Annotated in this window: 41 protein-coding genes and 1 pseudogene (1 of these 42 running past the window's edge); 12 read left to right on the top strand and 30 right to left on the bottom strand. The window is 70.8% G+C overall.

Annotated features, from left to right (window positions below; all coding sequences use genetic code 11):
* From ACFYMP_RS26010 to ACFYMP_RS25985, 6 genes and pseudogenes are all read left to right on the top strand, one after another.
* On the top strand, positions 1-3,132 hold the 3' portion of the coding sequence (locus tag ACFYMP_RS26010) for an AAA family ATPase (protein ID WP_388862030.1). The gene continues 276 nt to the left of window position 1, outside the view; 3,132 of the gene's 3,408 nt are visible here — the last part of the coding sequence; its start codon lies off the left edge, out of view; the stop codon is at positions 3,130-3,132.
* 196 nt (positions 3,133-3,328) lie between these two features.
* Entirely contained in the window at positions 3,329-5,236 is a 1,908-nt protein-coding gene (locus ACFYMP_RS26005) for an ABC transporter substrate-binding protein (protein ID WP_388861993.1), read from the top strand.
* 410 nt (positions 5,237-5,646) lie between these two features.
* Positions 5,647-6,720: an ABC transporter permease gene (locus ACFYMP_RS26000; protein ID WP_388861991.1), complete on the top strand. Its 1,074-nt coding sequence runs from the start codon at positions 5,647-5,649 to the stop codon at positions 6,718-6,720.
* Positions 6,717-7,682, top strand: coding sequence for an ABC transporter permease (locus ACFYMP_RS25995; protein ID WP_388861989.1), 966 nt, complete (start codon positions 6,717-6,719; stop codon positions 7,680-7,682). Before ACFYMP_RS26000 ends, ACFYMP_RS25995 begins: the two co-directional genes overlap by 4 nt.
* Positions 7,679-8,701: pseudogene (locus ACFYMP_RS25990) on the top strand (ABC transporter ATP-binding protein); the annotation flags it as partial. The gene ACFYMP_RS25995 and the pseudogene ACFYMP_RS25990, both read left to right, overlap by 4 nt.
* Before the next feature lie 620 nt (positions 8,702-9,321).
* Entirely contained in the window at positions 9,322-10,392 is a 1,071-nt protein-coding gene (locus ACFYMP_RS25985) for an oligopeptide/dipeptide ABC transporter ATP-binding protein (RefSeq protein WP_388861987.1), read from the top strand.
* Positions 10,393-10,555: 163 nt separating this feature from the next.
* Here the strand turns inward: ACFYMP_RS25985 and ACFYMP_RS25980 are convergent, their stop codons facing one another.
* The 8 genes from ACFYMP_RS25980 to rimP form a co-directional block, all read right to left on the bottom strand.
* On the bottom strand, positions 10,556-11,560 hold the full coding sequence (locus ACFYMP_RS25980) for a bifunctional riboflavin kinase/FAD synthetase (RefSeq protein ID WP_388861985.1): 1,005 nt from the start codon (positions 11,558-11,560) through the stop codon (positions 10,556-10,558).
* Between the two features lie 196 nt (positions 11,561-11,756).
* Entirely contained in the window at positions 11,757-12,662 is a 906-nt protein-coding gene (gene truB / locus ACFYMP_RS25975) for a tRNA pseudouridine(55) synthase TruB (RefSeq protein ID WP_388861983.1), read from the bottom strand.
* Positions 12,659-13,153 (bottom strand): 30S ribosome-binding factor RbfA, encoded by a 495-nt coding sequence (gene rbfA / locus ACFYMP_RS25970; RefSeq protein WP_388861981.1) that lies wholly within the window; start codon positions 13,151-13,153, stop codon positions 12,659-12,661. The genes truB and rbfA overlap by 4 nt, the downstream gene beginning before the upstream one ends.
* A gap of 201 nt (positions 13,154-13,354) precedes the next feature.
* Positions 13,355-13,648, bottom strand: coding sequence for a DUF503 domain-containing protein (locus ACFYMP_RS25965; RefSeq protein ID WP_388861979.1), 294 nt, complete (start codon positions 13,646-13,648; stop codon positions 13,355-13,357).
* Between the two features lie 158 nt (positions 13,649-13,806).
* Positions 13,807-16,902 (bottom strand): translation initiation factor IF-2, encoded by a 3,096-nt coding sequence (gene infB, locus ACFYMP_RS25960; RefSeq protein WP_388861977.1) that lies wholly within the window; start codon positions 16,900-16,902, stop codon positions 13,807-13,809.
* A 146-nt stretch (positions 16,903-17,048) separates the two neighbouring features.
* Positions 17,049-17,327, bottom strand: coding sequence for a YlxR family protein (locus tag ACFYMP_RS25955; protein WP_388861975.1), 279 nt, complete (start codon positions 17,325-17,327; stop codon positions 17,049-17,051).
* 566 nt (positions 17,328-17,893) lie between these two features.
* Positions 17,894-18,964 carry a transcription termination factor NusA gene (nusA, locus tag ACFYMP_RS25950; RefSeq protein WP_388861973.1) on the bottom strand — a complete coding sequence of 357 codons (1,071 nt, stop codon included), beginning with the start codon at positions 18,962-18,964 and terminating at the stop codon, positions 17,894-17,896.
* Positions 18,965-18,966: 2 nt separating this feature from the next.
* Positions 18,967-19,533 (bottom strand): ribosome maturation factor RimP, encoded by a 567-nt coding sequence (gene rimP, locus ACFYMP_RS25945; protein WP_388861971.1) that lies wholly within the window; start codon positions 19,531-19,533, stop codon positions 18,967-18,969.
* 727 nt (positions 19,534-20,260) lie between these two features.
* Between rimP and ACFYMP_RS25940 the strand changes: the two genes are divergently transcribed.
* From ACFYMP_RS25940 to ACFYMP_RS25930, 3 genes are read left to right on the top strand one after another with little or no spacing between them, the layout of a single operon-like run.
* A complete protein-coding gene (locus ACFYMP_RS25940) occupies positions 20,261-20,677 on the top strand; it encodes a hypothetical protein (protein WP_388861969.1) in 417 nt (138 codons plus the stop codon).
* Entirely contained in the window at positions 20,677-21,267 is a 591-nt protein-coding gene (locus ACFYMP_RS25935; RefSeq protein WP_388861967.1) for a ferritin-like domain-containing protein, read from the top strand. Before ACFYMP_RS25940 ends, ACFYMP_RS25935 begins: the two co-directional genes overlap by 1 nt.
* A 30-nt stretch (positions 21,268-21,297) precedes the next feature.
* Entirely contained in the window at positions 21,298-22,248 is a 951-nt protein-coding gene (locus ACFYMP_RS25930; protein WP_388861965.1) for an aminoglycoside phosphotransferase family protein, read from the top strand.
* A gap of 457 nt (positions 22,249-22,705) precedes the next feature.
* Here ACFYMP_RS25930 and ACFYMP_RS25925 read toward each other — a convergent pair whose 3' ends face one another.
* The 15 genes from ACFYMP_RS25925 to ACFYMP_RS25855 form a co-directional block, all read right to left on the bottom strand.
* Complete coding sequence (locus ACFYMP_RS25925; RefSeq protein WP_388861963.1) at positions 22,706-24,400, bottom strand: proline--tRNA ligase; 1,695 nt, start codon at positions 24,398-24,400, stop codon at positions 22,706-22,708.
* Positions 24,401-24,469: 69 nt separating this feature from the next.
* Positions 24,470-25,054, bottom strand: a complete 585-nt coding sequence (locus tag ACFYMP_RS25920) for a GNAT family N-acetyltransferase (protein WP_388861961.1) — start codon at positions 25,052-25,054, stop codon at positions 24,470-24,472.
* Positions 25,055-25,632: 578 nt separating this feature from the next.
* On the bottom strand, positions 25,633-26,430 hold the full coding sequence (locus ACFYMP_RS25915) for an ABC transporter ATP-binding protein (protein WP_388861959.1): 798 nt from the start codon (positions 26,428-26,430) through the stop codon (positions 25,633-25,635).
* Positions 26,427-27,371: an ATP-binding cassette domain-containing protein gene (locus ACFYMP_RS25910; protein WP_388861957.1), complete on the bottom strand. Its 945-nt coding sequence runs from the start codon at positions 27,369-27,371 to the stop codon at positions 26,427-26,429. The genes ACFYMP_RS25915 and ACFYMP_RS25910 overlap by 4 nt, the downstream gene beginning before the upstream one ends.
* On the bottom strand, positions 27,368-28,249 hold the full coding sequence (locus tag ACFYMP_RS25905; RefSeq protein WP_388861955.1) for an ABC transporter permease: 882 nt from the start codon (positions 28,247-28,249) through the stop codon (positions 27,368-27,370). Before ACFYMP_RS25905 ends, ACFYMP_RS25910 begins: the two co-directional genes overlap by 4 nt.
* Positions 28,246-29,211, bottom strand: coding sequence for an ABC transporter permease (locus ACFYMP_RS25900; protein WP_388861953.1), 966 nt, complete (start codon positions 29,209-29,211; stop codon positions 28,246-28,248). Before ACFYMP_RS25900 ends, ACFYMP_RS25905 begins: the two co-directional genes overlap by 4 nt.
* Before the next feature lie 7 nt (positions 29,212-29,218).
* Entirely contained in the window at positions 29,219-30,742 is a 1,524-nt protein-coding gene (locus tag ACFYMP_RS25895) for an ABC transporter substrate-binding protein (protein WP_388861951.1), read from the bottom strand.
* A gap of 54 nt (positions 30,743-30,796) precedes the next feature.
* Positions 30,797-31,546 (bottom strand): DUF1684 domain-containing protein, encoded by a 750-nt coding sequence (locus ACFYMP_RS25890; protein ID WP_388861949.1) that lies wholly within the window; start codon positions 31,544-31,546, stop codon positions 30,797-30,799.
* Between the two features lie 259 nt (positions 31,547-31,805).
* A complete protein-coding gene (locus tag ACFYMP_RS25885) occupies positions 31,806-32,651 on the bottom strand; it encodes a GNAT family N-acetyltransferase (protein ID WP_388861947.1) in 846 nt (281 codons plus the stop codon).
* 771 nt (positions 32,652-33,422) lie between these two features.
* Entirely contained in the window at positions 33,423-34,577 is a 1,155-nt protein-coding gene (ispG, locus tag ACFYMP_RS25880; protein ID WP_363149693.1) for a flavodoxin-dependent (E)-4-hydroxy-3-methylbut-2-enyl-diphosphate synthase, read from the bottom strand.
* Between the two features lie 490 nt (positions 34,578-35,067).
* Positions 35,068-36,369, bottom strand: coding sequence for a M50 family metallopeptidase (locus ACFYMP_RS25875; protein WP_388861945.1), 1,302 nt, complete (start codon positions 36,367-36,369; stop codon positions 35,068-35,070).
* Positions 36,366-37,616, bottom strand: coding sequence for a 1-deoxy-D-xylulose-5-phosphate reductoisomerase (gene dxr, locus ACFYMP_RS25870; protein ID WP_388861943.1), 1,251 nt, complete (start codon positions 37,614-37,616; stop codon positions 36,366-36,368). Before dxr ends, ACFYMP_RS25875 begins: the two co-directional genes overlap by 4 nt.
* A 458-nt stretch (positions 37,617-38,074) precedes the next feature.
* The gene (locus ACFYMP_RS25865) at positions 38,075-39,520 is read right to left on the bottom strand and encodes an aldehyde dehydrogenase family protein (protein WP_388861941.1); all 1,446 of its coding nucleotides are present in this window, start codon (positions 39,518-39,520) and stop codon (positions 38,075-38,077) included.
* A 326-nt stretch (positions 39,521-39,846) separates the two neighbouring features.
* Entirely contained in the window at positions 39,847-41,532 is a 1,686-nt protein-coding gene (locus ACFYMP_RS25860; RefSeq protein WP_388861939.1) for a PucR family transcriptional regulator, read from the bottom strand.
* 405 nt (positions 41,533-41,937) lie between these two features.
* Positions 41,938-44,133: an ATP-binding protein gene (locus ACFYMP_RS25855; RefSeq protein ID WP_388862028.1), complete on the bottom strand. Its 2,196-nt coding sequence runs from the start codon at positions 44,131-44,133 to the stop codon at positions 41,938-41,940.
* A 1,111-nt stretch (positions 44,134-45,244) separates the two neighbouring features.
* Between ACFYMP_RS25855 and gabT the strand changes: the two genes are divergently transcribed.
* Both gabT and ACFYMP_RS25845 read left to right on the top strand, forming a co-directional pair.
* A complete protein-coding gene (gene gabT, locus ACFYMP_RS25850; protein WP_388861937.1) occupies positions 45,245-46,576 on the top strand; it encodes a 4-aminobutyrate--2-oxoglutarate transaminase in 1,332 nt (443 codons plus the stop codon).
* A gap of 372 nt (positions 46,577-46,948) precedes the next feature.
* The gene (locus ACFYMP_RS25845) at positions 46,949-47,611 is read left to right on the top strand and encodes a phosphatase PAP2 family protein (protein WP_388861935.1); all 663 of its coding nucleotides are present in this window, start codon (positions 46,949-46,951) and stop codon (positions 47,609-47,611) included.
* A gap of 188 nt (positions 47,612-47,799) precedes the next feature.
* On the opposite strand, the gene ACFYMP_RS25840 is transcribed toward ACFYMP_RS25845, so the two are convergent.
* The 7 genes from ACFYMP_RS25840 to ACFYMP_RS25810 form a co-directional block, all read right to left on the bottom strand.
* Complete coding sequence (locus tag ACFYMP_RS25840; protein WP_388861933.1) at positions 47,800-48,357, bottom strand: hypothetical protein; 558 nt, start codon at positions 48,355-48,357, stop codon at positions 47,800-47,802.
* Positions 48,358-48,507: 150 nt separating this feature from the next.
* Positions 48,508-49,926, bottom strand: a complete 1,419-nt coding sequence (locus tag ACFYMP_RS25835) for an NAD(P)/FAD-dependent oxidoreductase (RefSeq protein WP_388861931.1) — start codon at positions 49,924-49,926, stop codon at positions 48,508-48,510.
* Positions 49,927-50,164: 238 nt separating this feature from the next.
* Positions 50,165-50,893, bottom strand: a complete 729-nt coding sequence (locus tag ACFYMP_RS25830; RefSeq protein WP_388861929.1) for an ABC transporter permease — start codon at positions 50,891-50,893, stop codon at positions 50,165-50,167.
* Between the two features lie 239 nt (positions 50,894-51,132).
* Positions 51,133-52,089: an ABC transporter permease gene (locus tag ACFYMP_RS25825; RefSeq protein WP_388861927.1), complete on the bottom strand. Its 957-nt coding sequence runs from the start codon at positions 52,087-52,089 to the stop codon at positions 51,133-51,135.
* Positions 52,086-53,276: an ABC transporter ATP-binding protein gene (locus ACFYMP_RS25820; RefSeq protein ID WP_388861925.1), complete on the bottom strand. Its 1,191-nt coding sequence runs from the start codon at positions 53,274-53,276 to the stop codon at positions 52,086-52,088. The genes ACFYMP_RS25825 and ACFYMP_RS25820 overlap by 4 nt, the downstream gene beginning before the upstream one ends.
* Before the next feature lie 423 nt (positions 53,277-53,699).
* Positions 53,700-54,974, bottom strand: coding sequence for a spermidine/putrescine ABC transporter substrate-binding protein (locus ACFYMP_RS25815; RefSeq protein WP_388861923.1), 1,275 nt, complete (start codon positions 54,972-54,974; stop codon positions 53,700-53,702).
* A 64-nt stretch (positions 54,975-55,038) separates the two neighbouring features.
* Positions 55,039-56,553 carry a gamma-aminobutyraldehyde dehydrogenase gene (locus ACFYMP_RS25810; RefSeq protein ID WP_388861921.1) on the bottom strand — a complete coding sequence of 505 codons (1,515 nt, stop codon included), beginning with the start codon at positions 56,551-56,553 and terminating at the stop codon, positions 55,039-55,041.
* 204 nt (positions 56,554-56,757) lie between these two features.
* Here ACFYMP_RS25810 and ACFYMP_RS25805 point away from each other — a divergent pair, with 204 nt between their 5' ends.
* Positions 56,758-57,423, top strand: a complete 666-nt coding sequence (locus ACFYMP_RS25805; protein WP_388861919.1) for an NADAR family protein — start codon at positions 56,758-56,760, stop codon at positions 57,421-57,423.
* Positions 57,424-57,671: the final 248 nt, after the last annotated feature.

The raw sequence follows: 57,671 nt of genomic DNA, 5'->3' as shown, positions 1-57,671 counted from the left end.
GCTGAAGGTGCAGCCGGGACGGAACCCTCCGAGCTTTCGGACGCCGCGCCCCAGGGCGCCGTCGAAGCCGCCCCCGTCTCCGAGCTGCCCATCGCGACACCGCCTCAGGAACCCGCCGCACCGTGGGACACGACGTCGCCGCCTCAGGACGCTCCGCCTCGTCCCGGCGCGGCACCGTACGACGCGCGTCCCCAAGACTCGTCTGTCCGTGACACGCCTCCTCAGGACGCTCCGGCCCATCGCGACGCGGCACCGGTCGACGGCCCTGCCGACATCGCGCGACCGCTGGACGGGCACGACGCCGCAGAACCCCGGGCCTCGTTCGACGACGCGGAACCGCAGGACGCCGTCTCGACGGACAACGCCTGGCCGACGCCGCACGCACCGCAGACGCCGCAGGAGCAGGCGGGCGCGGGGGGCAGCGGGCAGCCTTGGAGCCGCCCCGCCACGCCCCCCGTGGGGCTCTCGTTGCCGCCGAGTTATGAACTCGCCGCTCCCGTGCCGTCCTCGGGTCCCCTCCCGGACGAGGCCGCTGCCGACGCATCCGGGGACGACAGTCCTGAGGACACCGACCCGGACGCCGCGAGCGCCGGTCGCTCCCCGGCGTCGGACGTGGCTCCGCCCCCCGTAGCGCCCCGCGCGTCGCGCCCTTGGCCCCCGCCCTCCCTTGAGGGGCAGGCCCTTCCCGGGCTCGTCCCGCCGCCGCACGCCAATCTCTCGAGGGCGGCGGAGGACAAGAAGCCGACGGAGGACGTAGCGGATCCGGCAAGGCGTCAGACGCCGGGTGGGGTCAATCCCGCGCCGTCGTCTCCCGCGCCGCCATACCCCGCTGCCGCCCCGTCGCCCGCCGCCCCGTCCGCCCCGTCGCCCGCCGCCCCGTCCTCGCCGACGGGCCCCTCGTCGTCCGCCCCGTCCGGCGCTCGGCCCGGGTACGGCTTCCCACCGCCCGGCACGCCGCTGAGCGGCTACGGCTTCCCGCCCGCCGCTCCGTCGTCCACGGGGGCGACGCCCCCCGAAGGCGGTCCGCAGGGGTACGGATTCCCCCCGCCCTCCGCCGGCGCTCCCGTAACGGGGCAGCCGGGCGCTCCGGCCACGGGGCCCGGCGGGTACGGTTTTCCGTCGCCCCGTCAGGAGGCCCAGCCGCAGCGGCCGCAGGGACAGCCGCCCACCCCGGGCGCTCTTCCGCCGCAGACTCGGTCCCAGCCCCACGGACCACAGTCGGGACAGCAGTGGGGGCATCCCGGGGCGCCGCAGCCTCCAGGCGCTCCGCAACCACCACAGACCCCTCAGACACAGGCACCGCAGGCACCGCAGCAGCAACCCGCGGCTCAGCAGCTGCCCGGACCCGCCTCCCAGCCCGCGCAGGCGTCGGCCGGCACTCCGCCGGTTCCCGGTTCCGCACCCGCCGCTCCTCCCTACAGCACCGGCGCTCCACAGCCCGGAGCGCCGGACGGAGGTGAGCAGATGCCCTCGCAGGGCCCCGTCGACCCCCGGGTCGGCACGGCGTGGCCTCAGCCGATGCAGCACGATCAGCGGCAACGTACCCACCCCGGGGCACCGATCGGTTACACCGCGGCGGTGGAACTGTCCTCGGACCGGCTGCTGCGGAACAACAAGCCGAAGACGCGCAGCAGCCGCCCCGTGTCGGGCGGTTCGCGGTTCCGTATCGGCGGAAAGAAGGAGGAGGCCGAGCGACAGCGGCGTCTGGAGCTGATCCGTACGCCCGTCCTGTCCTGTTACCGCATCGCCGTCATCAGCCTCAAGGGCGGCGTCGGCAAGACCACGACCACGACCGCTCTCGGCGCGACCCTGGCCACCGAGCGGCAGGACAAGATCCTGGCGATCGACGCCAACCCGGACGCCGGGACCCTCGGCCGGCGGGTGCGGCGCGAGACCGGCGCGACCATCCGGGATCTGGTACAGGCCATCCCGTACCTGAACAGCTACATGGACATCCGGCGCTTCACCTCGCAGGCTCCGTCCGGGCTGGAGATCATCGCCAACGACGTGGACCCGGCCGTGTCCACGGCGTTCAACGACGAGGACTACCGGCGGGCGATCGACGTTCTGGGGCGGCAGTACCCGATCATCCTCACCGACTCCGGTACGGGGCTGCTGTACAGCGCGATGCGGGGCGTACTCGACCTGGCCGATCAGCTCATCATCGTGTCCACCCCGTCGGTGGACGGAGCGTCCAGCGCCAGCACCACCCTCGACTGGCTCGCGGCGCACGGCTACGCCGAGCTGGTCCAGCGCAGCGTCACCGTCATCTCCGGAGTGCGCGAGACCGGGAAGATGATCAAGGTCGACGACATCGTGGCGCACTTCAGGACCCGCTGCCGCGAAGTGGTCGTGGTGCCCTTCGACGAGCACCTGGCCGCCGGGGCGGAAGTGAACCTGGACATGATGCGCCCGAAGGTGCGCGAGGCGTACTTCCACCTCTCGGCGATCGTCGCGGAGGACTTCGTACGGCATCAGCAGGCGCACGGCCTGTGGACCTCCGACGGCAACCCTCCCCCGGTCGCGGCACCTCCCATGCCCGGACAACAGGTGCCGGGACAGCAGGCCCCGGGGCAGCCTCTGCCGCCGGGCGCGCCGTCGCAGACCCCCTACGGCGCCCCGCGAGGGCCCTGGGCCCCAGGAACGACGTCGCCGGGCACTCCGGGCGCGCCGCAGGCCGCCCCGTACGGCTACCCGGGGCAGCCAACCAGCCCGGAGCAGCCCCGCCACCCGGGGCAGCCCGGTCAGTCGGTCCCGCCTGGGCAGGCCCCGCCGCAGGCCGCCCCGTACAACCCGCAGCCCCAGCCGGGCACACCGTACGGCGGGGCCGCCTGGGGGCAGGGCGCTGCGGGGGCTCCCGGAGGCCCGGCGCCCTCCGCCGCGGCCGCTCCGTACGACCGGACGGGTCATCCCGGTGCGGCGCCGCAGCCTCCGGCCGGGGCACCGCGACAGCCGGGACAGCCCGGACAGCCCGGACAGCATCCCGCAGGGCCTGGCGAAATCCAGCCAGGCCAGCCGGTGCCGCCCGGGGCGCTGCACCGGCCTCTCCCCGCGCCTGACGGAACGTCGCGGGACCAGCCGCCGTGGCCACCCCAGGGCCCGGCGGCCCCGTCCGCACCGCCTGCACCATAGGGTTTCAGGGGACTAGACCAATGAGGGTCCGCACGAGGAGAAACGTGCGGGCCCTCGGCCGTTGTCGCAGGCCACGCAGTGTTCACATGTCGTTGACATGTTTAGACCAGCGCTGGTAGACACTCACATCACCCAATCGGCGCATCATGATCAACCAGTCAGCTATGTGCGAGCGATGACACGAGGTCACCGGCCCATGGATACTCCAGAACAGCACGGCAGATCACTAGCTCCTCCCCGTCCGGAACGGCGCGGCCCGCTCGTCCGTTTCCGGCTGATTCTCGCTGCGGGCGCCGCAGCCCTGTCCCTCACGGCGGCCCTCGCGACCCCGCTGAACCCCGCCCCGGACCCGGCCGCCGCGGCGGAGGAGTCGACCCTCACCGTCGCCCTCGCGCAGAGCGTGGACTCGTTGAGCCCGTTCCTCGCGCAGCGCCTGGTCAGTACCAGCATCTCCCGGCTGATGTACGACTTCCTGACCAACTACGATCCCAAGGACAACCACGTCGTCCCGGGGCTCGCGACCAAGTGGAAGTCGTCGGAAGACAAGTTGACCTGGACCTACACGATCCGGTCGAACTCGAAATGGTCCGACGGCGAGCAGGCGACGGCGGAGGACGCCGCCTGGACCTTCAACAAGATGATGACCGACCCCGGCGCGGCCACCGCGAACGGCAGCTTCGTCAGCAACTTCAAGAAGGTCACGGCGCCCAGTCCCACCAAGCTGGTGGTGGAGCTGAAGAAGCCCCAGGCCACGATGACCGCACTCGACGTGCCCATCGTTCCCAAGCACGTGTGGGAGAAGGCCGGCGACCTGTCGAAGTTCAACAACGACAAGCAGTTCCCGATCGTCGGCAACGGGCCGTTCGTCCTCACCGGCTACAAGGTCGACAGCTACGTCAAGCTGAAGGCCAACAAGGATTTCTGGCGCGGCGCCCCGAAGTTCGACAACATCGTCTTCCGCTACTACAAGGACCAGGACGCCGCCGTGGCGGCCCTGCGCAAGGGCGAGGTCTCCTTCGTCGCCGGCAGCCCCGCCCTGACGCCGGCTCAGGCCGCCTCGCTCAAGAACGCGGACCACGTCAAGGTCAACGAGGGCCCCGGGCGCCGCTTCTACGCCCTGGCCACGAACCCGGGCGCCCGGACCAAGGACGGCAGGAAGTTCGGCACCGGTGACCCCTCGCTCCTGGACGAGCGGGTACGACACGCGCTCTTCATGTCGATCGACCGCAAGACGATTCTCGACCGGGTCTTCCAGGGACACGCCGTCGCCGGGGCCGGCTACATCCCGCCGCGCTTCTCGGACTACGCCTGGCAGCCCTCGGCCGACCAGGAGCTGGCCTACGACCCGAAGGCGGCCGCCAAGCTGCTGGACGAGGCCGGGTACAAGAAGAACGGCGACGGCAAGCGCGTCGGCAAGAACGGCAAGCCGCTCAACTACCGCATGCTGTGTCACGCCACCGACCCCAACGACAAGGCGGTCGGCAAGTATCTCCAGGAGTGGTGGGGCGATCTCGGTATCGGCGTGAAGGTCGACTGCCTCGACAACGTCACCGATCCCTGGGTCGCCGGCGACTACGACCTCGCCTTCGACGGCTGGTCCGTCAACCCCGACCCGGACTTCGTCCTGTCGATCCACACGTGCGCCGCACTGCCCAGCAAGCCCAAGGAGGTCTCGGCGACCGACAACTTCATCTGCGACAAGAAGTTCGACGAGCTGTACGCGAAGCAGCTCGCGGAGTACGACCCCGCCAAGCGCGCGGGCATCGTCAAGCAGATGGAGTCCCGGCTGTACGACTCCGGATACATGAACGTCATGGCGTACCCGAACGCCGTCGAGGCGTACCGGACCGACCAGATCAAGTCGATCACCAGCATGCCGACCGCCGCGGGCAACATCTTCGGCCAGGACGGCTACTGGAGCTGGTGGTCGGCCGAGCCCGCCTCCGGCGCCTCCTCCGGCGCGGTCGGCGACTCGGCGTCCGACGGCGGTTCCGGCTCCTCGACCGGCCTCTGGATCGGCATCGGCGTGGTCCTCGTCCTCCTCATCGGTGGCGGCGTGTTCGTCGGGCTGCGACGTCGCGCGACGGCCTGGGACCGCGAGTAGTCCTGGTCCGGACGGACGTCCGGGACGGGGCGCGAGGGGCGGGGGCGGGTTCACGGGCCCGCGCGGCCGGACTCGCGTTCCGCCGCACGCCGCCCGCTCCGTTCCCGCCGTCCCGGCGTTCTCGGCCCCGACGCGTGTGGCGCGGCGCCCCGCCCCGCCCCGTGGCATATGCCACGGGGCGGCCACACCGGCAACGAGGCCGGGCCGGAAAGCCGCTTCACCCGGGTCCCACACCTCAGCTGCGCTCCGGCGCGACGGTGACGCGTTATGAAGGTCCAGTCCGGACCGCCCCGCTGCCCCGTCCCCTCCCCGCGGCGTTACCGCTCCCCCGTCCGCGACGTCCCCCGTCCTCTCTCCCCCTCGTCCTGCGGAAGACCGCGCACCTCTCAGCGGAAGACCGTGAATAGCCCATGAGCACCGAAAGCACACCCGCGCTCGTGGAGAGCGCGGGCACCCACGGCACGGCGCAGGCCGCGGCCGCGCCCCGCCGTCCACGTGCCGGCAACGGGCTGGCGTATCTGCGCTACGTAGCAGGAAAACTGCTCGGCGCGGTGGTCTCCCTGTTCGCCGTCCTCGTCACCAGTTTCTTCCTCTTCCGGCTGATCCCCGGGGACCCCGTCAAAGCCATGACCGGCGGCAAGCAGGTCTCCCAGGAGCAGCTCTCCGCCATGCGCAAGGAGTTCGGTCTTGATCTGCCGCTGTGGCAGCAGTTCACCGAGTACTGCGGCAAGGCGATCACTGGTGACCTCGGCACCTCCTACCAGTTCCACGCGCCCGTCATCGACAAGATCACCGAGGCGCTGCCCGCGACCTTGCTGCTCACGGGCATCGCGTTCGTGCTGTACACCGTCATCGGTATCTGGCTCGGTTCACGCGGCGCGTGGCGGCACGGCCGTTTCGGCGACCGGTTCCACACCGCCTTCGCCCTGACGCTGTACTCCGTGCCCTCGTTCTGGCTCGGACTGCTGCTGATCATCGTGCTGTCCGTCGGCATCGGCCCCGTCCCGGGGCTCTTCCCGACCGGCGGAATGGAGACGGGCGGCGAGAGCGGTCTCGGCTACGTCCTGGACGTCGCGCACCATCTCGTGCTGCCCGTCATCACCCTGGTCGCCGTCGAGTACGCCCGCACCCTCCTGGTCATGCGTTCCTCCCTGCTCGACGAGATGGGCAGCGACTACCTCACGACGGCGCGTGCCAAGGGTCTGCGCGACGATCTCGTACGCCGTAAGCACGCCGTGCCGAACGCGATGCTGCCGACCGTGACGCTGCTCTTCGTGAATCTCGGTAACACGGTCGCCGGCTCCATCCTGGTCGAGACCGTGTTCTCCTGGCCCGGCCTCGGCGGGCTCTTCTACCAGGCGCTGAGCGTCCCCGACCTGCCACTCGTACAGGGGCTGTTCTTCGTCTTCGCCGCCGCGGTGATCGTGATGAACACTCTCGCCGACGTGATCTATCCGTTGCTCGATCCCCGGGTGGGCCGATGACGACCGACACCACGTCCGTGGCCCAGGAGGGCCCGGGTACCTCCGACGAACACACGACACCCCCCGCGCCGTCGAGCCCGCGCGCGCTGGCCTGGACACGCCGACGTCGCGCGCTGAATCGCTTCTGCAAGCAGTACGCCGCGCACCGTTCCGGCGTCGTGGGGCTCGTCGTCCTCGTCCTCATCGCGGTGCTGGCCCTCGCCGCACCGCTCGTGGCCGGCGAGAACGCCCGGAGCGTCACGGAGGCCCCCGGCGGCCCGCTGGAGGAGCCGAGCGGGCAGTTCCCGCTGGGCACCGACCAGTTCGGCAGGAACCTGCTGGCGCTGCTGGTGTGGGGCGCCCGCGTGTCGCTCTCCGTGGGTCTCCTCGCGGCCTTCCTGTCCGTGGCCATCGGCACGCTCGTGGGGGTCACCGCCGGGCATTTCCGGGGTTGGTACTCCACGGTGATCATGCGGGTCACGGACTGGTTCCTCGTCATGCCGACGCTGGTCCTGGCCATCGCCCTGGCCACGGTTCTCGACCGCTCCCTGTGGACCACCGTCCTCGCCATTGGCGTGACCACTTGGCCGACCACGGCGCGTCTGGTACGGGCGCAGACCCTCTCCGTCGAGTCGCGTCCGTACATCGAACGGGCTCGCGCGCTCGGTGGCGGTCACGGCCACGTCATGACCCGCCACGTCCTGCCCAACGTGATGCCGCTCGTCCTGTCCCAGACGACGCTGGTCATCTCGAACGCCATCCTCACCGAGGCGACCCTCGCCTTCCTGGGGCTCGGCGACCCCATCATCGTGTCCTGGGGTGGGCTGCTCCAGGACGCACGCGAGGCGGGAGCGGTGAGCGCGGGCGACTGGTGGTACCTCGCCCCGCCCGGTCTCGCCATCGCCCTCGTCGCACTCGCCTTCACCCTGTGCGGCCGCACCATCGAGTCCGTGCTCAACCCCAGGCTGGGGGACCGACGATGACCGAACCGACCACGACGGGGCAGCCCGCCCCGTCCCCCACCGACCCGTCGGACGGGGCCACCCGCCCCTTGCTCGACGTCCGCGACCTGAGCATCACCTACGGCTCCGGGGGCCGCGCCGTTCCCGCCGTACGGGGCGTCAACCTGACCCTGCACGCGGGGCAGAAACTCGGCATCGCGGGCGAGTCCGGCTGCGGCAAGTCCACTCTCGCCATGGCGCTGCTGCGGCTGCTGCCCCAGGGGGCGCGGTTGAGCGGCGAGATCCTGCTCGACGGCGAGGACGTCCGCACCATGGCGTGGGGACGGCTGCGCGCCGTCCGCTGGGCGGGGGCCTCCATCGTCTTCCAGGGCGCGATGCACTCGCTGAACGCCGTGCACCGCATCGGTGACCAGATCCTGGAACCGATCCTGCTGCACCGTCTCGCCGGCCCCGAGGAGGGCCGGAAGCGGGTGCGGGCGCTGCTCCAGCAGGTGGGACTCCCTCCGTCCCGGGCCGCCGCCTACCCTCACGAGCTGTCCGGCGGGCAACGGCAGCGCGTCATGATCGCCATGGCGCTCGCGTGCGATCCCCAGCTGATCGTCGCCGACGAACCGACGACGGCGCTCGACGTCATGATCCAGGCGCAGATCCTGCGGCTGATCGAAGGGCTCGTGACGGACAAGAACATCGGCCTCATCATGATCAGCCACGACCTGGCCGTGCTGTCCGACACATGCGACCGGCTCGCCGTGATGTACGCGGGGCGTGTCGTCGAGGAGGGACCTGCGCGGCAGGTCTACGAGGACGCGCGACATCCGTACGGGGCGGCGTTGTCGGCGGCGTTCCCCCGGATCGGCGACCCCGCGTCGCGGTACGCGCCGCGCGGCCTGCCGGGCGACCCTCCGGACCCGGCGGCGTTGCCGACGGGCTGCACCTTCCACCCGCGCTGCCCGGTGGCGCTGCCCGTCTGCGCCACGGAGGACCAGCCGCTGCGTCCGGCCGGGCCGGAACGTCGCGCGGCGTGTGTCCGTGTCGACGCGGCCGATACCGCCTACGACGCCACGGCCGTCTCCATCCTGGCCCCGTCGGAGAACGTCCCGTCGGAGAACGTCCCGGCGGAGGACGTCCCGGCGGAGAGCGCTTCCGCGGAGGTGGGCGAGGCGGCGGCCCGGAGAGGCCGCGAGGTGGTGGCGCCACGTCCGGAGGTCACGTCCCAGGAATCCGACCCGGACGCCGCCTCCCGCCCGCAGCCCGACGCCGGGACGGCCCGCGACGTCGCGGCGAAACCCGGAGACGGGGCGGCGAAACCAGGAGACGGGGCGACGGAAACCGGGGACGGGGCGGCACGAGCCGCGGACGGGGCGGTAGTACGGCGCGGAGCCGAGCACGACCCGGTCGGCGCGGACGAACCCGTGAAGAGCGCGGACGAAGTGGTGGAGAGCGCGGACGGCGCCTCTCACGACCGGACAGCATCCCCACCCGCTGCCGAAGGCGCCACCACCGGGTCCGCCCGAACCAGCGGCACCGCCGGAGGAGTCGAAGCGAGCGGCCGACCGTCCCCCGCGACCGAGGACGGTGCGACACGGGGCGCCGGCCCGGAGCTGTCGGCCGACGGGCACGACGTGCAGCGCGGGAGCGACGACGCTAGGAGTACGACCTGATGACCACGCCCACCACGTCGAAGGCGCCGCTGCTGGGCGCCGCCGATCTGCACATCACGTTTCCCGGGCGGCGTGGCGGCCCGCCGGCCCGCGCTGTGGACGGAGTGAACCTGGACATCGGTGCGGGCGAGATCGTCGCGCTGGTCGGCGAGTCGGGCTGCGGGAAGACGACGCTCGCCCGCTCCCTGCTGGGCCTCGTGACACCGACCTCGGGCAGCGTCACCTTCGCGGGCGAACCGCTGCACTACAGCAGCCGCGCGCTGAAGAAGTACCGCAAGCGGGCCCAACTCGTCCTCCAGGACCCCAGCGGCTCCCTCAACCCGCGCCACACGGTCTACGACGCGGTGGCCGAAGGGCTTCGCATCCACCGCCACCCCGGCGACGAACGCGCCGCCGTGGCCGAAGCCCTGTCCCGGGCGGGGTTGCGTCCCCCGGAGCGCTTCTTCCTGCGTTTTCCGCACGAATTGTCGGGCGGTCAGCGTCAGCGCGTCGTCATCGCGGGGGCACTCGCGCTCGAACCAGAGCTGATCATCGCCGACGAACCCGTCGCCTCACTCGACGCCTCGGTGCGGGGCGAGATCCTGGCGCTGCTGCTGCGACTGCGCGACGAACTGGGGCTGTCCGCGCTCGTCGTGACGCACGACCTGGGACTGGCGTGGAACATCGCTGACCGGGTGGCCGTCATGTACCTGGGACGCGTCGTCGAGGTGGGCACCGTGGAAGAAGTGCTGACCCGGCCCCGCCACCCGTACACACAGGCGCTGCTGTCCGTGCTTCCCGAGGCCGAGGGCGAACCGGTCGTGCTGAGCGGGGAGCCGCCGGACCCCTCCCGTATCCCCTCGGGATGCCGCTTCCACGCGCGGTGCCAGATCCTCTCCTCCGGTGCCGCCGCGGAGGCAGGCGTCGCGGACGACTGCCGCACACGGGATCTCCCGGTGCTGGACGGCCGCTCTCCGGGCGTCGCCTGCCACTGGGCCGCAGTCCAGGCCGCGAAAGAGGCACCGGAGTCCGGGGCCGGCGATCTCCCCGCCGAGGGGCAGGGCGCCGTCACGGGGACTTCGGCACCTTGAACCCTTCGACGGGGCCTCCACGGGACGATCGTCGGCAGAGGTCGTGACACGCGGGAGGCCCGGCGCGCCGTGCGCCGGGCCTCCCGTTCGTCCGCGCGGTCCGCGCGTCCGGTCCCTCGAAACCTTCGTGCTGCGAGGGGGGGCGTACCGCTTCTCCACGCCCCTATCGCGCGCTGTCGTCCGCCCCGTCCGCGCCGTCCGCGCCGTCCGCGCCGTCCTTCGGCGAGTAGGCGACGACCAGGGCCTTGCACCGCTCGACGTCCTCCGCCATGGCCACGAGCAGTGCCTCCACGGAGTCGAACTTCTCCTGTCCCCGCACGTAGGCGAGGAAGTCCACGGCGACATGCAGTCCGTACAGGTCCAGACCCACACGGTCGATCGCGTACGCCTCGACGGTGCGCTCCGTACCCTCGAACTGCGGGTTGGTTCCGACCGAGATCGCCGCGGGCATCGCTTCGTCGTTGACGTGCAGCCAGCCCGCGTACACGCCGTCCGCGGGGATGGCGCTGTGCGGCAACGTCGCGACGTTCGCCGTCGGGTAACCGAGCTCTCTGCCGCGCTGGGCGCCACGCACCACGAGCCCCTCGACCCGGTGCGGGCGCCCGAGGATCTCCGCGGCACCCGCCACGTCCCCCTCCGCCACCAGACGACGCGTCAGGGTCGACGAGAACGGCTGCCCCTGACCGGCCTCGCCACTGACGTACAGGTCGACGACCTCGACCTCGTAGTCGTGGGTCCGGCCGAGTTCGGTGAGTGTCTGGACGTTGCCGGCCGCCTTGTGGCCGAAGCGGAAGTTCGGCCCCTCCACGACCACCCGCGCGTGCAGCCGGTCCGTCAGGACCTTCAGGACGAAGTCGGCGGGCGCGAGCTGGGAGAACTCGGCGGTGAACGGCAGGATCAGCAGCGCGTCGACACCGAGCCCGGCCATGAGTTCGGCCCGCCGGTGGTACGCGGCCAGCAGCGGGGGGTGGCTTCCCGGCCGCACGACCTCGCTGGGATGGGGGTCGAAGGTGACGACGACCGACGGAATACCCAGCTCCCGGGCACGGGCCACAGCACGCCCGATGATCAGCTGGTGTCCGCGGTGCACCCCGTCGTAGGACCCGATGGTGACGACGCTGCGTCCCCAGTCCCGCGGGATGTCCTCCAAGCCACGCCAGCGCTGCACTGTGACCGCTCCTTGTCGAACCTGTTCTGTGGGCCTGTTGCCGGATTCGACGAATCCGCAGGTCTAAGAGTGCCATGCCCCACAGGGCACGCACTCATCGGGCAGCCATCGTTCTGGGGCCGGGGCCCCAGGAATCGCGCCGTGCCCGGCGCCCGCACCCGAGGCGCCGCGCACGGACGCCGCCGCGGCCGCACCGTCAGGCGAACACGGCCAGGCTCTTGGCCTTGCCCCGTTCCGCCTCCACGAGGACCAGGAGCCTGCCCTGCGGGTCGTACACGCCGACGGGGCCGCGCCCCGTGTACTCGTCCGGCATGTCGAGCCGGACGCCGTTGAGCAGGAGGGCGGCGCGCCGGGCGTCGACGTCCCAGCGGGGGAACGCCGCACCGGCGGCCTCGCCGACCGGCATCACGGTCAGCTCCTCCTGGAGCTGCTCCAGCGTCCTGGCGCCGTCCAGACGGTACGGTCCGACCCTCGTGCGGCGCAGCGCGGTCAGGTGACCGCCGACGCCGAGCTGTGCCCCCAGGTCGCGGGCCAGTGCCCGGATGTAGGTGCCCGACGAACAGGTCACCGACACGACGAGGTCGAGCACGGGCGTACCGTCCTGCGCGACGTCGGGCCGCACGTCGTACACGACGAAGGACGACACGGTGACGGGGCGGGCGGGGATCTCGAAGTCCTCGCCCTCACGGGCCCGCTTGTAGGAGCGCTTGCCGTCGATCTTGATGGCGCTGACCTTGGACGGCACCTGCATGATGTCGCCCCTGAGGCGCGCGACCTGCTCGTCGACCTGCGCACGGGTCACGGCGGACGCGTCCGCGGAGGACGTGACCTCGCCTTCCGCGTCGTCCGTCACGGTGTTCTGACCGAGCCGGACGGTGCCGACGTACTCCTTCTCGGTCAGTGCCAGATGGCCGAGGAGCTTGGTCGCCCGCTGTACCCCGAGGACCAGCACACCGGTCGCCATCGGGTCGAGCGTTCCCGCGTGGCCGACGCGACGCGTGCCGGCGATGCCGCGCATCTTGGCCACCACGTCGTGCGAAGTGAAGCCGGACGGCTTGTCGACGATGACCAGGCCGTCCGGCGTCGTGCTGTGCTTCGTCATTCTGCGGTGCTGTCCCCGTCCTTGCCCTGCGGCTCTGCCCCGTCGTCGCCCTCGTCCTCGGAGTCGGTGTCCTCGGCGGGCTTGCGGTAGGGGTCGGCTCCCGCGGCGTACGCCGCCCCGGTGGACGCCTGGCGTACCTCGGCGTCCTTGGAGCGGGCCTTGTCCAGCAGGTCGTCGATGGTGCGCGCCGTGTCCGGCAGCGCGTCCGGGACGAAGGTCAGGCTGGGGGTGAAGCGCACGCCGGTCTGGCGCCCGACCTCGGAACGCAGAACACCCTTGGCGCTCTCCAGCGCGGCGGCGGAGGCCGCGCGCTCCTCGTCGTCCCCGTAGACCGTGTAGAAGACCGTGGCCTCCCGGAGGTCGCCGGTGACCCGGGCGTCCGTGATGGTCACGAATCCCAGTCGCGGGTCCTTGATTCGCCGGTCCAGGGTCTCCGCGACCACGACCTGGATGCGATCGGCCAGCTTACGGGCGCGCGCGTTGTCGGCCACCGGTCCGTCTCCCTACTTCCTGCTGTTCCTGCGTCGGATGTGCTGCTCTTGGTATTGCTCTGGTAGGCCGTCCGGGGCCGGGCACGGCTCCGTCCGGCTGCTCCGTACGGCGTACGGGGCGACGTCAGGCCCCGCGCCGACGGGGTGGTGCCACACCGCCCCGTCCGGCGTCGCCGCCGGTCTCGTCGGTGGACGTCGCCCTCAGTCGTCGTCTCCGTGGAAACGCCGGCGTACGGCGAGCAGTTCCACCTCCGGACGTCCCGCCACGAGCCGTTCACACCGCTCCAGTACGTCCGTGAGATGGCCGGCGTCGCCGCTGACCAGGGCCATACCGATCTCGGCCCGCCGGTGCAGGTCCTGGTTTCCCACCTCCGCCGCGCTCACCGCGTACTTCCGCTGGAGTTCGGCCACGATGGGACGCACCACGGAGCGTTTCTCCTTGAGCGAGTGGACGTCGCCGAGGAGCAGGTCGAAGGACAGTGTCCCCACATACATGTCGTTCCGGATGTCCCGCCGGTCCGGGGTACGGGACCCTGTCACTTCTTGACAGGGACACCCAAACCGTACACGCAACGTACGGGGCCGATCGACGGAAATAACTCCCGCCGACCGGCCCCGGTACGTCAGCCGTGCATCAGCCGTGCGTCAGCACGTCAGGCACGCGGCTTCTCGCGCATCTCGTACGTCGCGATGACGTCGTCGACCTTGATGTCGTTGAAGTTTCCGAGGTTGATACCGCCCTCGTAGCCTTCGCGGATCTCGGTGACGTCGTCCTTGAAGCGACGCAGACCCTCGATGTTGAGGCTCTCCGCGATGACCTTGCCATCGCGCAGCAGCCGCGCCTTCGTGTTGCGCTTGACCTCGCCGGAGCGGATGAGCACACCGGCGATGTTGCCGAGCTTGGAGGAGCGGAAGACCTCGCGGATCTCCGCGGTGCCCAGCTCGACCTCCTCGTACTCCGGCTTGAGCATGCCCTTGAGGGCCGCCTCGATCTCCTCGATGGCCTGGTAGATGACCGAGTAGTACCGGACGTCCACACCTTCGCGCTCGGCCATCTGCGTGGCACGCCCCGCGGCGCGCACGTTGAAGCCGATCACGATGGCGTCGGAACCCATCGCCAGGTCGATGTCGGACTCCGTGACCGCACCGACGCCGCGGTGCAGGACCCGGATGTCGACCTCTTCGCCGACGTCGAGCTGGAGCAGCGAGGACTCGAGAGCCTCGACCGAACCAGAGGCATCGCCCTTGATGATGAGGTTGAGCTGCTTGATCTCGCCTTCCTTGAGGACCTTGTCCAGGTCCTCCAGGGAGACGCGACGCGTGCGCTTGGCGAAGGCCGCGTTGCGCTCGCGGGCAGCCCGCTTCTCGGCGATCTGCCGGGCCGTACGGTCCTCGTCGACCACGATGAAGTTGTCACCGGCGCCGGGGACGTTGGTGAGGCCCAGGACCTGCACCGGCGTCGAGGGACCGGCTTCCTCGACCGTGTTGCCGAGGTCGTCGAGCATGGCGCGGACACGGCCGTAGGCGTCGCCGACGACCATGGTCGAGCCGACCCGCAGCGTGCCTCGCTGGACCAGGACGGTCGCGGTGGCACCGCGGCCCTTGTCCAGGTGAGCCTCGATCGCGATGCCCTGCGCGTCCTGCTCCGGGTTGGCCCGGAGGTCGAGCGAGGCGTCGGCGGTGAGGACCACGGCCTCCAGCAGGCTGTCGATGTTCAGACCCTGCTTGGCGGAGATGTCGACGAACATGGTGTCGCCGCCGTACTCCTCGGCCACGAGCCCGAACTCGGTGAGCTGACCGCGCACCTTGGTCGGGTCGGCGCCGTCGACGTCGATCTTGTTGACCGCGACGACGATCGGGACGTCGGCCGCCTTGGCGTGGTTGAGCGCCTCGATCGTCTGCGGCATCACACCGTCGTTGGCGGCCACCACGAGGATCGCGATGTCCGTCGACTTCGCACCACGGGCACGCATGGCGGTGAACGCCTCGTGACCCGGGGTGTCGATGAAGGTGATGCGACGTTCGGAGCCGTTGACCTCGGTCGCGACCTGATACGCACCGATGTGCTGCGTGATCCCGCCGGCCTCACCCGCGATGACGTTCGTCTTGCGGATGGCGTCCAGTAGCCTGGTCTTACCGTGGTCGACGTGACCCATGACGGTCACTACCGGCGGCCTGGCGACGAGTGCTTCCTCGCCGCCCTCGTCCTCGCCGAACTCCAGGTCGAAGGACTCGAGCAGCTCGCGGTCCTCCTCCTCGGGGCTCACGATCTGAACGGTGTAGTTCATCTCGGAGGCGAGCAGTTCCAGCGTCTCGTCCGTGACGGACTGGGTCGCCGTGACCATCTCGCCGAGGTTCATCATCACCGCGACGAGCGACGCCGGGTTGGCGTTGATCTTCTCGGCGAAGTCGGTGAGCGAGGCACCACGCGACAGGCGAACGGTCTCGCCGTTGCCGCGCGGCAGCATCACGCCGCCGACCGACGGGGCCTGCATGGCCTCGTACTCCTGGCGCCTCTGCCGCTTCGACTTGCGACCGCGCCGCGCGGGACCGCCGGGACGCCCGAAGGCACCCTGCGTGCCGCCACGGCCACCCGGACCACCGGGACGACCGCCGAAGCCGGGGCGACCGCCGCCGCCACCGCCGGGACGACCGGCGAAGCCGCCGCCACCGCCGCCACCGCCGGGACGACCGGCGAAGCCGCCGCCACCGCCGCCGCCACCGGGACGACCGGCGAAGCCGCCGCCACCCGGGCGACCGCCGCCGCCACCGGGACGACCGCCGCCACCGGGACCACGGCCACCGGGGCCGCCACCGGGACGGGGACCCGCCGCGGGACGCTGCGGCATCATGCCGGGGTTCGGACGCGCGCCGCCGCCACCGGGGGCGCCGCCGGGACGCGGGGCCTGCGGACGGGGCATACCACCGGGCGTGGGCCTCGCGGCACCGCCCTGGCCCTGCGGACGGGGGCCACCCTGGCCGCCGCCCTGCGGACGCGGAGCGCCACCGGGGGCACCGGCGCCGCCGGGACGCGGGGCGCCGCCCGGACGGGGCGCCTGCGGGCGCGCCATACCGGTGGAGCCGCCGGAGGTGAAGGGGTTGTTACCGGGACGCGGACCGGCGGGACGGCCACCGGGGCGTCCGCCCTGGCCGCCGGGGCGCGGGGCGCCCTGACGGTCGCCACGGCCCTGGCCACCCTGACCCTGACCGCCCTGACCCTGGCCCTGGCCGCCCTGGGGCGCCGGACGAACGCCGGGCTTGGGGGCACCGGGGCGCGCGGCGGGCCGGGGGGCGGACTGGCTGGGCTGCTGCGGAGCCTGCGCCGGAGGCGCGGTGAACTCGGGCGCGGCGGGCGCCGGAGTGCTGGGCGCCGGAGTGGCCGGCTTCGGCGCGGCGGGACCCGGGCGGGGGCCCGGACCGGGCCGCGAGGCCGGCTGCTCGCTCGCGGCGGGCTTGGCCGGCGCGGGCTTCGGGGCGGCCGGACGGGCCGCCTGAGAGGGGGACGGCGCGGCCGGCGAAGGCGCCGACGGCCGTGCGGGCGCCTGCTTGCGCGGCGCTCCGGGACGGGGACCGGACTTGCCGGCACCGCCGCCCTGCTGGAATGCGTCAGTCAGTTTGCGTACTACCGGCGCCTCGATCGTCGAGGACGCCGAACGGACGAATTCACCGAGTTCTTGGAGCTTGGCCATGACAGCCTTGCTCTCGACGCCGAACTCCTTGGCGAGTTCGTATACCCGGACCTTAGCCACTTCGCTCCTTTTAGGTCCGGGGTGCGCCGGACCGTCGCTACTTCATGGGCGTACTCATCGCGTACTCATCGAGTGCTCATCGCAATCTCGACCTACTTCCAACTCGCGAGGTACCAGGGCCGCACGGGGGTTCCGGACGGCGCTTCTTACGGTGTTGCGTGCTCGACAAAGCGGCGAAGATCCGCCGTGTCGAGCGCTCCCTGGACCCGAAAGGCCCGGGAAAAGGCCCGGCGGCGAACCGCCAGGTCGATACATGCCGGGGTGGGATGCACGTACGCACCCCGGCCGGGCAGCGTACCGCGAGGATCGGGGAGACAGGCTCCCCGCACCATCACCGTACGCAGCAGAGCGCTCTTGGCCGCTCGCTCCCGACACCCCACACAGGTGCGTTCAGGGCACACGCGGGTATGCGTCCGACCAGACACCGTTAAGTCTACCTCCCCGCACCGCCCTCACCCCTTTGGGGCAAAAATCGAACGGCCGTCTTCTTTTGGTCTGCCTCGATCGTGCACCATTGGCGGCTCGATCCGCACGAGAGTTACCGCCAGGCGCGGTACGAGGCCGCTCCTCGTGGCGCTGATCAGCACCACGCTTGATCCCACGCGTCCGGTCGCCCCGCTCACGCTGCACTCGGTCGTTCCCACGGAACGAACGCGACGGTGCGCGCCCGGTGTCCCCAATTTGCACGGGGGACCGGGGACGCGTGGCGCTCCCGGGAGACGAGGCCGCCGGGGCGGCCTGACGCCCGCGCCCTTCACAGGACAGCGGACCCGCGAGACTGGACAGCGGACCCGCAGGGCGACCGCCCTGCCCCGTGGCATATTCCACGGGGCAGGCGAGGCAGCTCCCAGATACGCAAGCCCCTCCCCGGTCCACGGTCGCTCCGAGCCCTGGAGCCCCGTCGCCCGGCCCCTCGGCCCGTCGGCATCGTCCGGCCTCGGCCGGCTCGTCGCCATCAGGCCGAGACGATCCCGGGACGGCGGCACCCCCTTCAGGAGCGCTCGCGCTGGGGCCCCCTGTCGCGGGAGCTCTCGCGCTCCGCGCCGTCACCGCGCTCCGGGGCGTCCCCGGTCCCGGGGTTCTCCGTGTCGGGCCGGATGTCGATGCGCCAGCCGGTGAGACGCGCCGCCAGCCGGGCGTTCTGGCCTTCCTTGCCGATGGCCAGGGACAGCTGGTAGTCGGGCACCGTCACCCGCGCCGAACGGGCGGCCATGTCGACGACCTCGACCTTGCTCACCCGAGCGGGAGACAGGGCGTTGGCCACCATGTCGGCGGGGTTGTCCGACCAGTCGACGATGTCGATCTTCTCGCCGTTCAGCTCCGCCATCACGTTGCGCACCCGGCCGCCCATGGGGCCGATACAGGCCCCCTTCGGGTTCAGGCCGGAGCGCGTCGAGCGCACCGCGATCTTGGTGCGGTGCCCCGCCTCCCGCGCGATCGCGGCGATCTCGACGGAGCCGTCGGCGATCTCCGGGACCTCCAGGGCGAACAGCTTCTTCACGAGGTTGGGGTGCGTACGCGAAAGCGTCACGGACGGACCGCGCATCCCCTTGGCCACCCGTACGACGTACGAGCGCAGGCGCGTGCCGTGCTCGTACTCCTCGCCCGGCACCTGCTCCTGGACCGGGAGGATCGCTTCCAGCTTGCCGATGTCGACCAGGACGTTCTTGGGGTCGCGCCCCTGCTGGACGACGCCGGTGACGATGTCGCCCTCACGCCCCGCGTACTCCCCGAGGGTCACGTCGTCCTGGGCGTCCCGAAGCCGCTGGAGGATGACCTGCTTGGCCGTGGTGGCCGCGATGCGGCCGAAGTCCGAGGGGGTGTCGTCGAACTCGCGGGGGGCCGCGCCGTCCTCCAGCCCTTCGAGGTCGGCGGCGTCCTCCCTCGCCCAGACCGTCACGTGACCGCTTTCGCGGTCCAGACGGACCCGCGCGCGGCGCCGGCTCCCCTCGGTCCGGTGGTAGGCGATCAGAAGGGCCGACTCGATCGCCTCGACCAGCAGGTCGAAGGAGATCTCCTTCTCCCGGACCAAGCCCCGCAGGGCACTCATGTCGATGTCCACGGCTACGCCTCCTTCGCCTTCTCGGTCTGCGCGGCGGCCTCGGCCTGCCCGGCATCCTTGTCGGCGGCGTCCGTCTCGCGGTCCGCCGCCCTGTCCTTACGGTTGAACTCGATCTCGACCCTGGCCTTCGCGATGTCGGAGAAGGCCAGCCGACGCGAGGTGGGCTTGCGCCCCTTGACGCCCGGCACCTCCAGGTCGAGGCCGTCGTCGTCGACGCCGAGGATCCGTGCCACCAGCTCACCGGCCTCGGCGATCTGGAACTTCACCAGGCGCCCCACGGCACGTACGTAGTGACGGTGCTCCGTCAGCGGCCGGTCCGCGCCGGGTGAGGTGACCTCCAGGACGTACTCGCCGTCGCCCATGGCGTCCGACTCGTCGAGCTTGGTGGACAGCTCACGGCTGAGTTCGGCGCAGGTGTCGAGGGCGACACCCTCGTCCGAGTCCACGACCACCTGAAGCACACGCCTTCTGCCCGCGGGAGTCACCGTGATCTCTTCGAGATCGAGTTCCTTGGAGAGGACGAGCGGTTCCAGCAGTTGCCGCAGCCTCTCGCTCTGGGTGGTGCTCATCCGGGTGACTCCTCGGCCGCGTGTGCTGTTGTGGTGGGTCATGTGTCAGGTCAAAGGGTATCCGGTCCTGAAGCCGCTTGCCGCCACGTGCTCCGCGGCACGGACCGGTCCGGCCCGCCGCCTCGTCGCCGTCCGGGTCCCCCGTCGATCCGGCGAACTTCTGTACGCCTTCCGATGGACCCCACGGCCGCGCCCGGCGCCCGCTCGTCTGTACGAGAGGGGAGCGCGGGTACGGTGATCACCGACGTACCGCATCGGCTCATGGCCCCGTTTGCTCAGTCTCGGCCGACCGATTCCCCACAGGTCTCGCCGGACGGCCCCCCGCGTGAGCGTTCGACGTACCCGGGCCCCTGCGACGCGTCGTGCCGCCAAGCCCTGCCGTCCGTCCGCTCCCAGCCCGCTCCTGCCCCGTCGCCCGACCGTACGAGCCGCCTGCCCCACCGGCCGACTCGCTGGGCGGCCCTGTCGCCGCCCACGGCTCCCCAACCCTCGGGGCGCCCGCTCCGTCGTCTGCTGTCCGCCCGAACCGCCGAGGATGCCTGCCGTGTCGCTGCCCCGTTCGCCGAGTAGTACCCCGCCAGGGCCCCGCAGAAGGAGCCTGCTCCTCTCCAGCGCCGCAGCGATCGGGGTGACGTTCGCGAGCGGGTGCTCCGGCGGGGACGAGGAGGCGGGGAGCCGCACGCGCAGGGCGGAGGCATCGGCCGCCCAGCGGCTGAGTGAGCGTGCGGTGCGCGACAGCGAGGCACTCCTGCGCCAGTACGACGCCGCCCTGCTGGCCCACCCGGACCTCGGCTCCCGCCTGCGTCCCCTCCGTCACGACGTCGCGGAGCACAGGGCGGCGTTCCACGCGGCGAGTTCCGCCCACGAAAAGCCCTCTCCCGGAGAGACGTCCCCCTCCCCTGGGGCCACTGACTCAGGGAGTGCCACGGTGGCGGGCGCCTCACCGGGAGCGACGGATTCAGCGCCCTCGGCGCCCCCGGACACGCGGGGCACGCTCGCCGCACTCGCGGCGGCGGAGCGGAGGCTGGCCGACAGCCGTTCCCGACAGCTCGTCGACGCGCCGGACGAACTGGCCCGGCTTCTCGCCTCGGTCTCGGCCGCGGGGGCCGCCCACGCCTATCTGCTGACGGAGGGCAAGAAGTAATGGGATTCCAGGAGGACGCGGCGCACTTCGGGAGCGCGCGCCACGCGTCGCCGGACGCCAAGGACGGTGCCGTCGGTGACGACAAGAACGGCGCCGAGAGCGGTAGGGACACGGCGCGGCTGCTGCGCGCCGTCCAGGCCGCTCTGCGCGCGGAACATGCCGCTGTCTACGGTTACGGCGTGGTGGGTGGCCGCGTGCACGCCGATCGCCGCGGCGACGCCCGAGCCGCGTTTGACGCCCACCGGGCTCGGCGCGACGAACTCGAGAGAACGGTGCGCGACTTGGGCGGTACGCCGGAGCCGGCAGCCGCCGCCTACGCACTGCCCTTCGCGGTGGCGAACGCCGCTGCCGCCGTGCGGCTCGCAGTGGACCTGGAGGACAAGGTCGCCGGCGTCTACTCGGATCTGGTGCGTGCCTCGGCCGGACAACGCCGGCGGGACGCGGCCGCCGCGCTGCGGGAGTCAGCGGTGCGCTCCGCGCGTTGGCGGGGCGGCAGCGTAGCCTTCCCAGGTCTCGCCGAACGATCGGTTCCAGCCACCGGCGCCTCCGTCAGCCCCGCCCCGGGGCCCAGTACGTCGCGGGACGGATGAACAGGAATCGGCCGAAAGGATGCGTCCCGCATGGTCCTCGAACCGCCCCGGCGTCTCGTACGAGCCCTGGCCGAGGGACACCACGCCGGGGACACCGGGGACGCAGGGGACCGCGCCGCCTCGTGGCTGGAGGAGCTGCCGGGACTCGTGGACGCCGCCGTCGCACGCTACGGGCTGCGGGTCGAACGACTGCTCCAGCCCGGGGGCCGCAGCAGTGTGGCACTTCTCGTGCACCGGCACGACGGGACTCCCGCGGTCCTGAAGATGGCCCCTCCATCGGCCGCTCCCGCTCTGGAGACCGCCGCTCTGACGCACTGGGCGGGCCTTGGAGCATGCCGCCTGCTGGAGGACGGCTCCCAGCGCCCCGAGACGCCCCAGGGCACGTCCGAGCCCGGCTCCATGGTGCTGGAACGGCTGCGTCCAGAGGTGTCCCTGAACTCCCTGCCCCAGGCCAAAGCCATGCTGGAGGCCGCGGACACGGTGCGCCGTCTGTGGGTGGAACCGCCGCGGGACGTCCCCTTCGAGACAGTCTCCGCTCGTACGGGGCGGCACGCCGCCATGATGCGTCACTGTGCCGACGACCTCCTGCGGCCCCTCGTGGAAGCGGCTCTCGCCGTACGTGACGAGCTGCTCTCGGACAGCGCCGAGACCGTGCTGCTGCACGGGGCGTTCCGGCAGGCGAAGGTGCTGGCTGGAGAGCGACTCCCGTGGCTCGCCGTGGGCCCCGAACCCCTGATCGGCGAACGGGCCTACGACGTCGCTCGGCTGGCCCGCGACCGCCTGGAAGATCTGGTCGCGGCGAACAGTGGCGCGGCGTCCGCACGGCGCCGTGTGGCCAAGTTGGCCGACTCCCTCGACCTGGACCGCGACCGTCTGCAGGGGTGGACACATTTCCGCGCCACCGCGGCCGGAACAGCGGCTGTCGCGGCAGGACATCAACAGAGGGGGGAACTCCTGCTGGAGTTCGCCGGGTGGCTGTGACGTCGGGCGGGGCCCGAGCTCTGGTGCCGGGGACGTGACGCGGCCGCCGAGCAGCGCCCGGGAACTCTCTAAGACCCTCCGGACCGGCTGCCCCTTGCTCCGTCGGCGCCGTGGACGACGGCGTGGACGCATCGGCGGCGTGGACATGGACACAGAGGCGCGAGAAGTGGGGCTGACTCGACCGGTACGGAGAGCAGTCATACGAAGACGGGACGGCGTCAACACTGAGGGGTGGCCACTACGCCCTACGGCGTAGTGGCCACCCCATTAGCTTTTACCCGGGCTTCCTGCCCCGCAGTAGGTCTCACCGCCGGGCGGACGCGCCTCAGACCACGGCGCCACCCCTTGGTTGACCAGACGCGACGTGCCGCGCAGGGGCTGCTGACGCGGCGTGATCAGGCGGTCGGGCGACAGTCGGTAGGCAGTCAGGCAGTCAGGCAGTCAGGCGGTCAGGCGGTCAGGCGGTCAGGCGCGCGATGGCCTCGTCGACGGGAAGTTCCTCCCGCTCCCCCGTACGCCGGTCCTTCACCTCGACGATCCCTTCGGCGGAACGACGCCCGGCCACGACGATCTTCGGCACGCCGATCAACTCCGCGTCCGTGAACTTGACCCCGGGGGAAACCCCCGCGCGGTCGTCCACGAGCACGCGGGCTCCGGCAGCGCCGAGCTTCTCCGCGACCTCCAGGGCCAGCTCCGTCTGCAGCACCTTGCCCGCCGCGACGACGTGGATGTCCGCCGGGGCGACCTCGGCGGGCCAGCACAGCCCCTGCCCGTCCGCCGTCTGCTCGGCGAGGGCGGCGACGGCGCGGGAGACGCCGATGCCGTACGACCCCATCGTCACGCGCACCGGCTTGCCGTTCTGGCCGAGGACGTCGAGCTGGAAGGTGTCGGCGTACTTGCGGCCCAGCTGGAAGATGTGCCCGATCTCGATGGCACGGTCCAGCTTGAGTCCGTGGCCGCAGTTCGGGCAGGGGTCGCCCTCTTGGACGACCACGACATCGAGGTACCTGTCGACCTCGAAGTCACGACCGACGACGACGTTGCGGGCGTGGGTGTCCTTCTTGTTGGCCCCGGTGATCCACGCGGTTCCCGCGGCGACGCGCGGGTCGGCAAGGTAGCGGATCTTCAGGCCCTGGGGCCCGACGTAGCCCCGTACCAGCTCGGGCCGTCCCTCGAAGTCCTCGGCGGTGACCAGCTCGACCTCTGCCGGGGCCAGGTGCTCGCCGAGCTTGCCGAGGTCCACCTCGCGGTCACCGGGGACACCGACGGCCACGATCTCGCCGTCGACCTTCACGAGCAGGTTCTTCAGCGTCGCCGAGGCGGGGACCCCGAGCTGTGCGGCGAGGCTCTCGATGGTGGGCGTGTCGGGGGTGTCGATCTCCTCGACGGGGCCGTGTGACGCGCTCTGCTCCGTCTTGGACGGGAAGAAGGTGACCGCCTCCGTGTTGGCCGCGAAGGCACAGTTGGGACAGTCCGCGAAGGTGTCCTCACCGGCAGCCGCGGGGGCCAGGAACTCCTCGGAGGCGGAGCCACCCATCGCTCCGGAGATGGCGGAGACGATGCGGTAGTCGAGTCCGAGGCGCGCGAAGATCCTGCGGTACGCCTCTCGGTGCAGGGCGTAGGACTCGGCGAGTCCCTCGTCCGTGGTGTCGAACGAGTACGAGTCCTTCATCTGGAACTCGCGACCGCGCAGCACACCGGAACGGGGCCGGGCCTCGTCGCGGTACTTGGTCTGGATCTGGTAGAGCATGACCGGCAGATCCTTGTAGGACGTGCACTGGTCCTTGACCACCTGGGTGAAGATCTCCTCGTGCGTGGGGCCGAGGAGGTAGTCGGAGCCCTTGCGGTCCTTCAGCCGGAACAGCAGGTCGCCGTACTCCTCCCAGCGGCCCGTCGCCTCGTAGGGCTCCTTGGGCAGGAGGGCCGGCAGCAGCACCTCCTGGGCGCCGATGGCGTCCATCTCCTCGCGCACGACGCGCGAGACGTTGTCGAGCACCTTCTTGCCGAGCGGGAGCCACGACCAGATGCCGGCGGCGGTGCGCCGCACGTACCCGGCACGGACCAGCAGCTTGTGGCTGAGCGTCTCGGCGTCCGCCGGGTCGTCACGCAGTGTCTTGACCATCAATCGGGACATGCGCTGGACCTGGGCCATGGTGAACTCCTGCTGCGAAAGGGTGATGTCCAGGAGGTTAGCCGGGGCCCCGGCCGTGGCGGAAATCGGTTATGCCCCGTCCGGGCGCGAACCACGCAGTGGCAGCGATGCGCCCATCACCGCGTACGGCGTCGGCGCGCTCGGGAACAGCACCTGCCGCGCGAGGTCGATGTAGCCGAGGGAACGGTACAGCCCACGCGCGGGGCTTTCCTTGTCGATCGCCGAGAGAATGGACCGGGGCGCCTGTACGGCATCCGTGATCGTCGTGATCAGGGTCCTGCCGATGCCCCGGTTCTGGTACCCGGGACGGACATGCAACTCCGTGATCACGAACGAGTCGTCGAGCCAGCTGTCGTTGTGCATGCGCATCAGGTAGGGCTGGACGACGGTCGACCACCAGTGCGCGCGGTCGTTCGGCATTCCGTAGACGAAGCCGACGAGCCGTCCCTCGGGGGTCGTGGCCCCCAGTGCCCGCGCGCCCGGTACGGCGACGTGCCGCAACACGATCTGCCGGCGCACGTCGATCTCGTCGTCCGTCAGCCCGAAGGCGTGGGCCTGAACGGCCAACGCCTCGTCGACGTGCGCGGCCAGGTCGAGAGGGCCGACCGTGACCTGATCCGGGATCCGGGGAGCGCGCCCGGGGTAACTCGGCATGCCCGGAGACTACCCGGGGGGTGGCGGAGGGTGCCGGGCAGGGACTTCCTGTATCTGGTGACCCTGGCCATGTATCGGCGTGGATCACGCTTGTATCAGCGTGTACCAACGTGTATCAGCCGGTTGCTGTGGGCGGTGCGGTGGCAGCGGTCGGTTGCCCCGCCCCCGGCTGCCCCGTGGCATATGCCACGGGGCAGCCGGGGGCGGGGCGCCGCAAAGCGGCCTCGTGCGTCGCCGGCTCACGGCTCACGGCTCACGGCTCACGGCTCACGGCTCACGGCTCACGGCTCACGGCTCACGGCTCACGGCTCACGGCATATTCGACGGTGCGCCGAGGGTTGTCGGCCCGTCGTGGGGAACGGGCGTGCCCCGTGGCATATGCGACGGGGCACAGGGCCGTCACGCTGCACCACCCCGGCACACGTACACGCACTCGCCGCGCACTCGTCTGCGCCGCACCGCTCCCCGGACCCGTCCTCGCGTACGCCGCACCCCGGCCCGTCCTCGCGTACGCCGCACCCCGGCCCGTCCTCGCGTACGCCGCACCCCGGCCCCGTCCTCGCGTACGCCGCTCCCCGCTACGCAGCAGGCAGGCGAGGCACACTGCTCAGCAACTTGCGGGTGTAGGGATGGGACGGGGCACCCAGTACGTCGCGGGTCTCGCCCTGTTCGACGAGGCGTCCCTGTTCGAGGACAGCGGTGCGTTCACAGAGCGTCGCCACGACGGACAGGTCGTGGGAGACCATGACGATGGTGAGGCCACGCTGTTCCTTGAGTTCCGCGAGGAGATCGACGACCTTGACTCTCGTGGTGACGTCGAGGGCGCTGACCGGTTCGTCCGCCAGGAGCACGCGGGGTTCGCAGACGGTGGCCCGAGCGATGGCGATCCGCTGGCGCTGCCCGCCCGAGAACTCGTGCGGGTAGCGGCGTACGACATCGGCGGTCAGTCCGACCGCTTCGAGGGCCGCCGCGACTTTGGTGCGCGCCTCGTCGGCACTCGCGAGTCCAAGGGAGCGAAGCGGCTCGGCGACGATGGCGCCGATACGACGCCGTGGGTCGAGGGAGGAGTACGGGTCCTGGAAGACGCACTGCACGGCGGCGCGGAACCGTTTCATCTGCGCCCGGTCGCGCAGCTGAAGCGATTGGCCGTCGAAGCGCACCTCCCCGGAGCCGGGACGGCTGAGACCCAGCAGCATGCGCAGCAGTGTGGTCTTGCCGGCGCCGGACTCGCCGACCAGGGCGAGGCTGTGCCCCGTCTCCACGCGGAGGGAGATGTGCTCGACGACCGGACGGACGGCACCACGGTAGGTGTAGGAGACGTCGCGCAGTTCGAGGGCGGGCGACGTGGGTACGGGCGCGACGGTCCGCGCGCTCATCGGGTACCTCCGAGGTCGAGAGCCGATTCGAGGCGGCGTGCGCTCTCCACCAGGGCGCGGGTGTACGGGTCCTCGGCGGCGTGCACGAGGGCGCGGACGTCGCCCTGCTCGACGCCGCGACCGTTCTTGAGCACCAGGACGCGGTCTGTGATGCGCGAGACGACGGCCAGGTCGTGGCTGACGAAGAGGAGCGCCATGCCGCGTTCCTGTACGAGGCGGTCCAGCAGGCCCAGCATCTCGGACTGCACCGTGACGTCGAGGGCCGTGGTGGGCTCGTCCGCGATGAGCAGCGCGGGTGCGCACGCGAGCGCCATGGCCAGGGCGACGCGCTGGCGTTGCCCGCCGGACACCTCGTGGGGAAAGGCGCGGGCGACCCGTTCGGGTTCCGGCAGCCTCACCTGCTCCAGGCATTCGGTCACGGCGCGACGCAGCGCGCCTCCGCCGAGCCCGGTACGACGCCGCAGCGGTCCGGCGATCTGTTTGCCGACGCGCATCAGCGGGTCGAGCGCGGTCAGGGGTTCCTGGAAAACGGCGGCGGCGCCCCTGCCCCGTATCGCGGTGAGCGATCTTTCCGGCGCGCCGATCATCTGGGAGCCCAGAAGGCTGACCGAACCCCGCGCCGTCATGCCCTCCGGAAGGAGGCCGAGCGTGGCGAGCGTGGTGAGGGACTTCCCGGAGCCGGACTCGCCGATGAGGCCCAGCCGCTCGCCCGGCGCGATGTCGAAGCTCAGGTCGCTCACGAGGTCACGTCCCTCGGACGTGCGCACCGTCAGGCCCCGCACCGCGAGGACGGGGCCGTCCGGAGCCGCCCCGTCCCCCGCCACGGGGCCGTCCGGAGCAGCCCCGTCCCCCGCGCCCCGTCCCGACGCGACGGTGCCCGCGGAACGGCGCCTACGGGGCTGGTCGTACGGCTCATGGGATGCGGGCTGCTTCTGGCTCATGCGCTCCTCCGGCGTGAAGGATCAAGGGTGTCCCGCAGTCCGTCGGCGACGAGGTTGACCCCGATCACGAGGATCACCAACAGGACACCGGGGGCGATGGCACCGGCCGGCGCCGTGGTGAACGTGGCCTGGGCCTCCTGCAGCATGCGTCCCCACGAGGCGTTGGGCGGCGGAGCGCCGAGCCCCAGGTACGACAGTCCCGCTTCCGCGAGGACGGCGAGACCGAACTGCAGGGCGAGGTTCACGACGAGAGTCGGCCAGATGTTGGGGAGGACGTGGCCCAGGACGGTACGCAGCCGCCCCGTCCCGGAGGTGCGAGCCGCGGTGACGTAGTCCTGCGCCAGTACCCGTTTGACCAGGATGCGGGTCAGGCGCGCGACGACGGCGCTCTGGGCGAGGCCGATCGCCAGGACCGCGGAGCCGAGCGACGCGGCTCGTGCGGAGACGATCAGCATGGCGAGCAGCAGCGTAGGAAAGGCGATGAGGATGTCGAGGAGCGCCGAGAGGGTGTCGTCCACCCAGCCCTGGGCGTACGCGGCGAGGACGCCGAGCACGACGCCGAGCACGGCGGCGATGGCCACGGCACCGAGACCGGCCTCAAGGGCTATGCGCGCGCCGGTCATGGCCTGGGTGAAGAGGTCCCGGCCGAGCTTGTCCGTGCCGAGGATGTGGCTTCCGGCGGGCCCCGTGAGGCGGTCGCCGGTGGTGTCCTGTGGATCGTAGGGAAGCCAGAACAGCGACACGAGGGCCATGAGGACGACGAACCCGGCCAGGACGCACCCGGCAACGAGGGTGACGGAGCGGCGCCGTCCGCGACGCCGGAGAACGGGCGCCGACGCGGGGTCGGGCGAAGTGATGGTGGGAACGGGGGCGGTCATCGGGTGCCTCCGGAAAGCCTGCCGCGCAGGCGCGGGTCGATGATCCGCTGCACGAGGTCCGCGAGGAAGCCGATGAGCAGGACGGCGAGCGTGGAGACGAACAGGACGCCTTGGATGACGGGGTAGTCGTGCTGGGCGATGCCGGTGGCGAGCATGGACCCGAGTCCGGGCAGGGCGAAGACGGATTCGACGACCACCGCGCCGAGCAGCGTGGAGGCCAGTTCGATACCGAGGACGGAGATGACGGGCACGGAGGCGTTGCGCAGGCCGTGCCGCCACATGGCGCCGGCGAAGGACGAGCCGAGGGCACGGGCGGTACGCAGGTAGTCGCTTCCGAGTACGTCGAGCGTCGCCGAGCGCACGTAGCGGGTGAGCGAGGCCGACATGACGAGTGCGACGGTGACGACCGGGAGGACGAGCGACTCGATCGCCGCCCCCGGATCGGACCATCCCTCCTGCGGGAATCCACCGGACGGCAACACCCCGAGGTTGAGCGCGAACACGGCCACGAGGATCATGCCGAGCCAGAACACGGGCACCGCTAGTCCGAGTTGGGACACGGCGTTGAGGATCGCGCCGTACCAGCTACGGGAGCGGCGCGCGGCGACGTAGCCCGCCGGGACCGCGACGACGACGGCCAGGACGAACGCGGCGAGCGTCAGCGGCACGGTCACGTCGAGCCGGCCGACGACCTCCGGGCGCACCGGCAGCGAACTGACGAAGGAGGTACCGAGGTCGCCGGTGGCGAGCTGGCCGATCCAGTGCACGAACTGTTCGGGCAGCGACTTGTCCGTACCGATGGAGTGCCGCGCCGCCTCGATCTGTTCGGGGCTCGCGCCGACCGACGTGAGCGCGTTCGCGGGGTCGCCGGGCAGCAGGCGCAGCAGCAGGAACAGCACCACGCTGGCGAGCGCGAGCGACACCACGAGGAAGGCGAGGCGGCGCAGCAGGTAGGAGAGCACGAGCGAGTCAGCTCTTCTTGATGTCGTAGGCGTAGAACTGGGAGTTCAGCCCGTTCACCGGGTAGCCGCTGAGCTTGTTGCCGGCGACGACGATCTGCGGGTACAGGTAGAGCCAGTCGCTCGCGGCGTCCTGCGCGACCTTGCGGTTCACCTTCTTCAGGAGCGCGGTCTGCTGCGCTGTGGAGTCGGCCTGTTCGGCCTGGTCCACCCACTGGGAGACCTGCTTGTTGGCGTAGCCCCAGTAGAAGTCCGGATTGCCGTACCAGACGAGGTCCCGGTCGTTGACGTGCTCCTGGAGCGTCGCGCTGAAGTCGTGGTTCTTGTAGACCTTCGTGTACCACTCGTCGGGTGTGATCGTGTTGATCTTGACGGTGATGCCGACCTTGGCGAGCTGCGACTTGATGAACGTCGCGGCGGTGGGATGCGGGTCGTAGTTCGGGGTGTCCAGGGTGAAGCTGAAGCCCTTCTTGTACCCGGCCTCGCCGAGCAGTTTCCTGGCCTTGGCGACGTCGTACCCGTTGACCTTGGTCAGGTCCTCGTACCAGGGGTCGCTGGGCGGCACCATGGAGCCGATGAGCTTGCCGTAGCCGCCCCACACGGACTCCAGCAGCTTCTTGTCGTCGATCGCGGCGGAGACGGCCTGCCGGACCTTGACGTCCGTGAACGGCTTGGCCTTGTCGTTGAAGGCGAGCAGCAGCTTGGTGGTCGAGTTCCCGTCACTGACGGTGTAGTTCTGGTTGTTCTTGAACTGATCCAGCGCGTCGGGGCTCTGCTCGCTCGTGACGACGTCCAGCGCGTTGGTCAGCAGCGCGTTGTTGAGGGCGCTGGCGTCCTTGTAGTAGTGGAAGACGACCTGCTGGTTCTTCGCGGCCCCGCCCCAGTACTTCGGGGAGCGCTTGAGGCTGAGGGCCGAGCCGCGGGTCCACTTGCCGAGCCGGTACGGTCCGGTCCCGTCCTCGCTGGTCTTGAGGTTCTTCGCCTCGGAGTTGATGATCCAGACGTAGGACAGGTTGTAGACGAACGAGATCGACTTCTTCTTGAGCGTGACGCGCACGGTGCGGTCGTCGGGCGTCGCGATCGTCTTCATGACCTCGAGGTTGCTCTTGCGCGCGGACTGCGAGTCCGGCGCGACGACCTTCTCCAGGCTGTACTTCACGTCTTTGCTCGTGAGTTTCTTGCCGGAGTGGAAGGTCACGCCGTCGCGCAGGGTGAAGGTGTAGGTGAGACCGTCGTCGCTCACCTTGTAGTCCTCGGCGAGGAGCTTGTCGACCTTGCCCTTGTCGGAGAGCTTGAACAGCCCCTCGTACACGTTGCCGTTGAGCGCCTCGGTGACGCCCTGGCCACCGCCACCGGTGTTGTCGAGGTTCTGCGGTTCGTAGAGCGAGCCGACGTTGACCGTCGCGTTCTTGTCGTACGCCTGCGTGGCTCCGTGGGAGTTGCCGGAGGAGTCTCCGCCCCCGCACGCGGTCAGCGCCAGAGCGAGGACGGAAACGGACGCACCGGCGTAGAGCGAGGACTTCTTCGTGTTCATCAGGGAGTACGTACTTTCGTGCTCAACGGCGCGAACACGCCGCAGGAGTTGGGGTCAGTGCGCCTGGTAGCCGTCGCGGAAGACGGGGAGCTTCTCGCCGGCCTCGACGGGCAGGTGGAAGCGGTTCTGCCGCGGCGGCATCGGACAGTTGTACTGGTCCGAGAATCCGCACGGCGGCACGAAGGAACGATTGAAGTCCAGTACGACCTTCTGGGGCCCGGCGGCTTCGTCCGCACGGTGCACGAAGAGAAAACGCCCCGCCCCGTAGGTGCTGTCGCCATTGGTGGGGTCACCGAAGACCAGCAGGAGCGTCCCGTCGTCGTCGAAGGCGCTCAGGGTGTACTCGGCGCCGTCCAGGACGAGGGTGATGTCACCCGGTACGGCCAGCTCTCGGGTGCCGCCGTTGTCCCTGATGTGCTCGAAGGGGACCTTGCGTGCGCCCTCGACGGGAGCGTAGTCGGCCTCCAGCACCCAGTCTTGGCGGTACGGGAAGACGTCGACGCCGTCGAAGTTCTGGAGCGCCGGAGCGTGCGCGTCCCAGCGACGCAGTCCGTACTCGGCCTGCCCGCTGACAGGCTCGGTACGTTCCACCGTGGTCACTGTCACACCTGCGGGCTGTCCCGCGCGGGCGGCCTCGACGTCCGGCCTCTCTCCCAGCGGCAGCCAGCTGGTCTCGACGAGGGCCAGATTGCCGGTGGGCGCGGTGAGCGCGCGCCGACGGCCCTCGCGCCACTTCTGCCAGGACCGTTCCGCCGCGACCGCGCCGTCGTCGTCCTGCGGGGGGAACGGGGCAGCTTCAGCCATGTCGCACTCAATCACTCGGGAGGGGTGCACACCGCGTGAATCTCACCCCAAAGGGATTCCTTTATCTGCGATAAGCCGATCTAATGTCAAATGCATGTACAAGGGGTGAGACGGCTTTCACTTCTGTGGCCCCTCTTCAGCGCCGTCTGCTCAGTCGTGTCCGTGCAGTCCTGTCAGCGCAGTCCCGTCCGTGTGGTCCCGCTCAGGGCCGCTCTCCGGCCGAAACGTTCAAGCAGCTACGAGTGGGCTGATCCGTGCATCAGAACAGGACGCTCATGAACGCACCGGACTCCTGGAACCCCACGCGCCGGTACGTCGCGCGTGCGGCCGTGTTGAAGTCGTTCACGTACAGGCTCACGACCGGAGCGACGTCCGCGAGGGCGTACCGCAGGACCGCGGCCATACCGGGCGCCGCGAGCCCCCTGCCCCGGTAGGCCGGGTTGACCCAGACACCCTGGATCTGGCAGACCTCGGCCGTCGCGGCCCCGATCTCCGCCTTGAAGATCACTTCGCCGTTCTCGATGCGCGCGAAGGAGCGTCCGCTACCGACGAGTTCAGCGACCCGTGCCTGGTACAGGAGCCCGCCATCACCGACGAGGGGCGAGATCCCGACTTCCTCCGTGAACATCGCGACACAGGCCGGCATGAGCACGTCCATCTCGTCCTTCTTGACGCGCCGCACCCCGGGATCGGGGTGCACCGCGTCCGAACGGCGGTCGGTGATCATGAGCGGCTGATTGGCCCGGACTTCCCGCGCGGGCCCCCAGTGCGGCTCCAGCAGACGCCACAGCTCCCTGGTCGGCTCGACCGGACCCACGACGGAAGAGCACCGACGCCCCGCTCTGCGCGCCCGATCAGCGAACGCCCGTGCCGCTTCCGGCCCGGCGCAGATCGGTACCAGATTGGCGCCCGCGTAACACATCGAGGTCAGCACCCCGTCGCTGTACCAGCCCCACATCTCGCCACCGAGGCGCCATGGATCCAGTCCGGCCACTTGCACCCGGGACGTGACGAAGGCGTTCGCCACTGGCTCGCGCAGCAGGATCGCCAGCGCCGCGTCGAGGTCGTCGGGGTCGAGGACCCTGGTGGTGGTCTGTGTCAACACGTTCGAAGGGCCTCACCGTACGGACTACTGATTTCCGCACTGTACCCGGGAGCTTGGGACACCGCCCCAGAAGCGGTCCAGGAGGGCTTGGGGCCTACCTCGGGGAGAGGGGGAGGGGCGCACGGCCATGCGGGCGCGTGGGGCCCGGGAGCGCGGCCGGGGCCGGTTGGGGGCGCCGACTGGCGTTGGGCGGAGTGGGATACCCGCGCGCCGTCGGCATACCCGGTCGTACGCGTGAGGGGTAGCGGCTAAGGGTCCTCTGGGGCGGCAAAAGGCCCGGTGCGGTCCCTTTGGCCGTGGCAGGGAGGTACATCGCGGGCACGGGGAGCACGGGCGGGGGGCCACCCGCTCGGGCTGGGGGGGCTGGGGCTGGGGCTTCCGACGGTGGCTCCGCGTGCCAGCCTCGCTCCCCCGTGGCATATGCGACGGTGCGCGAGGCGGGCACGGAGCATTCCGTCTAGCCCAGGGCATATCAAGGGGGGCTGCCCGTGGCATATGCGACGGGGCAGCCGAACCACCCCCGCCAGAAGCAGCGGTCAACCGTGTCTTCTCCAGCGGTCCTGTGCCCCGTGGCATGTGCCACGGGGCACAGGACCGGCACGGGAAATTTCTCTCCCGATCCTCTACCGCTCTATCGCGATCGCCATCCCAAGACATGCCCCGTCCCGCCGCACGCAGCACTCCGCCTTGTACGCCCGCACGCCGCACGCCCGCAAACCAGGCCGTACAGGCCGTACAGGTGGAGAGTGACGGCTGCCGTCCTGAGACTGCTCAGCTGATCGAGACCTGCGGCTCGCCGGAGGCGATGCCGTCCTTCTCCATCTGCTCGGCGATCTTCTGCGCTTCCTCGATGAGCGTCTCGACGATCTTCGACTCCGGAACGGTCTTGACGACCTCGCCCTTGACGAAGATCTGCCCCTTGCCGTTGCCGGAAGCGACACCGAGGTCCGCCTCGCGGGCCTCACCGGGGCCGTTGACGACGCAGCCCATGACGGCCACTCGCAGCGGCACCTCCATGCCCTCGAGTCCGGCCGTCACCTGATCCGCGAGCTTGTAGACGTCGACCTGAGCCCGGCCGCAGGACGGGCAGGACACGATCTCCAGGCGCCGGGGCTTGAGGTTGAGGGACTCCAGGATCTGAAGGCCGACCTTGACCTCCTCGGCGGGCGGAGCCGACAGGGACACCCGGATCGTGTCGCCGATGCCCTCCGCCAGCAGCGCGCCGAACGCGACGGCCGACTTGATCGTGCCCTGGAAGGCCGGACCCGCCTCGGTCACACCGAGGTGCAGGGGGTAGTCGCACGCCTGGGCCAGCTGGCGGTAGGCGTTGACCATCACCACGGGGTCGTTGTGCTTGACGGAGATCTTGATGTCGCGGAAGCCGTGCTCCTCGAAGAGGGACGCCTCCCAGAGCGCCGACTCGACCAGGGCTTCGGGCGTGGCCTTGCCGTACTTCTCGAGCAGACGCCGGTCGAGCGACCCCGCGTTCACCCCGATGCGGATCGGCACACCGGCGGCGCCGGCGGCCTTCGCGATCTCTCGCACCTTGTCGTCGAACTGCTTGATGTTGCCGGGGTTCACGCGGACGGCCGCACAGCCGGCGTCGATCGCGGCGAACACGTACTTCGGCTGAAAGTGGATGTCGGCGATCACCGGGATCTGCGACTTGCGCGCGATCACCGGCAGTGCGTCGGCGTCGTCCTGAGTCGGGCAGGCGACGCGGACGATCTGGCAGCCGGACGCCGTGAGTTCGGCGATCTGCTGCAGCGTGGCTCCGATGTCGGAGGTGCGCGTCGTCGTCATCGACTGGACCGACACGGGAGCGCCACCACCCACGGCGACGTTCCCGACCTGGATCTGCCGGCTCTTCCTGCGCTCGGCGAGCTGGGTCGGAACGGACGGCATTCCCAGTGAAATCGCAGTCATCTGCAGTGCAACCCCAACGTATGGATATAGGTCCCGGTTCGGCGGGCTCCGACCTCCGAGATTACGTCACTACCGGATCGGTGGGACACAGACCCGGTTCGCGTCCACCGGATCGTCAGCCGTCTGATACCTGACGGTGCGGCTCCGGCCCCGGCGCGGACAACAGTTCGCCCGCGGAACACTCCGTCTCCGGCGCACGTCGCGGCGGTCTTCCGTCGCGGCGATCTTCGCAGCACCTGCTCACCCACCCGCGCACCGTGTGCCTGCGCACCGGGGCCCGGCCGCTACCGCTACGTCCGCGCGGGGGGAGCTCACGCGCCCCGTGCGGCCGTAGGCAGCTGTATACGGCGTTTCCCCCGTATACAGCAGCGGCCGGCCCCCGTGCGGCCGCGTCGGAAAGCGCCCCGTACCCACGGATGCCGCGGGTACGGGGCGCGACAAGCACGAGCGGAGTGGCTGGATCGGCTGCTCCCCGCCGGCTCTCTCCGGCTCAGGTGATCTTGACGGGGTTCACGAGGTCGGCGACGAAGACCAGCAGCGTGAAGCAGACGAAGATCCCCGCGACGACATAGGCGACCGGCATGAGTTTGGCGACGTCGAAGGGCCCGGGGTCGGGCCGCTTCAGCAGCCGCGCCGTATGACGTCGCAGCGCCTCCCACAGCGCGCCCGCGATGTGGCCGCCGTCAAGCGGCAGGAGCGGCAGCATGTTGAACAGGAACAACGACAGGTTGAACCCCGCGACGAGGAACAGCATCATCGCGATCTGGTTCTCCGGCGGGATGTCCAGTGTGAACACCTCACCACCGACCCGCGCCGCGCCGAGGACGCCCATGGGCGAGTCCTGCTTGCGCTCGCCGCCGTCGAACGCCGCGTTCCACAGATCCGGGATCTTGGAAGGCAGAGCGACCATGGACTCGACACCGTTGCGCATCATGGTGCCCATCTGGTCCACGGACTGGCCGAAGGACTGCTGCACGATGCCGGAGGCAGGCGTGAAACCGAGGAAGCCCGCGGTGACGTACTCGCCCTCCTCGACGCCGCCGTGCCCGTCGGTCTTCGCGACCAGATTCTCTATGACGTCCGCGTGCAGCGTGCGCCGCGTACCGTCCCGCTCGACCGTGATGGTGGCCTCACCGCGGGAGGCGCGGATGCGGGACTGGAGGACCCCGTAGTCGTCGACGGACCGGCCGTTGTACGCGACGATCTTGTCCCCGGGCTTCAGGCCCGCCGCTTTGGCCGGGGCCGGTGTGTCGCCCGCCGCGCACTTGTCGCGGTTCTCGTTCTGCTCGATGACGCAGTCCGAGACGGCGCTGACCGTGGTGGTCTGGGTATTGAGCCCGAAGGTCATCAGGACGCCGAAGAAGATCGCCACGGCCAGCACCAGATTCATGAACGGCCCGGCGAACATGACGATGACGCGTTTCCACGGCTTGCGCGTGTAGAACAGCCGCTTCTCGTCACCCGGCTCCAGCTCCTCGAACGCGGCGGAGCGGGCGTCCTCGATCATGCCGCGCCAGGGCGACGTGGACCGGGCCTCTATGCGGCCGTCGGGCCCGGGCGGGAACATCCCGATCATGCGGATGTAGCCGCCGAGCGGCACGGCCTTGATCCCGTACTCGGTGTCGCCCTTCTTGCGGGAGAACAGGGTCGGCCCGAAGCCGACCATGTACTGGGGCACCCGGATCCCGAACAGCTTCGCGGTGGAGAGATGCCCCAACTCGTGCCACGCGATCGAGAAGAGGAGTCCGATTACGAAGACGACTATGCCGAGAATCGTCATCAGTGCGGTCATGCACGTGCCTCCGCTGTCGCCTTCGCCACCAGTTCACGGGACCGGATCCGGGCCCATGTCTCCGCTTCCAGGACGTTCCCGAGGGTCAGAGAAGTTCCCCGCGCGGGGCTGCCGTGCTCGGCGACCACCGCCGTGACGGTCTCCATGATCGCGTTGAACGGCAGGCCGCCCTTCAGGAAGGCGCCCACACACTCCTCGTTGGCGGCATTGAACACCGCCGGAGCCGTCCCCGCGAGCTGCCCCACGTGCCGGGCGAGTCCCACGGCGGGAAACGCCTCGTTGTCGAGAGGGAAGAACTCCCAGGACGACGCCTTGGTCCAGTCGAACCCTGAAGCTGCGTCCGGCACCCTCTCCGGCCAGCCGAGGCCGATCGCGATCGGTCCACGCATGTCGGGCGGGGTGGCCTGCGCGAGGGTCGAACCGTCGACGAACTCGACCATGGAGTGCACGTAGGACTGCGGGTGCACCACCACCTCGATCCGCTCGAAAGGGATGTCGTAGAGCAGGTGTGCCTCGATGACTTCGAGCCCCTTGTTGACGAGCGTCGCCGAGTTCACGGTGATCACGGGGCCCATGGCCCAGGTCGGATGGGCCAGCGCGTCCTCGGGCGTCACCCGGGCCAGTTCCGCCTTCGTACGCCCTCGGAAGGGCCCGCCCGAGGCGGTCACCACGAGCTTGCGCACCTCGCTGCGGGAGCCTGCCGCCAACGCCTGGAACAACGCGGCGTGCTCGGAGTCGACGGGAATGATCTGCCCCGGCTTGGCGAGCGCCTTCACCAGCGGGCCACCGACGATCAGCGACTCCTTGTTCGCGAGCGCGAGCGTGCGCCCGGCGCCCAGGGCCGCGAGGGTCGGCGCGAGGCCGATGGAGCCGGTGATGCCGTTGAGCACCGTGTGACAGGCGGACGCCGCCAGCTCCGTGGCGGCGTCCGGGCCGGCGAGGATCTCGGGCAGCGGCTCCGCCCCGTACTGCGCCGTGAGCGCCTCACGCAGCTGCGGTACGACGTCCTCCCGCGCCACCGCGACGGTGCCGACCTTGAGGAGATACGCCTGCTCGGCCAGGAGCCCCACCCGGCCCCCCGCGGCGGACAGCGCCGTCACACGGAAGCGGTCGGGGTTGCGGAGCACCAGATCCACGGCCTGGGTGCCGATGGAGCCGGTGGAGCCGAGGACGACGATGTCCCGGATACCTTCGGACGCGTCGTAGCGGAGATGCGGATCGGCGAGTGGAGCAGGACTGTCGGTCATCCCCCCATTCTCGCCATAAGAACTGTGCGGAAGGACAGGGAGTCCGGTAAGTCACCCGGCGGGCGGCGTCCATCTGTACGGAGCAGTCGTCATGAGGGCCCGGACACCGAGGCAACGCAGGACGGGGGCCGGCCCCGGCTTACGGGAGCGCCCTGTCGCCGAGGTGCCCGGAGACTACCGGCGCACCTCGCCTGTCATTGGGTGGTGGAAGTCACCCCGGGCCGCCGCGTTCGTCTCGTTGACGCCGCCGAGCCGCTTGTACGACGGGGGCGGGGACGGGGCCCGGCAGAGCGCCCCGTCCCCGCACCGTCCAACCCGTCCCCGCACCGTCCGCCCGTCACCGGCCGACGCGACCGTCTCCCACGCCTACGGCGGTATGGCGTCGGTACCTACAGCCGTACTTACTGCGGTAGGCCGTCCTTACTGCGGTTGGCTGTACTTACTGCGGTAGGCCGTCCTTAAAGCTGTACACCGGTGAAGACCATGATCCGTTCATAGGTGTAGTCCTCCATGGCGAACCGCACGCCTTCACGACCCACGCCGGAAAGCTTCGCGCCGCCGTACGGCATCTGGTCGGCACGGTAGGACGGGGCGTCGCCGATGATGACCCCGCCCACCTCCAGGGCACGGTGCGCGCGGAAGGCCGACTGCACGTTGTGCGTGAAGACGCCGGCCTGGAGCCCGTACTTGGAGTCGTTGACCGCGGCGTACGCCTCTTCCTCGCCGTCGACCCGGACCACGGACAGGACGGGGCCGAAGACCTCCTCGGACGCGAGGGTCGTGTCCGCGGGCAGGTCGGTCAGGACGGTGGGCGCGTACGCCGCCCCGTCGCGTCGGCCGCCGGTCAGCAGGTTCGCTCCCGCGCGTACCGCCTCGTCGACCCAGGACTCGACCCGCTTCGCGGCGTCCTCGCTGACGAGCGGACCGACCTCGGTCGCCGGGTCGGAGGGGTCTCCGGTGCTCTGGGCCTCGACCGCCTTGACGATGCGCGGCAGCAGACGGTCGTACACGGCGGCCTCGGCGATCACCCGCTGTACGGAGATGCAGGACTGTCCGCCCTGGTAGTTGGAGAACGTGGCGATCCGGCCGGCCGCCCAGTCGAGGTCCTCGTCCGAGGAGTAGTCCGCGAGGACGACGGCGGCGCCGTTGCCGCCCAGTTCGAGGGTGCAGTGCTTGCGCGGAACCGAGTCCATGATCGCGTAACCGACCTTCTCGGAGCCCGTGAAGGAGATGACGGGCAGGCGCTCGTCCTGAACGAGCCGCGGCATCCGCTCGTTGCCGACCGGCAGGACCGACCAGCTTCCGGCCGGCAGTTCCGTCTCGGCGAGGAGTTCCCCGAGGACGAGCGCGGAGAGCGGCGTGGCGGGGGCCGGCTTGAGGATGATCGGGGCGCCCACCGCGAGTGCGGGAGCGACCTTGTGGGCACACAGGTTGAGCGGGAAGTTGAACGGGGCGATGCCGAGCACGACGCCGCGCGGGAAGCGCCGGGTCAGGCCGATGCGGCCCTCGCCGCCGCCGTCGGTGTCGAGGCGCTGGGCCTCTCCCCCGTTGAAGCGCCGCGCCTCTTCCGTCGCGAAGCGGAAGACCGAGACGGCGCGGCCCACCTCGCCGCGTGCCCACTTGATCGGCTTTCCGTTCTCCGCCGAGATCAGCTGGGCGATCTCCTCGGTGCGCTCCACGAGGCGTCGTGCGACGTGCTCCAGGGCCGCGGCGCGTACGTGGGCAGGGGTGGCGGCGAACTCGTCCCGGACCGCGTAGGCGGCCGCGACGGCCTCTTCGACCTGATCCTCCGTGGGCACGGCGACCGTACCGACGAGGCGTCCGTCCCAGGGCGAGGTGACGTCGAAGGTGGTCTCGCCCGTGGCCTCTCGGCCGGCGAGCCAGAAGGCGTGGTGGGAAGTCATCGCGAGTCCCGGCCCTTCCGCAGTGGGTGTGGGTGGTGCGGCGCTGCCTCGTGCAGCGTCGCCCGGAGACCAGTGCCTCCGGGCTCACCGTAAGGGCTGTCCCGGGGCCCGTCGTTTGTCCGCTACGGAGCGGCCGGGCGGGACGATGCGCCGTAATGGCGTACCGGCGCACCGGGCGCTCTCATCTCGTACGTCGCGCACACATCGCACCTACGTGGTCCTGCCGCGCCGATCCGGCGGCAGGAACTCGTCACGCGCTCGCCCCGCACACCGCCGGGACGAGGCGCGGGCGGCGCGGCGACGTGGTGTGACTCCCGCGCTGGGCTTCAGGCCGTCCCGCCGGGGAACGTGGTCGCCTTCAGGGCGAGCCACAGCTCCATCCGGACGTCGGGGTCGTCCAGGGAGCGTCCCAGGATCTCCTCGACCCGGCGCATGCGGTACCGCAGCGTGTGCCGGTGCACCCCCAGTTCGGCGGCTGCGGCGTCCCACTGGCCGTGATGGGCGAGCCAGGCACGCAGGGAGGCGACGAGGTCGCCGCGTCCGGTCGCGTCGTGGTCGTGCAGGGCCCGCAGCATGCCGTCCGCGAAGGCGCGCACCGCGTCGTCCGCGAGGAGGGGCAAGACCGAGCCGGTGGCGAGTTCCTCGTGCTCGACGAGCACGCGGCCTCTGCGGCGTGCCACGGAGAGCGCCTGCTCCGCCTGCTTGTACGCCGCGGCTGCCGCGATGGGGCCGGCGGGGGCGGACAGTCCGATGACGAGGTCCTCGTCCCCGGCGGAGGACGAGGCGTCGCGGGAGTGTCGCGCGGCGTCGTGCGTCGCGGCGTACTGCGAGCAGGCGGCTGCGACGGCGCCGCGATTGACCGCGAGAAGGATCAGGCGTGCGCCGTCCTGTACGACGAGGACGGGCTCCGCGGCGCGGGCGGCGGCGCTCTCGACGACCTCCACGAGCGGGCCGAAGGCCGCCTCCGTAGGGACGTCGGCGCCTGTACCAGTGCGCCTCGCGGGCGCCCCCGGGATCGATGAGCGGCCTGCTCCCCGCCCCGTCGCCGCACCATGGCCCCGTGCTGCGGGGGCCGCCGCGGCGTCGGCGATGATCAGACGGAACGGCGCGTCGAGGAGAGGGCCGTACAGATCCCCCGCCGCCGCGCGGGCGTGATCGGACTCGCCGGCGAGCAGCATGCCGAGCACGGCGGCTCCGATGCGCTGCTCCGCCGCCTGGAAGGCGCGCGAACGCTCGGTCGTGAGAGTCAGGAGCGCGATCGCCGCGTGCAGGGCGTACCGCTCAGCCGTACCGAGTGTGCTCTCGGTACCCACGGCCAGGGCGGCGCGTGGGCGGCGCCCCGTCCCGAGGGAATGCAACTCCACGCGGTCCTCGGCGGCGGCGACGACAGCACTGGCCGGCGCCGGGCGGTCGCGCAGCCGCTGCACGTCGGCGGTGAGGCGTCCCGCGCGGCGGGCCGCCCACTGCGGTGCCGCGGCCACGACGGCGCCGGAAGCGTCGTACAGCGCCGCCCAGCCGTCGAGCTGTGCCGCGAGTGCGGCGAGCAGGCCCTCGGGTCCCGGCCCCAGCGCCTGCTTCGTGAGTTCCCGCTGGGCGGCGAATCCGGCCGTGACGGCGCGGTACTGCTCGGCGGCGATGGCGGCGGACACGGCCTTGCTGATGGCGAGGAACGGGGTCCTGCGCGGCACTTCGAGCAGGGGGAGGGACTCCGCCTCGGCGGCGGCGATCAAAGCGTCCGGTACGTCCTCGTAGTTGACGCCTACCGCGAACCCCAGCCCGGCCACGCCCGCCTCGACAAGCCGCCGCACGTATCCACGCATCGCGTCGGGATCCTCGGCATCCAGCTTGAGCGCGGTGATGAGCAGCAGTTCGCCCCCGTTCATGTAGGGAACGGGATCGGCCAGCTCGCTGACGTGCGCCCACCGCACGGGGGTGTCCAGTTTGTCCTGCCCAGCGCGCACCGTGAGCTTGAGGGCGGAGTGCTGGACGAGCGAGGCGAGTGTGGGCGGCATGGAACCTTCCGACCTTAGGACGGGGCATACGGGGCGGGTACCGAGCGGATGCTCCCCATGGCCTGCGGGTATCTCCAGCTATGGCCGACGTGTATGAACGAACACCGTCGATTGTGCCTCACTGTATGGAACGACCGTCCTGCGCCGGCACAGCGCCCGGTCCGCTGGGCGTGAAGAAGACAAAAGGCATGGCGGAGAGGTTTCAGTACGGACAGAGACAGAAGGGGCGTGTCGTCTCACGCTGTCCCCGGGCGCGGTGCGGCGCTCCGTCCGGAAGCGCGTCCACCTGTGCCCCTCACCGTCCCGGATTCCGTTCCCTTGACCGTAGCGGCAGCGGCACCGGCAGCGGCGATCCGACGCCGCCTCGGGGTGCCCGGAGGCGGCGTCGGACACCGGCCGGACGACTCAGTGGCGAAGGTCGACGAGGAGCGGCGGCGCGTGCTCCCCACGCACCGTGGTGAGGGAAAGGACGGCGTGGCCGGGCGGGACGGCGTGGGCGAGTTCGGAGGCGGACCAGCGTTCCCGCTCCACCTGCCGCACCGTGACGGACTGCGCCGTGGGCGCCTTCCCCGTGATCGCCCTGCGCAGGAAGTGAGTGACCTTGGCGAGCGGTTCATCCGCGACGATCTGCCGGTCGGTGACGTCGCGGATCTCGCGCCACTCCTTGCCCCAGGTCTCGGCGAAGTCCTGGCCGTCCCACGGCGTGACGCCGGAGAAGGCCATGCGGCACCCGGCGGCTCCGAGGAGGGGGCCGCGCAGGGCGCGAGGGATGTCGTCCAGCGTGCGGAGGGTCAGCACGACACCGGCGTAGGCCGAGCGCATCGCCTGGATCGCGCGCACCGTCTCCGGCGTGACGGCACCCGCGGCGTCGTCCAGGACGAGGCAGGCGAACAGCGACCTGTCCTCCCGGACGCTGACACTCGCCGTGAACTGGGCGAGGACGAGCCGGGCGATGATGGCGGAAGCCTCGGTGTGTCCGCGTGCCGGAAGATCGATCCGTACCCGCACGGGGTGATCGAGAGCCCGCAGCGAGAACGGCCTGCTGCGTCCGGACGTGTCGAAGAAGTCGGCGAAGGCCGGCCTGTCGAGCAGGGCGATGCGGTCGGCCAGTTGAGCCGCCGGGTCACCGGCGTGGCCCGACTGGCGTTGCCGCGACTCCAGGTCACGCACCATCGCCGCGCGCCCCGCCTTGGACAGGGCGTCGAGCAGTGCCTGGAGGGGCCCCGGCGCCCCGTCGAGCAGTTCCCGCAGTTCCGGCACCGACGGGAAGCGTCCGTGCACCGCGTGGAAGGGGCCGATGAGCTGGGCGAGCACCGTCGCCGGCCGACGGGTGTCGCCCACCCGGTGCTGTGCGGCCAGATCGCCCACGAGGGCTTCCGCGAGGACCGCCGCGGCTTCGTCGGCGTCGACGGCGCCACCGTAGAGGTCGAGGTCGTACACGGACTCCGGACGGCTGATCTTGATAACGACGTCGTAGTCCTCGTCGCGTCCGAGACCGGCACCAGCCGCTCCGACCACGACGACCGAGGTGCGCCCCGCGAGGGCCTGCAGACAGAGCGCCTCCGCCAGGGGGCGCACCAGTTGCGCGGTCTTACCCGCACCCGCGGGCCCCACCGCGACGAGCGAGGTACCCAGAATCTCCGCGCCGAGAGCGAGACCGGTCTCCCGGTACGAGTACGGGTTGTGGGGATCGTCGGCAGTGGTGCCGATGCGCACCTGCCCCGTGAACAGATCGTGCCGAGCGGCCCGGCCCGCCAGATCGCGCTGCCCGGAGGGGTGCGGGCAGGCCGCCGCCCCGTCACGCATCACCTCGGCCTCGAAGACGCTCGGTGACTGCCAGCCCGCCCGCACCGTCTGCCAGGCGCGGACGAGACGGGCATGGTCCACATCGCGCATCCGTCCGCCGCTCGCCTCGGCCGCGAGGCGGTCGGCCGCCGCGTGGGCTCCCGCGGCCCGCAGCTCCGGCCACTGGGCGGGGTCTTCCTCGGGTGACGGTGACGGGGGCTGCGTCGGGGCGGCGGGACACCAGGCCCGGGGGCCGTAACGGCGCCATACCTCCGCCCAGCGCCCCAGTCTTCCCACGGCGATCGCGATGATCAGCGTGACGACGGCGTAGTACAGGTAGGCGACGACCACTGCGCCCAGTGAGTGCCCCCGCGCCGCCGCGTCGGGGACCATGGCCCACATCGGGGCAAGCCACCACGTGCCGCCGAGATAGCCGTTGAACAACAGCGACCACACGAGCCAGCCCACCAGGAGAGCCAGCGCGGCCCCGCTCAGGAGTTGCCGCGTCGGGAGCGGCTCCGGCTCGTCGACGGGGCGGGGGACGTGCCCGAACCGCCAGATGCCGGGGGCTGCCGGGGGTCGGGGCGTCCGGAGCCACGCCAGGAACATCGCGCCGGGGGCCGGCCGCGCTTCCACCCCTGCCCCGGGATGACCGGGACTCCACTGCGGCCGGGGCGGCTGACCGGGCGGCCGGCTCGGCGGAGCCGGTACGGGGCGTGCGGGCTGCGGCGCACGGCGCGGGGGTGGTGGGACGGACGTGTCTGATCGCTCACCAAACCTGTCCTGTGCCGCGCCCAGGTCCACCGGCAAAGCCATGTCCCGGCGCGACGTGTACGGCGCCTCCTGCTCGGGGAGGAACCGATGGGCTTCGTCCGGGCCGCCGACGGACTCGGAGACGGCATCACGCACAGGGCCCTGCGCCGGAAACCCGTCTGCGGTGTTCTCGGCGGAGGCGGTGGCGAAGTCGTTGGCCGCCGTCCGCGCGTCTTCGGAGGTGGGCCCCGTCCGCGCCCCGTCCGCGCTGAGCCCCGTCCGCGCCACGTCGCGCTGGTGACCCTCGCCGATGCGCGCCGGGCGGGCGCCGTCGAACGGTCCAGGCTGCTCTTCCTCCGTCACCCACGTGGCGTAGGGGTCCGGCTGCCCGGCGACGGGCCCGCCGGCCGTGCGGGGCGTAGCGTCCGCATCCGGTCCGTGCGCCTCGTACCTGCCGTCCGCTTCCATGGCCTTGCCCCCTGACCTGCCGGTCCACCGTGACGTGCCGCTCGGCACGGGTCGATCGCGGCTCAATCTAGTGTCCCCGCAGCCGTGAGAGGCCGATGCACGCCTGAAAGGAAGATTTTCGGCCCCCCCTCATCCCGGGACACACCCCTCGCGAACCGGGAACGGAGCGCATCGGCGTGGCCGGACAGCTCCGGCGCCTCACGCCCGGACCGCTCCGGCAATGCGTGGCCGCTCGCCTCGTGAGCCGACATCCGATACGCCCGCGGCGCGACGTGGGCGACATGACGACGCGGCGTAGCGACGACGTGGCGCGATGTGGGCGGCGTGGGCGGCGTGACGGCGCGACGTAAGCAAGGAATGTGACGGCGCGACGTAGGCGAGGCGGCGCAACGGGACTGCCCCTAAGTGCTGCACCCAGCGTGAGGAACGGACATAGCGCTCAGCGCGACGCCGGCCGTCTGCGGCGGACAGGCTCCGTAGTGTCCATCACGGACAACGGAGCGGACCCACTGCTCCCGAACGGCACATCCCAGACGCTGCCCGGCCCCTCTAGCCTGCGATCAAAGAGCTGGAACAGCGGACGCGCCGTGAGACGACGGAGCCCCGCACCCCCGGGCCCCGATGCCGACGGCGAACGTCGCGCGGCGGTCCGGATCCCGGGTCCGTGCACCCGGATCATGGAATCCCAATGATCACAGGAGCCCTCATGAGCGCCATTCCGCAGGAGCGCCGCGTCGTCACTGCCATCCCCGGGCCGAAGTCCCAGGAGCTTCAGTCCCGCCGTGCCGCCACGGTGGCCGCGGGCGTGGGTTCCACGCTGCCGGTCTTCGCGGCCCGCGCCGACGGTGGCATTCTCGAGGACGTCGACGGGAACCGTTTCATCGACCTCGGCTCCGGGATCGCCGTCACCACCGTCGGCGCGAGCGCGGAGGCCGTCGTCCGTCGGGCGACCGCGCAGCTGGCGGACTTCACCCACACGTGTTTCATGGTCACGCCCTACGAGGCCTACGTCGCCGTCGCCGAGCAGCTCGCGGAGCTGACGCCGGGCGACCACGAGAAGAAGTCGGCGCTCTTCAACTCCGGTGCCGAGGCCGTCGAGAACGCCGTCAAGATCGCACGCGCCTACACGAAGCGCCAGGCAGTCGTCGTGTTCGATCACGGCTATCACGGTCGCACGAACCTGACAATGGCTCTGACCGCGAAGAACATGCCGTACAAGAACGGGTTCGGCCCGTTCGCCCCCGAGGTCTACCGAGTGCCCGTCGCGTACGGCTACCGCTGGCCGACGGGGCCGGAGAACTGCGGCCCCGAGGCGGCGGCCCAGGCCATCGACCAGATCACGAAGCAGATCGGGGCCGACAACGTCGCGGCCATCATCATCGAGCCGGTGCTCGGCGAGGGCGGCTTCATCGAGCCGGCCAAGGGCTTCCTCCCGGCGCTGCGGCAGTTCGCGAGCGACAAGGGCATCGTCTTCGTCGCCGACGAGATCCAGTCGGGCTTCTGCCGCACCGGCCAGTGGTTCGCCTGCGAGGACGAGGGCATCGTCCCGGACCTCATCACGACGGCGAAGGGTATCGCCGGGGGCCTGCCGTTGTCCGCGGTGACGGGGCGCGCCGAGATCATGGACGCCGCGCACTCCGGCGGCCTCGGTGGCACCTACGGGGGCAATCCGGTGGCCTGCGCCGCGGCGCTCGGCGCGATCGAGACGATGAAGGAGCTGGACCTCAACGCCAAGGCCCGGCGTATCGAGGAGCTCATGAAGAAGCGCCTCGGTGCCCTGCAGGAGAAGCACGAGATCATCGGCGACGTCCGCGGACGCGGCGCCATGATCGCCATCGAGCTCGTCAGGGCCGGCACGAAGGACCCGAACCCGGAGGCGACGGCGGCCCTCGCGAAGGCGTGCCACGCCGAGGGGGTCCTGGTGCTCACCTGCGGGACCTACGGCAACGTCGTACGCTTCCTTCCGCCGCTGGTCATCGGTGAGGCACTCCTCAACGAGGCGCTCGACGTGGTGGAGGAGGCCCTGGCCGCGCTCTGACACCGCGCCCCGTGTGACTTGCGGTAACCAGCGGACACTGTGAAGAAGGTGTGGGGGGGCGATGGGGGGATGACCGTGCACCTGTCGGACGGCTCGCTGCCTGTCGTAGGTTCGGGGCAGATGAGAGAAACACCCCGCTCGCAGGCGACTGCGGGCGGCGCCCGGACGAGGCTTCCCCGGTTTCGTCCTGGCTGTGCCTTCGCGCACACCACCGGAGCCGACGGCTCCGGAAATCCTCACCGATCGGATGGCCGCCCGCCCCACACCCCCCGGGGCGCGCGGCACCCCGGTCCCGGCGGACGCCCCGGAACCACCCCCCCTGTTCCGGGGCGTCCGGCTGCCGTTCTGGCGGCCTGCCTGCTCGTCTTCGCAGTGATCAGCTGGCAGATCGGCGTGGGTGGTCCAGTGCGCCGTCTGGACGAGCGCCTGGGCGTCGGTGTCCACGACCACGGGCTGCTTCCCCGTGGGCTCGCCGAACTCTTCTCGGACCTGGGCAACAGCGGTGTGGCGCTCCCCGTGCTGGCCCTCGTCGTCGTGGGTACTTCCTGGTGGGCACGGCGCCGGTCGACGTCGCGCTGGTGGGGACCCGGGGCCGCCGCCGCGTTGGCCATGGCGGCCGTCCCCCTCCTGATCGTTCCGCTGAAGGAGTTGTTCGACCGTCCGGGCCAGCCCACGGCGGAAGGACTGGGTTACTACCCGTCGGGTCATACAGCCACGGCCACGGTGGCCTACGGAGCCTGTGTCCTGCTCCTCCTTCCGCATCTACGGGGCGGCCACGGCAGAGCGCTGCGCCGGGGGCTCGTCGCCGCCTGGGCGCTCGTGAGCCTCTGCGTCGGGTACGGGCTGGTGCGCCAGGGCTACCACTGGCCTTCGGACGTCGTCGCCAGTTGGTCCCTCGCCGGCGCGCTCCTCCAGTGCCTGTTTCTCGCCGTCGCTCGCGGACACGTCGCGCGCGGAGGGCCCGCGGCGGCTTTTCCCGCCGTACCGCCCGAGGGCGCTGACGGCGTACCGGACAGGCCCCGTCGGCGGTCCTGACGGCGCGAACAAGCCCAGGCACGGGGCCCCGTTCGGGTGTCGGGCACGTCGCGCCGCGGCGAGTGTGCTGTCGCCGCCGGGGGACGCGAGACGGACCAGGACACGAGGGCCGGGAAGCGTGTCCAGGAGCAGCGCTGCCCCACCGCGTCCCAGTGCCGGGCGCCTCGTGGCCCGGAGAACAACCACCGTCATCCTTCCTCGACGCCGCCCCGTTCCGTCTCTCCGGCGCCCCGTTCCGTCATACCGCCTGTGGCTTCGGCAGGGGGCGCGGCATCCCGCTCCCTGCTCCTCGCGGACAGCCGGACCGCCGCCTCGTGCATGGCCAGTTCCAGGAGGACGGGGTCGCTCAGGGTTCCCGAGCTGTCCGGCGGGACGAGCCAGTGGACGGAGCCCGAGGTGACATCCGGACGCGGCACGACGATCCACGTCCCGTTTCCCGCGCCCCGTACGCCGGTACCGATCCAGTGAGCCGCGGTGCCCGGGGGAACGAGAAAGCCGATCCTGGACTCGTCGGCGTCGGCGAGGACGGGGCCGGGCCGGTCGAGAACGCCGTAGAGGACCTCAAGGGTGAGCCGGCCCAGTTCGCCCCCCAGGACGAGCACGTCCCATACCCGTCCGGCGGGCAGCAGCACGACGCCGAGCGGGTCGCTCTCCCAGGCACGCAGACATGCCTCGGGGTCGAGTGCGGCCGATGCCAGCCATTCGGTTGCGGTCCTGTCGTCCCCGGCGCCGGTCGTGGCCGTCATGGTGGGAGCCTCCTGCCGTGATCCCGCGCGGCGTTCCTCGCGACGTCGCGCCTGTCACGAAGGAGAGGGCTCCACCGCCCCGGCATTACGCGACTTCCGTTGCCCCGTAGGGGTGAGGACCGTCACACGGGGCGGCGGACGGGGCGGACGTCAGCTGTCGAACCCGAGGCCGAACCTGTCCATGGCGCGCAGCCACAGATTGCGGCGTCCCCCGTTCCGGTCCGCGTGGGCCAGCGACTGTTTCGTCAGCTCGATGCCGGCCCAGGCGAAGGGCTCGGGCGGGAACGGCAGGGGCTTGGTCCGCACCATCTCCAGCCGCGTGCGCTCCGTGTCCTCGCCCCCCAGCAGATCGAGCATGACGTCGGCCCCGAACCGCGTCGCGGCGACGCCCAGCCCCGTGTAGCCGGCCGCGTAGGCGACCCGGCCACCGTGCGCCGTCCCGAAGAACGCCGAGAACCGTGTACACGTGTCGATCGCCCCGCCCCAGGCGTGCGTGAACCGCAGCCCCTCCAACTGGGGGAAGCAGTGGAAGAACTGGCCGGCGAGTTTCCGAAAGGTGGCGGGCCGCTGGTCGTGTTCGGCGCGCACCCTTCCGCCGTACGGATAGACGGCGTCGTACCCGCCCCACAGGATCCGGTTGTCGGCGGACAGCCGGAAGTAGTGGAACTGGTTGGCGCTGTCGCCGAGCCCCTGCCTGTTCTTCCAGCCGATCGCGTCCCTCTGCTTGTCGGAGAGCGGCTCCGTCATGAGCGCGTAGTCGTACACGGGGACGGTGTAGGGACGCAGCCGCCGCACCAGGGAGGGGAAGACGTTGGTCCCCAGAGCGACCTGCCGGGCCAGCACCCTCCCGTAGGGGGTCCGTACGGCCATCCCCGGGCCGGCCTTCGCGAGGTCGAGGGCGGGAGTGCGCTCGTGGATGCGGACCCCCAGCGCGAGGCAGGCGCTTCTGAGTCCCCAGACGAGTCGGGCCGGGTTCAGGAGCGCGACGCCGCGCCGGTCGTAGAGCCCGGCGAGGAAGGTCGGCGAGTCGATCTGCGCGCGCAGGGCGTCGCGGTCGAGGAACTCCAGCCCACCGACGCCGCGGCGTTCGGCGGTCTCGTGCAACTCGCGCAGTTCCGCCACCTGATGCGGCTGGGTGGCCACGTCGATCTCCCCGGTGCGCTCGAAGTCGCACTCGATGCCGTAGCGGGTGAGCGACGTCTCGATGCCGTCCAGGTTGCTCGCTCCCAGCGCCTCCAGCGTCTCGATCTCCCCGGGCCAGCGCTCCAGGCCATTGGGCAGACCGTGTGTGAGCGACGCCGCGCAGAAGCCCCCGTTACGGCCGGACGCCGCCCAGCCGACCTCCTTGGCCTCGACGAGCACGACCTCCCGCCCCGGATCACGTTCCTTGGCGCGCAATGCGGTCCACAGGCCGCTGTAGCCGCCTCCCACGACCAGGAGATCGCAGCGCACGTCGCTGGTCAGCGCGGGTCGCGGAGCGGGCCTGCCGGGATCGTCCAGCCAGTAGGCGATGGGCCTGGCCTCGGCCAGCGAGTCGTTCCAACGGCTGCTCATGGCGCTCGGGGCCATGATGTCAACTCCCTACAGACGTGCCTCGGGGCACGGTTGGGCGGATGATGCGGTGATTACGGATGGTCCGTTCGCGACGGGGCGACGGGGCGACGGGGCGACGGGGCGACGGGGCGACGGGGCGACGGGGCGACGGGGCGACGGGGCGACGGGGCGACGGGGCGACGGGGCCGGCATACCGTGGCCGGTGCGCGACGTCACGTTGCTGGGTGCCCCGCCCCATCCACCCACCCGTCCCTCATGTGCGTTTGCGGCGGTGACCGAAGACCGTCGACAGGAGGACGACGAGTACGGCGATGACGAACATCGCCGTCCCGATCACGTTGATCTGCACGGGGGTGCCACGCTGCGCCGACCCCCACACGTACATCGGGAAGGTCACGGTGGACCCGGCGTTGAAGTTGGTGATGATGAAGTCGTCGAAGGACAGCGCGAAGGCGAGCAGCGCTCCGGCGGCGATACCGGGAGCCGCGATGGGCAGGGTGACGCGGAGGAACGTCTGGACCGGCCCGGCGTACAGGTCCTGGGCCGCCTGCTCCAGAGCCGGGTCCATGGACAGGACGCGCGCCTTGACAGCGGTGACGACGAAGCTCAGGCAGAACATGACGTGTGCGATGAGGATCGTCCAGAACCCGAACTGCACGCCCATGTTGAGGAACAGCGTCAGGAGCGATGCCGCCATCACCACTTCCGGCATGGCCATGGGCAGGAAGATCAGTGAGTTCACGACACCGCGCGCCCGGAACCGGTAGCGCACCAGGGCGAAAGCGATCATGGTGCCCAGGACGGTGGAGCCCAGAGTGGCCCAGCCCGCTATCCGCAGGCTGAGCGAGAGGGAGCCGCACAGGTCTGCCACGCCGCAGGGGTCCGTCCAGGCGTCCGTGGAGAAGCGCTGCCACTCGTAGTTGAAGCGTCCGTTGGGCTTGTTGAACGAGAACACCATGACGACGATGTTCGGCAGGATCATGTAGGCGAGGGTGCAGAGCCCAGCGATGACGACGAGGTTCCCGCGCAGTGTCCCGAGAGGGCCGCCACGCCGCCCCGACGGACCACGCGTCGCTCGCGCCGTACGCGCCTCCTCGCTGTTCGGGCCGGAGTCAGCGGAGTGCGCGTGGCCCGACCGGGGCGGCGACGTCGGGGCAGCCGTCCGCTCACGCGCGGCCGGCACCGTAGTGGGCTCCGGAGTGGGCTGAGGTTGTGCGGTCATCAGATGAGATCCTCCGTCCCGGTCTTGCGCAGGTAGACGGTGACCGCCGCGAGGATCGCGGCCATGAGGATGAACGACAGAGCCGCTGCGGCCGGGTAGTCGAGCACCCGCAGGAAGAGCGTCTGGATGACGTTCCCGATCATCCGGGTGTCCGTCGAGCCGAGCAGGTCGGCGTTGACGTAGTCGCCGGACGCCGGGATGAAGGTGAGCAGGGTTCCGGACACGACGCCCGGCATGGACAGCGGGAACGTCACCTTGCGGAAGGTCGTGAACGGAGCGGCGTACAGGTCCCTCGCCGCCTCGTGCAGACGGCCGTCGATCCGTTCCAGCGACGTGTACAGCGGCAGGATCATGAACGGCAGGAAGTTGTACGTGAGGCCGCACACCACGGCGAGCGGCGTCGCGAGGACCCGGTCGCCGTCCGTGATCCCCAGGGCGCTCGTCACGTCGAGCAGGTGCAGCGCGCTGAGTGCGTTCACCACGAGGCCGCCGTCGGCGAGGATCGTCTTCCACGCGAGCGTACGGATGAGGAAGCTCGTGAAGAACGGGGCGATGACGAGGACGAGGACGACGTTGCGCCAGCGCCCCGCCCGGAAGGCGATGAGGTAGGCGAGCGGATAGCCGAGCAGCAGGCACAGCGCCGTCGCCACCGCGGCGTAGGCGAGGGAGCGCAGGAACTGTGGCCAGTACTCGCTGAACACGTCCCAGTACGTGGCGAAGTGCCACGTGACCTTGAAGCCCTCCTCCAGTGAGCCCGTCTGCACCGAGGTGGACGCCTGGTACACCATGGGCAGTGCGAAGAAGGCGAGGAGCCACAGGAGCCCCGGGAGAAGCAGCCAGTACGGGATGAACCGGCCCCTCGCGCGTGACGGCCGCCCCTTCGGGTGCTGTCGCGGTTCCCCCGGGGGCCCCGATGTCGCCGACGGCGGTGCGGAGGGCGCGTCGGTGAGGTTCACGCGGCTTCCTCCCCGGTGTCGGCGGTCCGTACGCCTGCGTCGATGTCCTGGTCCGCGCCCAGGCCGAAGCTGTGCGCGGCACTCCAGTGGGCGACGACCTCGGCGCCGGGAACGAGGCGGGCGTCGCGCTCGATGTTCTGGACGTACACCTCGAATTCTCCGCACACCGGGGTGTCGATCACGTACTGCGTGGAGACACCGATGAAGCTCGACGTGGCGATCCGCCCCGTCACCCGGTTTCGCCCGGCGGGGATGCCCGCGGCGTCCTCGGCGGGGACGAGGGACACCTTCTCCGGGCGCACGCCAAGGAGGATGTCGCCACCCGGAGCAGGGGACGTCGCGCAGCGGTCGCCGCGGAGCGACAGCGTCGTACCCCGCACCGTCACCGCGACGTCCTCCCCGGACACGTCCGCGACGTGCCCCGCCAGAAGATTGGACGTCCCCAGGAAGTTGGCCACGAACGTGGTCCGCGGGTTCTCGTAGAGGTCCGCCGGAGAGCCGAGTTGCTCGACCCGGCCCGCGTTCATGACGGCGACCGTGTCGGCCATCGTCATGGCCTCCTCCTGGTCGTGGGTGACGTGGACGAAGGTGATGCCGACCTCGGTCTGGATGCGCTTGAGCTCAAGCTGCATCTGACGCCGCAGTTTGAGGTCGAGCGCCCCGAGCGGCTCGTCCAGAAGCAGGACCCTCGGCCGGTTGATGAGCGCTCGGGCCACGGCTACGCGTTGCTGCTGGCCCCCGGAGAGCTGATGCGGCCTGCGGCGGGCGAAGTCACCGAGCTGCACCAGATCCAGCATTTCGTCGACCTGCTTCCTGACGGACTTGACGCCCCGTCGGCGCAGCCCGAAGGCGACGTTCTCCTGTATGTCGAGATGAGGGAAGAGCGCGTAACTCTGGAAGACGGTGTTCACCGGCCGCTTGTACGGGGGCAGTCCGGTGACGTCCTCGTCGCCGAGGTGGACGGTGCCCGAACTCGGCACCTCAAGGCCGGCGATCATGCGCAGGGTGGTGGTCTTGCCGCAGCCGGACGCTCCGAGCAGAGCGAAGAAGGACCCTTGGGGCACCGTGAGGTCCAACGGGTGCACCGCGGTGAACTGACCGTACTTCTTTCCTATGCCGGTGAGGCGGACGGCGCCGCCCCGTTCGGTCGAGGCTGACGGTGCGGCGGGGGGCGTCGTGGTCGTCATGAGCTGAATCCCGGGGATGTGAGGAGACGGGGCGGGACGAGGGGCGCCGACACGGGTCGTGGCCGGCGTCAGGAGCCGAACAGTGGAAGGAAAGACTTGGGAGATCACGGTGGACGAGAGGCGGGAGCGGGCTGAGCGGGGCAGGCGGCGGGTAACGGGCCGGAGAAGGCTGGAGCACGGCTCGGAGATCAGGAGCCGCTTCTGCAACTCGGGCGACGTGTTCGCGCAGTTGTCCCCGCCCGCTCTCCGCCCACCTCTTCCCGCACCGACGAAGGACACCGACCGGCGCTGGTCGGGGCACTGCCACGGAGCCGGGAACCCACGCCCGTGCGCGACGATTCTCCCTGCGCTTCATGCCGCCGCACCGTGCCCCGTCCCCTGGGCTCCCGGCACGGTTCGCCCGTGCCGGGAGCCCCGGAGAGGTCATCCGTCGGTCAGGGCGGCGAACTTCTTCTCGTACGCCGCCTCCTCCTTCGCTCCCAGCGAGCGGAAGGCGTGCGATCTCGCGGCCGTCGCCTTGTCGGGAACGATCAACGGATCTTCTGCGGCGTCCTTGTCGAGCTTCGCCAGTTCGGGCCGGACACCGTCGACGGGGCAGACGTAGTTGATCCACGCCGCAAGCCGCGCCGCGACCGGAAGCTCGTAGTAGTAGTCGATGAGACGCTCGGCGTTCTCCTTGTGCCTGGCCTTGTTCGGCACAAGGAGGCTGTCCGTCGAGGTCATGTAGCCGCTGTCCGGGATGTGGAACCGGATGTCGGGGTTGTCGGCCTGGAGCTGCACGACGTCGCCGGCCCAGGCGAGGCAGGCGGCGAGATCCCCCTTGCTGAGGTCCGCGATGTAGTCGTTGCCGGTGAAGCGCCGCACCTGTTTCCTGTCGACGCTCTTCTGGATCCTGGCGACAGCGGCGTCGAAGTCGTCGCCGGTGACGGTGGCGGGGTCCTTGCCCATGTCGAGGAGGGTCATGCCGACCGTGTCCCGCATCTCGGACAGGAGTCCCACCCTCCCCTTGAGTTCCGGGTTCTCCAGGAGCTGGGAGAGCGAGGTCACCTCCTTCCCTCCCGTGGCCTTCAGGTTGTAGGCGATGACGGTGGAGATACCGGCCCAGGGGTACGAGTGGGCGTGCCCGGGGTCCCAGTCCGGGTTGCGGAACTGCGGGGACAGGTTGGTGAAGGCGTGCGGGAGGTTGGCCGGGTCGAGTTTCTGCACCCACCCGAGCCGGATGAGCCGGGCGGCCAGCCAGTCGGTAACGCAGATGAGGTCGCGCCCCGTGTCCTGTCCGGCGGCGAGCTGCGGCTTGATCTTCCCGAAGAACTCGACGTTGTCGTTGATGTCCTCGGTGTACTTGACCTTGATCCCGGTGCGCTTGGTGAAGGCGTCGAGCGACGGGCGGTGTCGTTCGTCCTCACTGACGTCGATGTACTCGGTCCAGTTGGAGAAGGTGACCTGTTTCTCCTTCACCGAGTGGTCCTCGGACGCGGCCGCCTCGTCATCGGTCCTGGCCGCGGGGGGTATGCCACAGGCGGAGAGTGCGGCGAGTCCACCCGCCGCGAGCACTCCGCCGCCCGCCGCGCGCAGCACGGTGCGACGTTCCGGCCGTGCACGAGCGGCGTTCCTGCGCCCCGTCCAGTCACCGCGTAGCGCTCGCAGCATCGACGACCGCTGCGCGGCTGACATCCGGTCCGGATCGAACTCTTCCATGCGCTGTGCCCTTTCGGGTGAACGTATTTGGCGAGTGCGGCGGCGGTGGTCCGGCCGCCGGGGGTTATCTGTCTCCGAAGACCGTGCGGTGCCAGTCCTTCCTGGCCACCGCGGTGTTGTCGAACATCACGTGTTTGACCTGCGTGTACTCCTCGAAGGAGTAGGCCGACATGTCCTTGCCGTAACCGGACGCCTTGTAGCCGCCGTGCGGCATCTCACTGATGATCGGGATGTGGTCGTTGACCCAGACGCAGCCGGCCCTGATCTCGCGCGTGGCGCGATGGGCCCGGTAGGTGTCCCGTGTCCAGGCGGAGGCGGCGAGCCCGTACGGTGTGTCGTTCGCGAGTCGCAGTCCCTCGTCGTCCGTGTCGAACGGCAGCACGACCAGCACGGGGCCGAATATCTCGGCCTGGACGATCTCGCTGTCCTGCGCGGCATCCGCGATGAGCGTCGGCGCGTAGTACGCGCCGTCCTTCAGGACGCCGCCGGGCACCGTTCCGCCGGTGACGACGGTGGCGTGCGAGCGTGCCCGGTCGACGAACCCGGAGACCCGGTCGCGCTGGGCGTGGCTGACGAGGGGGCCCAGGTCCGTCGCCGGGGCGAAGGGGTCTCCGAGCCGCACCGTCTCCATCAGCGCGGCGGCCTCGCGCACGAAGGCCTCGTACAAAGGACGCTGGACGTACGCGCGCGTGGCGGCGGTACAGTCCTGCCCCGTGTTGATGAGGCTGCCGGCCACGGCGCCGTGCACGGCGGCGTCGAGGTCCGCGTCGTCGAACACCACGAAGGGGGCTTTCCCGCCCAGTTCCAGGTGGAGCCGGGTAATGGTGGTCGTGGCGATCTCCGAGACCCGTCTCCCTACCGCCGTCGATCCCGTGAAGGACGTCATCACGACGTCCGGGTGCGCGACGAGCCGTTCCCCCGCGTCCTTCCCCGCGCCGTTGACGATGTTGACGACGCCGTCGGGGAAGCCCGCTTCCTTTGCCGCCTCGGCGAGGAGCAGAGAGGTGAACGGCGTCAGCTCCGCCGGTTTCAGGACGATGGTGTTTCCGGCGGCGACGGCCGGAAGGATCTTCCAGGCAGCCATCTGGAGTGGATAGTTCCACGGCGCGATCGACCCCACGACGCCGATGGGTTCGCGACGTACGTACGACGTGTGGTCGGCGCTGTACTCGGCTGCGGCCCGCCCTTCGAGATGGCGCGCCGCGCCCGCGAAGAACGCGGCGTTGTCCACGGTGCCCGGCACGTCGAACTCGCGGCTCAACTTGATCGGCTTCCCGCACTGGAGCGACTCCGCCTGGGCGAACTCCTCGGCTCGCTCCGCGAGGACGGCGGAGAGGTGTTGAAGCAGTGCGGACCTCTCTGCGGGGGTCGTCGCGGCCCAGCCGGGAAACGCCGCGCGGGCGGCGGCCACCGCCTCGTCCACATCCCGGGTCCCAGCCAGTTCGTACGTGAACACCTCGTCGCCGGTTGCGGGGTCGACCACCGACTGCCGGCGTCCTGACGTCCCGACGCGAAACCGGCCGCCGATGTACTGCGCGCCTGCCGCGAACCTGTCCCGTGGCTGGAAGCGGTTGCTCATGTCGCTCTCCTCCGGCACCTGAGCCTCGGCTGCGGGCGCCGTAGCCCTGGCTCAATGTGAGTGCCGATCCTGGCAGAGCAGCGTTCCTTCAACAAGTGATTCCGTTGTTTCCTTTTGGTTACTCGACGGAATCTGTCGACCAGTTGTCGAGCCCTCCCAAAAAATCACGACGGGTTGTCCGTAGCGGCTGACACACTCACGCGCATGGTCGGGATCGATACGTGGGAAGCGCTCCGCGCCCACGAACGGGGCGGCGACGGCGCGGACGACGCCAGTGCGCGAAGGCCACCGAAATACCTCTTCTTCTGGGGGCACCGGCAGCGAGTGGACGGCCGGCTCGACAAGAGCTGTTTGAGCCAGTGGTGGCCCACTCCCTTCCGGGTGGGTGAGCGTGAGTACGCCACAGCCGAGCACTGGATGATGGCCGAGAAGGCGAGACTCTTCGGTGACCTGGCGAGTGAGCGGGCCGCTCTCGCGGCACCGACACCGGCGCAGGCGAAGATCGCAGGACGACTGGTGCGGGACTTCGACGAGCGGACGTGGCACCGGGAGCGCTTCCGCATCGTGGTCGAGGGAAGCGTCCACAAGTTCTCCTCCCACCCCGGCCTGCTCGCCTTCCTCCTCGGCACAGGCGATCGCGTCCTCGTGGAGGCCAGCCCGCTGGACCGCGTATGGGGCATCGGCCTGGCCGCCGACGACCCGCGCGCCCAGGAACCCGAAGAGTGGCGAGGCCCCAACCTGCTCGGCTTCGCGCTGATGGCCGCGCGCCAGTCCTTGAAGTCCTCCTGCGGAGCGGACGACGGTGACGGGGCCGCGCACCCAGCGGCCGGCCCATCGGACACCGTCGAGTCCTCGGCCAGCCCCGGATAAGCGGAAGCGGACCTCGTGAGCTTTACGGCTTCGCGCCCCACCGGGCCGCCACGGACGAAGTCGTGCGGCAGACGAGTGTGCGAGCCGGGCCCCGTGACCACCCCGCGGGGCAGTGGCGGGCCGTCAGGTGCACTCAGTGCCTCTGAACGCCACGCGGGCGGCGGGCGGCGGGCGGCGGGCGGCGGGCGGCGGGCGGCGGGCGGCGGGCGGCGGGCGGCGGGCGGCGGGCGGCGGGCGGCGGGCGGCGG

The sequence above is a fragment of the Streptomyces sp. NPDC007088 genome (genome assembly GCF_042869355.1).
Classification (GTDB): domain Bacteria; phylum Actinomycetota; class Actinomycetes; order Streptomycetales; family Streptomycetaceae; genus Streptomyces.
This window is presented reverse-complemented; position numbering and strand designations above follow the sequence as displayed.

Excerpts from the sequence above, each read along its gene's own strand:
- ACFYMP_RS25920 (WP_388861961.1), bottom strand. The coding sequence starts at position 25,054 with ATGCCGAGTTACCCCGGGCGCGCTCCCCGGATCCCGGATCAGGTCACG.
- ispG (WP_363149693.1), bottom strand. The coding sequence starts at position 34,577 with ATGACTGCGATTTCACTGGGAATGCCGTCCGTTCCGACCCAGCTCGCC.
- ACFYMP_RS25835 (WP_388861931.1), bottom strand. The coding sequence starts at position 49,926 with ATGGCCCCGAGCGCCATGAGCAGCCGTTGGAACGACTCGCTGGCCGAG.
- rimP (WP_388861971.1), bottom strand. The coding sequence starts at position 19,533 with ATGAGCACCACCCAGAGCGAGAGGCTGCGGCAACTGCTGGAACCGCTC.
- ACFYMP_RS25895 (WP_388861951.1), bottom strand. The coding sequence starts at position 30,742 with ATGAACACGAAGAAGTCCTCGCTCTACGCCGGTGCGTCCGTTTCCGTC.
- ACFYMP_RS25875 (WP_388861945.1), bottom strand. The coding sequence starts at position 36,369 with ATGACCGCACTGATGACGATTCTCGGCATAGTCGTCTTCGTAATCGGA.
- ACFYMP_RS25865 (WP_388861941.1), bottom strand. The coding sequence starts at position 39,520 with ATGACTTCCCACCACGCCTTCTGGCTCGCCGGCCGAGAGGCCACGGGC.
- ACFYMP_RS26005 (WP_388861993.1), top strand. The coding sequence starts at position 3,329 with ATGGATACTCCAGAACAGCACGGCAGATCACTAGCTCCTCCCCGTCCG.
- ACFYMP_RS25985 (WP_388861987.1), top strand. The coding sequence starts at position 9,322 with ATGACCACGCCCACCACGTCGAAGGCGCCGCTGCTGGGCGCCGCCGAT.
- ACFYMP_RS25935 (WP_388861967.1), top strand. The coding sequence starts at position 20,677 with ATGGGATTCCAGGAGGACGCGGCGCACTTCGGGAGCGCGCGCCACGCG.
- ACFYMP_RS25925 (WP_388861963.1), bottom strand. The coding sequence starts at position 24,400 with ATGGCCCAGGTCCAGCGCATGTCCCGATTGATGGTCAAGACACTGCGT.
- truB (WP_388861983.1), bottom strand. The coding sequence starts at position 12,662 with ATGACGAAGCACAGCACGACGCCGGACGGCCTGGTCATCGTCGACAAG.
- ACFYMP_RS26000 (WP_388861991.1), top strand. The coding sequence starts at position 5,647 with ATGAGCACCGAAAGCACACCCGCGCTCGTGGAGAGCGCGGGCACCCAC.
- ACFYMP_RS25840 (WP_388861933.1), bottom strand. The coding sequence starts at position 48,357 with ATGACGGCCACGACCGGCGCCGGGGACGACAGGACCGCAACCGAATGG.
- ACFYMP_RS25820 (WP_388861925.1), bottom strand. The coding sequence starts at position 53,276 with ATGACGACCACGACGCCCCCCGCCGCACCGTCAGCCTCGACCGAACGG.
- ACFYMP_RS25915 (WP_388861959.1), bottom strand. The coding sequence starts at position 26,430 with ATGAGCGCGCGGACCGTCGCGCCCGTACCCACGTCGCCCGCCCTCGAA.
- ACFYMP_RS25995 (WP_388861989.1), top strand. The coding sequence starts at position 6,717 with ATGACGACCGACACCACGTCCGTGGCCCAGGAGGGCCCGGGTACCTCC.
- ACFYMP_RS25810 (WP_388861921.1), bottom strand. The coding sequence starts at position 56,553 with ATGAGCAACCGCTTCCAGCCACGGGACAGGTTCGCGGCAGGCGCGCAG.
- ACFYMP_RS25910 (WP_388861957.1), bottom strand. The coding sequence starts at position 27,371 with ATGAGCCAGAAGCAGCCCGCATCCCATGAGCCGTACGACCAGCCCCGT.
- ACFYMP_RS25860 (WP_388861939.1), bottom strand. The coding sequence starts at position 41,532 with ATGCCGCCCACACTCGCCTCGCTCGTCCAGCACTCCGCCCTCAAGCTC.
- ACFYMP_RS25855 (WP_388862028.1), bottom strand. The coding sequence starts at position 44,133 with ATGGCTTTGCCGGTGGACCTGGGCGCGGCACAGGACAGGTTTGGTGAG.
- ACFYMP_RS25815 (WP_388861923.1), bottom strand. The coding sequence starts at position 54,974 with ATGGAAGAGTTCGATCCGGACCGGATGTCAGCCGCGCAGCGGTCGTCG.
- ACFYMP_RS25930 (WP_388861965.1), top strand. The coding sequence starts at position 21,298 with ATGGTCCTCGAACCGCCCCGGCGTCTCGTACGAGCCCTGGCCGAGGGA.
- ACFYMP_RS25805 (WP_388861919.1), top strand. The coding sequence starts at position 56,758 with ATGGTCGGGATCGATACGTGGGAAGCGCTCCGCGCCCACGAACGGGGC.
- dxr (WP_388861943.1), bottom strand. The coding sequence starts at position 37,616 with ATGACCGACAGTCCTGCTCCACTCGCCGATCCGCATCTCCGCTACGAC.
- gabT (WP_388861937.1), top strand. The coding sequence starts at position 45,245 with ATGAGCGCCATTCCGCAGGAGCGCCGCGTCGTCACTGCCATCCCCGGG.
- ACFYMP_RS25965 (WP_388861979.1), bottom strand. The coding sequence starts at position 13,648 with ATGTATGTGGGGACACTGTCCTTCGACCTGCTCCTCGGCGACGTCCAC.
- ACFYMP_RS25905 (WP_388861955.1), bottom strand. The coding sequence starts at position 28,249 with ATGACCGCCCCCGTTCCCACCATCACTTCGCCCGACCCCGCGTCGGCG.
- ACFYMP_RS25890 (WP_388861949.1), bottom strand. The coding sequence starts at position 31,546 with ATGGCTGAAGCTGCCCCGTTCCCCCCGCAGGACGACGACGGCGCGGTC.
- ACFYMP_RS25830 (WP_388861929.1), bottom strand. The coding sequence starts at position 50,893 with ATGATCCTGCCGAACATCGTCGTCATGGTGTTCTCGTTCAACAAGCCC.